The sequence below is a fragment of the Planotetraspora phitsanulokensis genome (genome assembly GCF_016863295.1).
Lineage (GTDB): Bacteria > Actinomycetota > Actinomycetes > Streptosporangiales > Streptosporangiaceae > Planotetraspora > Planotetraspora phitsanulokensis.
Window position 1 is genome coordinate 1 of the sequence record NZ_BOOP01000046.1, and the last position, 57,671, is coordinate 57,671.

Genomic DNA, 57,671 nt, shown 5'->3' on the forward strand with positions numbered 1-57,671 from the left:
AGACACCCACACACCACCCGCATCTGGCGCCCGCCCCACCGGATCAACGATCTCGAACAACTCCCACCCCCGGAAATACGATTCGAACACCTATACGAATCATTTCATGAGCACGGATGGTGAGCAAGGTGTACCCGTGAGTAATTAGAGAACTCTCGCCAGGCGCAATTGCCAATTCGGGTAGTTCGCAGCATTTCTCGGCAAATGGTGCGAATTATCTAGTCTCCGTGGGGCGGATCCCGCGAGCGCTGCGCCGGTGCGTGAATGCGCCAGCAGGAGCCATTTAACAGGTGAGGGCTTTGTGACCTGAGGGCTTGTCACCGGCCACTCCCGTCAAGCTCAGGACTGCTTTTCGTGTTTCCGATCGGGCCCCGGACAATCCCGTCGCGAGGGCGTGAGGCCGACCACGGCGTTTTCCACAGGCTGAGCCGCGGCCCGTCATGGCAGGCATCGACCGCTGCTACGGTTTCGGATGGCGAAGGGAGGCGGCAGCGGTGCTGGTGGTCCACGGAACATGGATCGACGGCAGGCTCGCGCTCTGGGCTGAGGACACATCCAACGGAGACCCGTCAAGCGGGACCTCGGCTGCTTCCTCTCGGGTGACGGCGCGTGCGCATCCCTTCGCGGTCTCCGCGGACGGGCTTCTCAACGAGTTGCCCCTCTGGGGCGACCTCGCAGCGGCAGTCGCCGGCAAGGCGACCGTCTCCGAGCTGACCATGTTGCTGCCGAGCTCTGCCAGGAGCCCGCTTCCCTCCCCCGAGTCCGGCCTGAACGTGGGCGCCCGCAGTCCCAGGATCAGCTCGTGGCGTGTGCCCGCCCTGCTGGCAGAACCCGCCGCCGCGCTCGAACTGCTCGACGCGGTCGACGAGATCGCCCGGCTTCCCGCCGCCGCGTACGAGCCGGGCGAGTCACTCGACGGCGCGCCGGTTCCCGCCACCTCGCTGCGCTACCTCGCGGTCGTCGCGGCGAATGTTCGCGACATGGTCCGCCGAGGCCGGATCCTGCCGCAGCTCGTCGTCGAGAAGGACGGCTACGCGGCACGCTGGCGGCCGGTGCTGACCGGTGCCGACGGGGCGCGTTTTCGAGAACTCGCGGCCGCGATGCCCCCCGTCTGCCGGGCGGCGGGCGAGGAGCGGCCCTCCGCCCACGTGCTCGGCGAGGTCGTCGCCGGGCTCGCCGACTCCGCGGTACGGCAGGCTCTGCCCGAACGTCTCCTCGGGGGGCACCGCCCGGGCGCGCGCAGCCCCCTGGCCGACCGCTGGATCGTCGCGCTCACCGGCGACGACGCCCTTCTTCCCGGTGTGACCGCGCTTGCGGCCGAGCAGCTGGCCCGGCCGCTCAACGCCTGGCTGAGCCAGGCGCAGCGCGCCGACGGGCCCTTCCGCGTGTGCTTCCGGCTCGCGGAACCGGCCGAGCCGGAAACGGCCGCACCATCAACGACAGCGCCGTCGACGACCGAGGACGGCGAAGCCTGGCAGGTTGAGTTCGCCCTCCAGGGCTCGGACGACCCGAGCCTGTACCTTCCCGCCGAGCTCCTGTGGGCGGGCGAGACCGTGCCAGGCCTCCATGGACGCCCGGAGGAGACCCTGCTCGCCGGGCTCGGCAGGGCCGCCCGCCTCTATCCCAAGATCGACGAGGCGCTCGGCGGAACACGCCCGTCCGGAGTCCGGCTCGACATGGCGGGCGCCTTCTACTTCCTCCGGCACGCGGCGCCTCTCCTCCAGGCGGCGGGATTCGGAGTCCAGCTGCCCGCCTGGGCCGGAAAGTCGCGGCTGGGCCTCAAGCTGACCACCAGGTCGCAGCGATCCGGTCCCGGAGCGGCCTCGGATCAGGGCTTCGGTCTGGGGCAGCTCGTGGACTTCCGGGTCGATCTGGCCATCGGCGACGAGACGATCACCGAGGAGCAGCTCGCCGAGCTCGTCCGGCTGAAGGTCCCGCTGGTCCGCGTGAGAGGGCGCTGGGTCGAGCTGGACGACCGCCAGCTCGGCGCCGCCCTCAGGGCCGTCGAACGGCGTCGTTCCGGCGAGATGACGGTCGCGGAGGTGATCCAGGAGGTCGTCCACGGCGGCGAGGAGGACCTTCCCCTGGTCGTGGACGCGGACGGCCTGCTCGGCGACCTGCTGTCCGGGGAGGCGGACCGCCGCCTGACGCCGGTCGCCACACCCGCGGGCTTCCACGGCAGCCTGCGTCCCTACCAGGAACGCGGCCTGTCCTGGCTGGCGTTCATGTCAGGGGTCGGGCTGGGAGCCGTCCTCGCCGATGACATGGGCCTCGGCAAGACCGCCCAGACGTTGTCCCTCCTGCTGGAGGAGCGGGCGGGCGGCGCCCGGCCGGAGCCGACGCTGCTGGTCTGCCCCATGTCCCTGCTGAGCAACTGGCAGAAGGAGGCCTCGAGGTTCGCGCCCTCGCTCGACGTCTACCTCCACCATGGCTCGTCCCGCCTGCGCCAGGAGGAGCTCGCCGAGCGCGTCGCCCGGGTCGATCTGGTCCTCACGACGTACGGCACGGCGCTGCGCGACCGGGGGGCGCTCGCCGGGCTCACCTGGGGCAGGATCGTGTGCGATGAGGCTCAGGCGATCAAGAACAGCGCCGCCAGGCAGGCCCAGGCCGTACGGTCCCTGCCGGCCAGGACGCGGCTGGCGCTGACCGGAACGCCGGTCGAGAACCATCTGGCCGAGCTCTGGTCGATCATGGAGTTCTGCAACCCGGGCCTTCTCGGGTCCGTCAGGACGTTCCGGACCCGTTACCAGGAGCCGATCGAACGCCATGGCGACGAGGCCGCGACGGCCGCGCTCCGGCGCGCCACCGGCCCGTTCGTTCTGCGCCGCCTCAAGACCGACAAAGCGATCATCTCCGACCTGCCGGACAAGCTGGAGATGAAGATCTGGTGCACGCTCACGCCCGAGCAGGCGACCCTCTACCAGGCGGTCGTCGAGGACATGATGGGCAAGATCACGAGCTCTGAGGGCATCGAGCGCCGCGGCAACGTCCTGGCCGCCATGACCAAGCTCAAGCAGGTCTGCAACCACCCGGCCCATCTCCTCAAGGACGGCTCCCGCCTGGCCGGCCGCTCGGGCAAGCTCGCCCGGCTGGAGGAGCTGGCCGAGGAGATCGTCGCCGAGGGCGACAAGGCGCTGGTCTTCACCCAGTACGCCGAGTTCGGCACGCTGCTCCAGCCGTATCTGGCCGCGCACCTGGACCGGCCCGTGCTCTGGCTGCACGGCGGCCTGCCGAAGGCGCGGCGCGACGAGCTCGTCGAGCGGTTCCAGGAGGACGACGAGCCCATGGTCTTCCTGCTGTCGCTGAAGGCGGCCGGCACCGGGCTGAACCTGACCGCGGCCAACCACGTCGTCCACGTCGACCGCTGGTGGAACCCCGCGGTGGAGAACCAGGCCACCGACCGGGCGTTCCGCATCGGGCAGACCAAGAACGTCCAGGTCAGGAAGTTCATCTGCGTGGGAACGCTGGAGGAGCGGATCGACGAGATGATCGAGCGGAAGAAGGCCCTCGCCGAGAGCGTCGTCGGCGCCGGCGAGGACTGGATCGCGAACCTGTCGACCGAGGAACTGCGGGAGCTGTTCCGCCTGTCGCCCGAGGCGGTGAGCTGATGGGCCACCCGCGAGAGCCGCGCGAACCGCACCACCCGTACGAGCCGCACGAACCGCACGAGGGACTGCGGGCGCGCTCCCGGCGCGGGACCATGGGCGAGCGATGGTGGTCGCGGCGCTTCATCGACATCCTGGAGACCATCTGCGACAAGGGCCGTCTCAGCCGGGGGCGCACCTACGCCCGCTCCGGCAGAGTGCTCGAACTCGACATCGCTCCGGGTCACGTCGCGGCGCGCGTCCAGGGTTCGCGGCCCGAGCCGTACGGCGTGGACATCCGGATCGAAGCCTACGGCGACGGCGACTGGGAGGTCCTGACCGAGGCCCTCGCCGCACGCGCGCTGTACCGGGCCAAGCTGCTCGCAGGGGAGATGCCGCCGGAGATCGAGCTCGTCTTCGGCGACTGCGGCCTGCCGCTGTTCCCGGACGAGCAGGGCCTGGAGATGGAGTGCTCCTGTCCCGACTGGGGCTTCCCCTGCAAGCATCTGTCGGCGGTGCTCTATCTGCTCGCCGAGAGGTTCGACGACGACCCGTTCCTGGTGCTGGCGTGGCGCGGCATGCCGAAGCAGTCGTTGCTCGACGATCTCCGGGAGGTCTCGGACGACGTGCCGTTCGGCGAACGGCTGAGCACCTTCTACGAGGCCGGCACGTCGCTGGCCCGGCTGCGGCACCAGCCGTCGCGGGTGTCGGCGCCCGCGGACATCCTGCTCCGCACGCTCGACCCGCCCGCGGTCAAGGCCAGGCACATCCCCATCACCGACCTGCTGCGCCCGGCCTACCGGCGGCTCATCGATCCACGAAATCCTGGGGAACCATCACCCTGACGCCGTTCGGGATCGTCTTGATGACCAGGGGTGTGCGCAGCCGGACCTCGCCGTCGATGTCGGCGGCCATCGGCGGGTCGGTCTCCACCAGGATCTCGCGACCGGTGACGAACGGGCCGCCGGCGAGGCTGCGCCACCGGCCCGTGGTGGCCCGCACGAGAGTCTCGCCGATCAGTCGCAGCCGCTTGCCGGACCCGAGCTGGTAGGCGACGAGCGTGCGGTTGTCGATCCCGGCGTCCCTGGCGATCTGCCAGCCGCCGTGAAATCGGCCGTTGGCGATGTTGAGCTGGTGGGTGAGCAGCTCGTGCCGTCGCCCGTCCGCGGTGATGTACGCGCGGAACGGCTGGTGGCCGGGGAGGATCGTCATCGCGGTGAGCGGATAGGCGGACCGGCCAAGGAGGCGCTTGAGCCAGGGCCGGACGGTCCCGGCGACCTCGACGGAGACTCCGAAGCTGGCGAGGTTGGCGAACGGCCGATCGCCGCAGAGGCCGAGGTCGATGTCGGCCACCTTGCCCTCGGTCAGGACGCGGACCGCTCCCTGAAGGTCGAGCGGCAGGCCGAGGCTGCGGGCGAAGTTGTTGGTGGTGCCGAGCGGGAGGGCGCCGAGGGCGACGTCCTTGCCGGCCACGTGCTTGATCGTGCTGCTCAGCGTGCCGTCGCCGCCGCCGGCGATCAGCAGGTCGGGCCCCGCGGACAGCGCGCGCTCGACGATGTCGCGGAGGCGGGAGGGGTCCGTGATCGGATGCACGCCGGTGAGCCGGAAGTTCGCGGCCTCGACGAGGCGTAAGACCTCGGCATAGTGATGCCGGCCTCTTCTGGATCTGGTGTTCACCACCAGGGCGGCCCGCCGATGCTCCTGGATGGCCGCAGTGTGGTCCGCCTTGCTCCGCACGATCACATGCTAGGCAAATCCACGGTCCACCGCGAAACGCCCGTGCCCGGCGACGAAGGCCGCCGGGCACGGGGGTGACGCCGTTACCGCCTGACTACTTCTTGGCCGGCTCCGCCTTCGGCGGCGTGACCTGGACGATCACACCGAGGTTGGCGGGCAGGGGGCTGACCAGCTTGATCTGGACGCCGAGCTGCTTGCCCTCGTCACCGGGGTTGCCGGTGCCGAGGATGCTGCCGATGTCCGCGCCGTAGTAGTCCGTCGCCGGGGAACCGTCGGGGTTGACGACCCGGGTCGTGTACGGCTGGTTGTCCTTGGACGGCACGACCGTCGAGGCGTCCCGCAACCGGTAGAACAGGTTGCCGTCACGCACCTCGATGCCGGGGTACCAGCCCTTGGCGTCGGTGAAGGTCTTGACCGCCGGTAGCTTGCCGTACGAGGTGCAGTACTGCGTGAACGGAGCGCCCTCGATGCACTCCTTGAACGGGTAGGTGCCGTCGAAGTTGAACGCCGCGTTGGAGGACTGGGGCCGCGAGGGCAGGTTCTTCAGCGCGGACGTGTCGATCGTGGCCGCCTCGCCCGTACGGCGGAGCGGCTCGAAGTGCGAGTCCACCAGGAGCAGCTCGCCCTTCGGGCCCACCGACGGCAGGTCGAAGGAGGAGTCGGCCACGTTGTTGTCGGTACGGGACGCGTCGCGGTACCAGACCAGCAGGCCGGGCGCGTTGTACTTGATCTTCTCGACCTTCCAGGCGCCGTCGCGCTGGTAGGTGGTGTCGTAGGCGTACTGCAGGCCCTTGTCGAAGCCGTCGAGGTTCCGCCACTCCGCCAGGTAGTACTGGGCGGACTGGAGCTGGCCGGAGTGGATCACGAACCCGGCGCCCGACGTGTCGGTGAAGGTGCCCGTGGTGGCGGTCCAGCCGTTGGCGCCGCCCTCGACATCGTCGCTCCACACGGTCGCCGCGCCGTTGGTGAGCGAGAAGTCGTCGTTGAACGAGCCGCGCTCCTCGGCCGCCGCGTCCGTGGCGTAGCGCAGGCGGACCTGCACGTTCTTGCCGGCGAAGGGGGCGAGGTCGGCGTAGAGGTTCTGCCAGCCGCCGCTCTCACCGGTGAGACCGTACTTCTTGTTGCCGTAGTCGACCATGCGGTGGTTCGGGTCGTCGTAGCCGTCGTCGGTCGACGCGAGGGTGCCGTCCGCGTGGTAGATCTTCTGCTCCGTCCAGGTCGTGCCACCGTCGGCGGAGACCTCGAAGAAGCCGTAGTCCCAGTCCTGCTCGATGCTGTAGTCGCTCCACCAGCGGAACTTCACGTCGGTGCCGGCCGGGACGCTGACCGTGCGGGTCAGGCGGGTGTCCGCCCAGCTCTGGTCGCTGTTGGACCACCACAGGTTGGATCCGCTGTGCGGGGTGGACATGACGACGTGCTTGTCCGGCAGGTTGATCCGCAGACCGTCCTCGGTGCCCTTCGGCGTCCGGGAGGTCTGGCCGACCACCTGGAGGCTCGTCCGGTCACCCGGGTTGACGATCTTCGGGTTGGCCCAGCCGAGCACCCACTTGTCCCAGATGCCCATGTGGGTCGGCAGCGACTGGAAGATCGGCCCGGAGTGCGAGCCGCTGGACATGAGGTCCCAGAAGTCGATGTCGGAGTCGCCCGTGCCCGAGGTGTCGTAGAGGTCGGGCAGGCCCAGGTCGTGGCCGTACTCGTGGGCGAACACGCCGACGCCCGCGTCCTCCGGCTGGAGGATGTAGTTGGAGATCTTCACGTTCGTGCCGGGGACGGTGTAGCCGCCGGTCACGTCGCTGGAGTGCGCCCAGAGGGAGAACGTGCCCTCGGCGCCGCCGCCGCCGGACTTGTCCTCACCGGCGTGGATGAGCACCAGGTGGTCGATCACGCCGTCGGGCTCGTCGAAGTTGCCGTCGCCGTCGGCGTCGGAGACGTCTTCCTTGTCATAGTCGGCCCAGTTGAACGACGGGTTCTGCGCGGCCAGCGCGTTCACCGCGTCGATGGGGAGCTGGGCGGCTCCGCGCGGGTTGTCGGGGTGGCCGGACATGTCCTGCGGGAAGGTGCCGCACTTGCCCGCGCCGTACCAGGCCTCGGAGTGCGGGACCTTGATCCAGCCGACCGCCTGGCCGGTGACGGTGTAGGCGCCCTTCGACAGCTCCTCGTACATGTTCTTCATCGTGGAGCCGGAGATGTCGATGCCCTTCTTGCCGTCCCTGGGGTCGGTCAGGTCGGGGCGGACCCGCTTGGTGATCCCCTTGGACGTGTAGAGCATGTCGTTGTAGTGGGCCGTGTTGAAATCGGAGACCCACATCGAGTTGTTGTCCTTGCCGCCGCCTGCGGCGGTGGCGGGGTTCTCGATCTTGTTGTGCAGCGGCCCGTTGAGCTTGGTGCCCGGGGGCTCGGTCACACAGTCGTTGACGTCGTCGATCGTCTTCGGGTGCGACCATCCGGAGAAGTCGTCGTTCGCCTGGTCGTTGAACTCGACGAGCAGCGTGAGGAGTTCGGCCTTCTTGGTGGTCTTCGCCTTCTTGTAGATGAAGTCGAAGGGGTTCTTCCCTGTCCGAAGGGCCTGCTTCTCGTGCTTGGCCAGCACGCGCGCGGCCACCGGGTTGCCCATGGCGAACTTGTGGTCGATCTCCGTCGCCGTCTGACCGCTGCGCCTGGCGGCCTTGGACGGCACCTTCTCGTCGACGGTGGTGACATCACCCTGGACGCGCGGGGACGCGTAGTTGATGTAGTGGTCCTTGGCCGACGGCTGGTACGAGGCGGTGGACTCGGCCGCGCCGGTGGTGGCCAGACCGGCCGCTGCGAGCCCCAGTGCAGGAACAATGGCGGCTAACCGCCGAAATCTCTTTGACAACAAGATCCCTTCCCCGCCCGGGGTTCTCCGGACGCCGTTCAGGGCGCACCGGGATAGGCGCGCTGGACGGACCATAAAGAGAAGGTAAAACAGGGTAAAGAGCCTTCACCGAAGGTTGTCAAACCGTGATCTTTCTCCAAAACACGCATTACCGCCTTTTCTGGACCGGCCGTACAGTCCAGATGTGAAAGACCACAACGCCGACCTCATGACCGGGCTCGTCGCCGCACTTCCCGAGGGCCGGGTGCTGACCGACCCGGACGTCACCGAGTCGTACGCGAGGGACCGCACGTTCGTGGCGCCGGGCAAGGCGCTCGGCGTCGTCCTCGCGCAGTCCCGGGACGACGTGGTCGCGACGCTGCGCTGGGCCAGCGGGCACCGTGTGCCCGTCGTGCCGCGCGGGGCGGGCAGCGGCCTCGCCGGTGGCGCGACCGCCGTCGACGGGTGCGTCATCCTGTCGCTGGCCAGGATGACGGCGATCCGCGAACTGTCCCCGGCGGACGAGATCGCGGTCGCCGAACCCGGTGTGATCACCGCCGACCTCGACAGGGCCGCCCGCGAGCACGGGCTCATGTACGCGCCCGACCCGTCCTCGTACGAGATCTCCACCATCGGCGGCAACCTGGCGACGAACGCGGGCGGCCTGCGCTGCGTGAAGTACGGCGTGACCCGCGACTCGACGCTGGGGCTGGAGGTCGTGCTCGCGGATGGGAGGGTGCTCGAGACCGGGCGGCGGACGGTGAAGGGGGTCACCGGATACGACCTGACGGGCCTGTTCGTCGGCTCGGAGGGCACGCTCGGCGTGATCACCGCGGCCACCCTGCGGCTGCGGCGTCTCCCCCGGCAGGTCGCCACCGTCGCCGCCGAGTTCACCTCGTTGCGGGACGCCGCCTCCGCCGTCTCTGCGATCATCGCGGCGGGCTGTCGGCCCTCGATGCTGGAGCTGATGGACAGGACCACGCTGGAGGCCATCGACTCCTGGAAGAACATCGGCCTGGAGGACGGGACGAGGGCGATGCTCATCGCCCAGTCGGAGGGTTCGACGGAGGAGATGGCCGCGCTGTGCGGGGCGGCCTCCTTCGTCGCCGAGGCGTCGACGCCCGAGGAGGCGGCGGAGCTGGTCGGTCTGCGGCGGCTCGCCTACGAGGCCAAGGAGCGTATCGGCCAGTGCCTCGTCGAGGACGTGTGCGTGCCCCGTTCGCGGCTGCCCGAGATGATGTCGGCGGTCGAGGACGCCGCGACCCGGCACGGCGTGACCATCGCGACGGTGGCGCACGCGGGGGACGGCAACCTGCACCCCGTGTTCATCTTCGACCGCGGCCTGGCGGACCCGCCGGCCGAGGTCTGGGCTGCGGCCGACGAGGTCTTCCGCGCGGCGCTCGACCTCGGCGGGACCCTGACGGGCGAGCACGGCGTGGGCGTGCTGAAGCGCCGGTGGCTCGGCCTGGAGATCGGGCCCGTCTCCGCCGAGCTCCAACTGGGGATCAAGCAGGTGTTCGACCCCCACAACATCCTCAATCCGGGAAAGGCCCTCTGAATCGGTCCATTTCCGGGTAAGGTACCTGACGTGATCGTCAAGTCCGAGCCCCCGGCCACGGGGCGCGGACGCCGTACGCGGACGGCCCTCGTCAGGGCGGGCCGGGAGGCGTTCGAGGAGCATCCGTACGACACCGTGCGGGTGGACGACGTGTGCACGCGGGCGGGCGTCTCGCACGGCACCTTCTACACCTACTTCGATTCCAAGGAAGCCCTGTTCCGCGAGGTCGCGGAGGCGGTCGTCGGCGAGATGTTCGCGGCGAGCGCCGTCGGGGCGGCCGCCTCCGGCGATCCGTACGCCAGGGTCGAGGCCGGCAACCGGCTCTACCTGCGAGCGTGGGCGGACAACTCGCGCCTGATGCGCATGCTGGAGCAGGCCGCGATGGCCGACGAGAGCTTCCGCGGCCTGTTGCTGGAGCTGCGAGAGGTGTTCGTGCGGCGCGGCGCCGAGGGGCTGCGGCGCCTCCAGGAGGAGGGGCTGGCCGACCCCTCGCTCGACCCGCGGCTGACGGCCGTCATGCTGGGCGGGATGGTCGAGCACTTCGCCCACGTGTGGCTGGATCTCGGGGAATCGTGCGACGAGGAGACGGCGGTGGACATGTTGACGACGTTGTGGGCCAGAGCGATCCGACTCGGGGAGGGGCAGGTGCCCCGATGACCGTCGTCAGCCGGCTGGACGTCTCCGGCCCCGAGTACGGCTCCCGCCGCGCGGCCATGCTGGCCAAGCTCGCCGACCTGGACGCCGAGCACGCCAAGGCCGTGGCCGGCGGCGGGCCGAAGTACGTCGACCGGCACAGGGACCGGGGGAAGCTGCTCGCGCGGGAGCGGATCGAGTTGCTCGTCGACCCCGACTCCCCCTTCCTCGAACTGTCCCCCCTCGCGGCCTGGGGCAGCGACTTCCCCGTGGGCGCGAGCGTGGTGACCGGGATCGGCGTCATCGAGGGCGTCGAGTGTGTGATCACCGCCAACGACCCGACGGTCCGGGGCGGCTCCTCCAACCCGTGGACCCTCCGCAAGACCCTGCGGGCCGCGGACATCGCCCTGCAGAACCGCATGCCGTTCGTCAACCTGGTGGAGTCGGGAGGAGCCGACCTTCCGACGCAGAAGGAGATCTTCATCCCCGGCGGCCGGATATTTCGTGATCTGACCAGGCTGTCGGCGGCCGGGATCCCCACCATCGCACTGGTCTTCGGCAACTCCACGGCCGGCGGGGCGTACGTCCCCGGCATGAGCGACTACGTCGTGATGGTCAGGGAGCAGGCCAAGGTCTTCCTGGGCGGGCCGCCCCTGGTGAAGATGGCGACCGGCGAGGAGTCCGACGACGAGTCACTCGGCGGAGCCGAGATGCACGCGCGCACCTCCGGCCTGGCCGACTATCTCGCGGCCGACGAGCACGACGCCCTCCGCCTGGGCCGCCAGATCGTCCGCCGGCTCGGCCGGCGCAAGGCCGGGCCGCCTCCCGGCACCGCGGCCGTGCCCCTCTTCGACGAGGACGAGCTGCTGGGGATCGTCCCCGAGGACCTGAAGATCCCGTTCGACCCGCGCGAGGTCATCGCCCGGGTGGTGGACGGCAGCGACTTCGACGAGTTCAAGCCGCTCTACGGTGCGAGCCTGGTGACCGGATGGGCGTCGGTGCACGGGCACCCGGTCGGGATCCTCGCCAACGCGCGCGGCGTCCTGTTCGGCGAGGAGGCGCAGAAGGCGGCGCAGTTCATCCAGCTCGCGAACCAGTCGCGCACTCCCCTGGTGTTCCTGCAGAACACGACGGGCTACATGGTCGGCAGGGACTACGAGCAGGGCGGCATCATCAAGCACGGCGCGATGATGATCAACGCGGTGTCCAACTCGACCGTGCCGCACATCACGATCGTCATGGGCGCCTCCTACGGCGCGGGCAACTACGGGATGTGCGGGCGGGCCTACGATCCCCGCTTCCTGTTCTCGTGGCCTAGCGCCAAGTCGGCCGTCATGGGCCCGGCGCAGCTGGCCGGCGTCCTGTCGATCGTGGGGCGGGCCGCCGCGGAGGCGCGCGGCCAGGCCTACGACGAGGAGGCCGACGCGGCGATGCGGCAGATGGTGGAGGCGCAGATCGAGGCCGAGTCGCTGCCGTTCTTCCTGTCCGGCAGGCTCTACGACGACGGCGTGATCGACCCCCGCGACACCAGGACCGTGCTCGGGATCTGTCTGTCCGCGGTCGGCAACGCGCCCGCCGCCGAACCCGCCGGCTACGGCGTCTTCCGGATGTGAAGGGGTGGTGGGGATGATCCGGCGACTGCTGGTGGCCAACCGGGGAGAGATCGCTCGCCGGGTCTTCAGGACCTGTCGCGAGCTGGGCGTGGAGACCGTCGCGGTCTACTCCGACGCCGACGCGTCCGCGGCGCACGTGGCCGAGGCCGACCACGCCGTACGGCTGGGCGACCCGCGGGCGTACCTGGATCCGGAGCGGATCGTCGAGGCCGCCCGGCTGTCGGGGGCCGACGCGGTCCACCCCGGCTACGGCTTCCTGTCGGAGAACGCGTCGTTCGCCCGGGCCGTGCTGGACGCGGGCCTGACGTGGGTCGGGCCCGCCCCCGAGGCCATCGCCGCGATGGGGTCCAAGATCGAGGCCAAGGCGATGATGATCGAGGCCGGGGTCCCGGTGCTCAACGGCGTCGCCGTCACGCCGGACGCGCTTCCCCCGCTCGACCTCCCCGTGCTCGTGAAGGCCTCGGCGGGAGGCGGCGGGCGGGGCATGCGCGTCGTCCGTGACGCGGGCGAGCTGGCCGCCGCCGTCGTGTCGGCCCAGCGGGAGGCGCTGTCGGCATTCGGGGACGGCACCGTGTTCGCCGAGCCGCTCCTCGAGGGCGCCCGGCACATCGAGGTGCAGATCCTCGCCGACTCCCACGGCACGGTCTGGGCGCTGGGCGAGCGGGAGTGCTCGATCCAGCGCCGCCACCAGAAGGTCGTGGAGGAGGCGCCCTCCCCCGCCGTCTCCCCCGAGCTGCGCCGGGAGCTGTGCGACGCGGCCGTCCGGGCCGCGAAGGCGATCGGCTATGTGGGAGCGGGAACGGTGGAGTTCCTGCTCGGGGAGAACGGCTTCTTCTTCCTGGAGATGAACACCCGGCTCCAGGTGGAGCACCCGGTGACCGAGTGCGTGTACGGGGTGGACCTCGTCCGGCTCCAGCTGGAGATCGCGGAGGGCGCCCAGCTGGCGGGGCTGCCGCCGAGCCCGGTGGGTCACGCCATCGAGGTCCGTCTCTACGCGGAGGACCCGGCGCGCGGCTGGCTCCCGCAGAGCGGCGTGCTGCACCGGTTCGAGGTCCCGGACGTGGACGCCGAGTTCCGGCTGGGCGGAAGGCTCCGGCTCGACTCGGGCGTTGTGGCCGGCGACGAGGTCGGCGTCCACTACGACCCCATGCTCGCCAAGATCATCTCCTACGGAGAGACCCGCGCGGAGGCCGCGCGGAGGCTCGCGTCCACGCTCGCCCGGACGAAGATCCACGGACTCACGACGAACCGCGACCTGCTCGTCTCGGTGCTCCGGCATCCCGACTTCCTGTCGGGGGCCCTCGACACCGGCTTCCTCGACCGGCACGAGGTGAGCGCTCCGCTCGCGGGCGCGGAGGCCGTGCGGATCTCGGGACTCGCCGCGGCGCTCGCCCGGTCCTGGGGCAACCGTTCCTCCGCGCGGGTTCTGGGCGGCCTGCCCAGCGGCTGGCGCAACGTCGTCTCCCAGCCCCAGCGCACCGCCTTCCGGACCGAGGGCGGCGACACGCTCGAGGTCGCCTACCGGCTCACCCGCGACGGCCTCGCGGCGGAGGGCTTCGACGGCGTCACGCTGGTGTCAGCGGCCCCCGGCCGAGTGGTGTTCGAGACGGGCGGGCTCCGGCAGACGTTCGACGTCGCCGTCTACCCGGGCCTCGTGCACGTCGACTCCCACCTCGGTCCCGTACGGCTTGAGCCGGTCGAGAGGCTGCCCGAGCCGGTCGAGCGGGTGGTGCCCGGCTCGCTGCTGGCCCCGATGCCGGGCACGGTGCTGCGGGTGGAGGTCGGCCCGGGCGACACGGTGACCGCCGGGCAGCCGGTGATCGTGCTCGAGGCCATGAAGATGGAACATCGGATCGTGTCCTCAGCCTCCGGAACGGTCTCCGCCCTGAACGTCACGCCCGGCCGGCAGGTCGAGGCGGGAGCCGTACTCGCCGTGATCGAGGAGGCGGCGGAACCGGCGAAACCCGCGGACCCGGCAGACCCGACGGCGGACCCGGCGGCAGACCCGGCGCCCGTCGAACCGGCGCCCGTCGAACCAGCCCCCGCCGAACCGGTGGCCGTCGAACCGGTGGCCGTCGATCCCGGGCCTCCAGACGCCGTGCCCCCGGACGCCGTGTCTCCGGACGCCGCACCCCCGGATGCCCTGCCTCCGGACGCCCTGCCTCCGGACGCCGCGACGCCAGGTGCCGCGCCCGCGGCGACGGCGGTGACGGAACTGACGGAACCGACCGGGGAGCAGTGATGGAGGCACTCGTACGCCGTGAGGAGGCGGGCGGCGTGGCCACGATCACGCTCGACTCGCCGCACAACCGCAACGCGCTGTCGTCCCGGCTTCTGGCGGAACTCGACGACGCGCTGACCTGGGCGATCAGTGAGCCGGGCGTACGCGTCGCGGTCCTCACGGGAGCCGGGCCCGTGTTCTGCTCCGGCGCCGACCTGAAGGAGCAGCGCGGGAGCGCGCCGGTCACGACGTCGTTCCCCGAGATCATGAGCCTGATCTGGGAGAGCCCCAAGCCGGTCGTCTGCCGCCTCAACGGCACGGCCCGCGCGGGCGGGCTCGGCCTCGTGGCCGCGTGCGACTTCGCGATCGCCCCGGAGACGGCGTCGTTCGCGTTCAGCGAGGTGCGGCTGGGCGTGGTGCCGGCGATGATCTCGGTGACCACCCTGCGCAGGCTCGATCCGCGCGCCGCCGCGGAGTACTTCATGACGGGCGAGGTCTTCACCGCCGCCCGCGCGGCCGAGATCGGCCTGCTCACGCGCGCCGTGCCGGAGGAGGATCTCGACGTCACGGTGGCGCACTACACGGACATGCTGCTGCGCGGCGCGCCCGAGGCGCTGGCCATCACCAAGCGGCTCGTCCGGGAGGTGCCGGCGATGCCCGTCGACGAGGGGTTCCGCCGGATGGCCGAGCTGTCGGCGCAGCGGTTCACCTCCGAGGAGGGGCAGGAGGGCATCCGCGCGTTCATGGAGAAGCGGCCCGCCTCCTGGGTGCCGGACGGCCGGGCGTGACGTTGCGCATCGCCAACTGCAGCGGCTTCTACGGCGACCGCTTGTCGGCCGCGCGGGAGATGGTCGAGGGCGGCCCGATCGACGTGCTCACCGGCGACTGGCTGGCCGAGCTGACCATGATGATCCTCGCGGGCAACCGGCTGAAGGGCCGTCCGGGCTACGCCCGGACCTTCCTCACCCAGATGGAGCAGGTCCTCGGCACCTGCCTCGACCGGGGCATCAAGATCGTCTCGAACGCGGGCGGCCTCGATCCGCAGGCCTGCGCCGAGGCCGTCTCCGAGCTCGCCGCCCGCCTGGGCCTGACCGCGTCCGTCGCCCATGTGACCGGCGACGACCTCATGCCGCTCGGCGGGCCGGTGGTGAACGCCGTCACGGGCGAGACCCTCACGGCCACGCCCATCACGGCCAACGCCTACCTCGGCGGGCGGCCCGTCGCGGTGGCTCTCGAGCACGGAGCCGACGTCGTCGTCACCGGGCGCGTGACCGACGCCGCCCTGGTGACCGGGCCCGGCATGTGGTGGTACGGCTGGGGCCCCGGCGACCTCGACGCACTGGCCGGGTCGGTGGTCGCGGGGCACATCATCGAGTGCGGCTGCCAGGCCACCGGCGGCAACTACGCGTTCTTCGGCGAGGTGCCCGACCTGGCGCACTGCGGCTTCCCGATCGCCGAGTTGCGGGCCGACGGATCCAGCGTGATCACCAAGCATCCCGGCACGGGCGGCCTGGTGTCGGTGGGGACCGTGACCGCCCAGCTGCTCTACGAGATCGGCTCGCCGCGGTACCTCGGGCCGGACGCGACGGCCCGGTTCGACACGATCCGGCTGGAGCAGGAGGGCCCCGACCGCGTGCTCGTTTCGGGCGTGCGCGGAGAGGCCCCGCCCGCCACGCTGAAGGTCGCGGTCAACCACCTCGGCGGCTACCGCAACACGATGACGCTCGTGCTCACCGGGCTCGACATCGAGGAGAAGGCGCGCGTCGCGCAGGAGGCCGTCTGGGCCCGCGTGCCCAAGGAGTCGTTCGACGAGGTCCACGTCGAGCTGACCCCGATGCTCCCACCGGCCGGCGGCGCGGGCACCGCCCTGCTGCGCCTTACCGTGATGGACGCCGACAAGGCGAAGGCCGGGCGGGCGTTCTCCTCCGCTGTCGTCGAGACCGGGCTGGCGGGCTATCCGGGCTTCTACGGCCTCACTCCCCCCGGCGACGCCTCGCCGTACGGCGTCTTCACGCCGTCGTCGGTCGACGCGCGGGCCGTGCGCGCGGTGGTGACCGTGGGCGGCACCCGGATCGAGGTGCCCCACGTGGCGCCGCCGGAGGGCGCCCCCGAACCAGAGCCCGCGACGCACGGTCCGGACGGCGCGGGGGGCTCGCCCGCGGGCGGCCCGGTCCGGCCGCTCGGGACGGTGGCCGGGGCCCGCTCCGGCGACAAGGGCGGCGACGCCAACCTCGGCGTCTGGGTGCGTACGGCGGAGCAGTACGCGTGGCTGAGCGCCTTCCTCACGGCGGACAGGCTGAGGGAGCTGCTGCCGGAGACCGAGGGCCTGGCGATCGAGCGGTTCGCGCTGCCGAACCTGTTCGCGCTCAACTTCGTGGTGCGGGGTCTGCTGGGACGCGGCGTCGCGGCCAGCCCCCTGCTCGACGCCCAGGCGAAGGCGCTGGGTGAACGGCTGCGAGCCGTCCCCGTCCCCATTCCCCTGTTTGCCGACGCCCTCGAAAACGACATTTCCTGAAATAGCGGAGCAGGAAGATCGGGACTCGTCCTACTATTGCGCGCAATTGCACTTCTTGGCGCTCACATGCGGGGGTACTGCCATGCGACTGCGGTTTCTCGGTTCCACCTCGGAGTCCGGGGCGTGCCCGTCGCTGTACGAGACCGACCGGGGCACGATCGTCGTCCAGGGCCTGGAGCTGGTCGACCACGACGCCCGGGGCGACCTGCTCCACGTGCTCGACGGCGAGACGGCCGTCGAGGTCCCGCGCGAGCTCCTGGTCGAGATCGCCCGGCGCGTGCTCGGCTGATCACGAGGCCGATCACGAGGCCGGTCACAAGGCCGATCACAACGCTGATCACGAATAGGGACTTCCCTATGGCTTGATTCTCCGGACCGGGTCTACTTTTGAGCGCACCACGGCCGGAGGTAGGAGTGAGCGGTTTCCAGCAAGCCCGCATCGACCTGGGGGTCCGGCTGCGGCAATTGCGCGAGGCCGCCCACCTGTCGGGGAAGGATCTGGCCGAGCGCCTGGGGTGGCAGCCGTCCAAGGTCTCCCGCATCGAGAACGCCCGGCAGACCGCCACGGAGGACGACGTGGTCGTCTGGGCCCAGGCCGTCCAGGCCGGGCACGAGACGTTCGACGGCCTGATCGAGCAGGCCGTGGGGCTGCAGGCCCGCCACGACACCTGGCGGCAGCGGCACAGGTCCGGACTCGCCGCCCTCCAGGAGGACGTCCGGGACCTGGAGTCCCGCACCCGGCTGTTGCGCGCGTTCGAGCCCGGCCTGGTGATCGGGCTCCTGCAGACGGCCGAGTACGCCAGGCACATCTTCAGCAAGGTCCGCCGTCTCCACGACTCGACCGACGACATCGACGCCGCCATCCGGGTCAGGATGCAGCGGCAGGAGATCCTCTACGACCCCGACCGCCGCTTCCGCTTCGTCATGCCGGAGTCGGTGCTGCGCTACCGCCTGGCGCCACGCGACGTGATGCGCGGCCAGCTCGACCGGCTGCTCGCGGTCACGACCCTGCCGAACGTCGAGTTCGGGATCATCCCGTTCGAGGCGGACCTGCCGTCCGCGCTCGTCAACTCGTTCTACATCTACAACGACGGCCCCGTAGGCGTGCCGACGCGGACCAAGGACCTGCTCCTGCGCGACCCGGACGACGTCGCGTTCTACGCCGAGGCGTTCGAGGAGCTCTGCGCGGCGGCGTCCTACCACGAGGCGGCCAGGGCGATCATCGTCGGCGTCGTCGACGAAGGGCTGGCGCGGGCCCCGGAGCGGGTGCGGGAACAATCACCGGGCTGATCGTGGCAATTGCTTGATGGCCGCTCTCGGGCCGTGCAATCCTGTCTCCCTGAACGGGAGGTGACGGGCGATGGTCGACACGATGTCCGGCATTCAGGAGTTCGCCGTCGCCGCTCGCCGGCACATCGACCTGTCGGTCCGCGTCATGGTCGGCACGCCTCCCCGGGTCGAGGTCCGCAACCGCTTCAGCGACACTCTGCGCGAGACGGTGACCTGCTCCGAAGAGGGCGCCTTCGTCACCTCGTGGGGGTACCGGCTGGGGACCGTGGACGACGTCCCGGACGCCGCCGCCCGGCTGGCCTACCTCATGGCCGCCCTGCCCGCCTAGCCGTCACCTCATCCGAGCCGGTAGAGCGTGCCCCCGCCCGCGCCGCCGTACTCCGAGGGGTCCACCCGCGTCCCGCTGCCGGTGACCCAGTCGGTGAGGTCGGCGCTCATCCCGCCGCCCCTGCCCCGTCCCGAGAGCCGCGGGGTGAGCCTGTCGCCGACCAGGACGTACTTGAGGAGTCCGGCGGAGGCGTACTCCTTCAGCCTGCCGAGGGTCATCGCCGGATCGCGGCCGCTGAACCCGCCCATCGCCAGGACGGGCCGGCCCGTGGACAGGATGATCGACGAGGCGCTGTGCGCCTGACCGACCGCCAGCAGCCAGGTGGCCCCGCCCTGGTTGCGCTCGAGATAGTCGATCATCCCCTCGGCGACGCTCCCGTTCCGTCCCGTCCATGGGGCGAGCGCACGCGCCAGGACGCCCTGCTGCCGCATCGCGCCCGGCCAGAACGCGCGCCGCTCCCCCGCCGGACCGGCCGTCGGGTCGCCCCCGCGCACCGTGACGGTCAGCGGAGTCAGGGCGTAGGAGGCCGGCCCGGCGAGACAGGCGAACATGCCGGCGAGCGAGGTCGCCACCAGCAGCCGCCGCCTGCCGGGCCGTACGAGCAGGATCCGCCGCGTCACCGCGACCAGGCCGATCACCGCGACCGCCGTCGCGGCCACGACCGCCCAGGCGAGCCACGGCACGAAGTCGGGTGTACGGCGGAGCACCACGAACGACCACCCGCCGGTGACGGCGACCCCGGCGGGCAGCCCCCACCTCCAGACGGGCCACTCGCGCTGCGCCCGCCAGAGCAGGACGGCCCCGATTCCGGTCAGCGCCGAGACCGCCGGAGCCATCGCGGTCGTGTAGTACGGGTGGAAGGTGCCGTGGGAGAAGCTGAAGACGGCGAAGTGGACCACGAGCCAGGAACCCCACAGGACCAGCGCCGCCTGGGCGGGCGAGCGGCGGGAGGCCAGCATCAGGCCCGCCACCAGCGCCAAAGCCGCGAACGGCAGCAGCCAGGAGATCTGCCCGGCCATGGAGTCGTTGAAGAGCCGCCCGGCGCCGGACTGCCCGCCGAACCCGCCCCATCCTCCCGTTTCACCGGGGATCGCGCCCAGGCCCCTCCCGGCCTCGCCGCCGCGGCCGACGATCCGGCCGATGCCGTTGTATCCGACGACGAGGTCCAGGACGCTGTTGTCCGTGCTGCCCCCGATGTAGGGCCGGGAGGAGGCGGGCCACAGGTCGACCACGACCATCCACCAGACGCTGGAGACCATCAGGACGGCCCCTGCCGCGAGCAGGCGCCGTACCCGCCGGGCCAGGTCTCCCCCGGCCACGCACAGGTACGCGAGGCCGAGCGCGGGGACGGCGAGGTACGCCTGCAGCATCTTGGCGTTGAACGCCAGGCCCGCGAAGGCGGCCGCCAGCAGAAGAGGCCTCAGGCGGCCCGTGCGCACGGCCTCGAGGCAGAACCACGCCGCCGTGACGAGCAGCAGCACGAGGATCGTGTCGGGGTTGTTGTCCCGGGTGATGGCCACGGTGATCGGCGTCAGCGTCATCACCAGGGCCGCGATCAGCGCCGCCGCCCGGGCCTGGGCGCCGCTGAGCGAGCGCAGCACCGCCGAGTGGACCACGGCGACCGAGGCGACCCCGGCGACGGCCTGCGGCAGGAGCATGCTCCACGGGCCGAAGCCGAAGATCCGCGCCGACAGGCCCATCACCCACAGGGCGAGCGGCGGCTTGTCGACGGTGATGAACGATCCGGCGTCGAGCGCGCCGAAGAAGAACGCCTTCCAGCTCCGGGTCCCGGAGTAGACCGCCGCGGCGTAGTACTCGTTGGCGTAGCCGTTGCGGCCCAGCGCCCAGGTGTAGAGCACCGCCGCGAGGGCGAGGACCCCCCACATGGCGGGCCGCGCCCAGCGTGTCGTCCCGGTCGTCATCGCGTTCTCCTCCCCGATGGGCCTGCGGGCGGCCCAGCGGCAAGTGTCACGGCGACCGGCGCGCGGGAGCGGAAGGCGACGCCGCCGGCAGGAGGACTCCTTACGGGGATATGGCGTGCCAATCAGGTGGGAAAAGGAAACGGGACGGGGAAACAGGACAGAGAAATACGAGAACGCGCAGCGATCAGCCGAGAACGGCCATCGCCGCGTTGTGCCCGGGGATTCCGCTGACGCCGCCGCCCCTGCGGGCCCCGGCGGCGCACAGCAGGACGCGCGGGTGCCGGGTCTCGACGCCCCAGGGGCCGTCGTCGCCGGATTCGGCGAACGGCCAGGACAGGTCCCGGTGGAAGATGTGGCCCCCGGGCAGTCCCGCGTCCCTCTCCAGGTCCGCGGGCGTCTTCGCCTCGAGGCACGGCTCGCCGGAGGGAGCGCGGAGCAGGCAGTCCTCAATGGGCTCCGCGAGCACCGCGTCGACGGACGCGATGGTCCTGCGCAAGGCCTCGTCCCGCGCCCGCGGGTCCTGGAAGAGCCGGGCGGGCATGTGGAGCCCGAACAACGTCATCGTCTGCGCGCCGGACTCCCTCAGCGACTCGCCGAGGATCGACGCGTCGGTGAGCGAATGGCAGTAGACCTCGACCGGCGGCAGGTCGGGGATGCGGCCCGCGGCCGCCTGCGCGTAGGCCGCGGCGAGCTGGTCGCGGCTCTCGTTGATGTGGAAGGTGCCGCTGAACGCCTCCTCCGGGCGTACGGCGGGGTCCTTCAGGCGGGGCAGCCGCGACAGCACCATGTTGACCTTGAGCTGGGCGCCCTCGGGCGTCCTGGCCTCCTCCCCGAGGAGTCGGGCGAGCACGGCGGGCGGCAGCGCGGCCAGCACGCGCTCGCCCGTGACCACGTGCTCGGACCCGTCGGATCCCTCGGATCCCTCGGGGCTCTCGGTGAAGGTGACCTCGCCGGTGTCCGGGTCGATCGCCAGCACCTCGGCGCCGGTGCGGATCTCCGCGCCCGCGCGGACGGCGATCTCGGCGAGGGAGGCGGTGACGGCGCCCATCCCGCCGACGGGGACGTTCCAGTCGCCGGTCCCGTCGCCGATGACGTGGTAGAGGAAGCAGCGGTTGGCCAGCAGGTCGGTGGCGGGGTCGGCGAAGGTGCCGATGAGGGCGTCGGTGAGGACCACCCCGCGAACGGTGTCGTCGGCGAAGCGTTCGTCGACGACCGCGCCGATCGGCCGCTCGAACAGGTCGCGCCACGCCTCGTCGTCGCCGACGAGGTCGCGCAGCGCCGCACGGTCCCGGAGCGGCTCCAGGAGGGTCGGGGCGACGCGGGCGGCCACGTGGGCCGTCATCCGGTAGAAGCGGCGCCAGGCGTCGAGGTCCGCGGTGCCGCCCGTGACCGCCGCGAAGGAGCCGGCGGTGCGCCCGGCGTCGCCGTTGTCGACGAGCAGTCCGGTGTCGCCGACGGGCGTGTAGGAGGCGAAGCGCCGGTGACGCAGCTCCACCCCGAGCCCGAGATCCTTGACGATCTTCGTGGGCAGCAGGCTGACCAGGTACGAGTACCGCGACAACCGCGCGTCGACGCCGGGGAAGGCCCGCGCGGAGACGGCGAGGCCGCCCACGTGGCCGAGCCGTTCGAGCACGAGCACCCGCCGGCCGGCTCCGGCCAGGTAGGCGGCGGCGACCAGGCCGTTGTGCCCTGCGCCGGCGATGACGACGTCGTAGCGCGAGCTAGGCGACATGGCGGGCACAATATCCCGAAGCGGACATATTCCGCCAACCCCAAACAGGAGAGTCATGCGCATTACCGATGAGGTCGCCGAGGCCATCGCCGAGGGCAGGCCTGTCGTGGCCCTGGAGTCCACCATCATCTCCCACGGGCTGCCCCAGCCGCGGAACCTGCAGGTCGCCGTCGAACTGGAGAAGACCGTCCGCGAGGCGGGAGCCGTACCGGCCACGATCGCGGTCCTCGACGGCGTCCCGCGGATCGGCCTCGACAAGGAGGGCCTGGAGCGGATCGCCACCGAGCCCGGACTGCGCAAGCTCGGTTTCCGCGACCTCGCGCCGGCCGCCGCGCTTCGGCTCAGCGGAGCCACCACGGTGTCGGGGACGTCGTTCCTGGCGGCCCGCGCCGGCATCCGGGTCTTCGCCACCGGAGGTCTGGGCGGCGTGCACCGGGGCTGGACCACCGTTCAGGACGAGTCCGCCGACCTCGACACGCTGAGCCGTACCCGGATCACGGTCGTCTGCGCGGGCGTGAAGTCGATCCTCGACGTGCCCGCCACCCTGCAGCGGCTGGAGACCCGGCAGGTCGGCGTCGTCGGCTATCGCACCGACGAGTTCCCCGGCTTCTATCTGCACACCTCGGGCGAGCCCGTCGACTGGCGGATCGAGACGCCGGAGGACGCCGCCGGGATCATGCGGGCGCAGGACGCCCTCGGCGGCCCGGAGACGGCGCTGATCGTCGCCAACCCGGTTCCCGTGGCCGACCAGCTCGACCCGGCCCTGCACGACCGCGTGCTCGCCGAGGCCCTGGCCGCGGCCGACGCCCAGGGGGTGACCGGCCAGGCGATCACGCCGTTCCTGCTGGAGTACCTCGTGAACGGCACGGGCGGCGCGTCCCTGGAGGCCAACCTGGCGGCCGTCCGCGGCAACGCCGCGCTCGCGGGGCGGATCGCGGCCGCCTTCAGCCGGGAGGGCTAGTGGGCGGCCTGCTCGTGATCGGCGACGTCGTCACCGATGTCGTGGCGCTGCACGAGCAGCCGCTCGCCACCGGCACGGACACGGCCGCCGACATCGTGCTGCGCCCGGGCGGCTCGGGGGCGAACACCGCCTCCTGGGCCGCCCGCCTCGGTGCGGACACGCACTTCCTGGGGCGGGCCGGCTACGACACCGGCGACTGGCACACCGCGGAACTGGTCAAGGCGGGGGTCCGCCCGCACGTGCGGGTGGACCCCGACCGGCCGACCGCGATCGTGATCGCGATGGTGGACGTGACCGGCGAGCGGTCGATGCTCACCAACCGGGGCGCGGGCGGGCACATCTCGGTCGCCGACTGGTCGCCCACGCTGCTCGACGGAGTGCGGCACCTGCACCTGTCGGGGTACACGCTGTTCGCCGAACCCGGCCTGGATCTCGCGCGGGTCGCCATGCGCGAGGCGGCAGGGCGCGGTGTCACCGTGAGCGTGGACCCCGCGTCGACGGGTCCGCTGCGTGCGTTCGGCGTCGAGCGGTTCCTCGGCGAGACCTCACCCGCGGGGATCGTGATCCCCAACCTGGAGGAGGCGCTGGTGCTCTCCGGGGAGAGTGAGCCCGAGGCCGCGGCGCGGACCCTCAGCGCCCGGTACGGCACGGCGGCCGTGAAGCTGGGACCCGGCGGCGCGGTCCTCGGGGTGGACGGCCGGGTGGTCGCCAGGGAGCCCGCCGCCCCGGCGGAGCCGGTCGACTCGACCGGGGCCGGCGACGCGTTCGCGGCCGGGTTCCTGGCCGCGCTGCTCGCCGGATTCTCCCCCGCGGAGGCTCTGAAAAAAGGTTGTGAGGCAGGTGCGGCGGCAGTCTCCGAGGTGGGAGGCCGACCGAGCGCTGGGAACTTTACCCGATTGACACCAAATGCTCTCTTCCAGCGTAAGCTGCCTCAGTAGCAACACGCGTCACTCTCGGGAGGGTGCGGTCTAACAGATGGACGCCGAGTCAACGATCTGCCTGAGCGACATGGTTCCTGCACTGCGCTGGAGCCGTCCTCAGCAGGTGGCCGAAATTCTGGCCGATCCACGCCTGCCTGGCGGCTGGTGGGCCTCCGTCGCGTTGAAGCGCGCTCTGGAGGCGACCGGTGTTGACTGGCTGTGCGAGCGGCTCGCCCGGCTGGCCGTGAGCCGCTGGGATCATCTGACCCTCACCGATCTGCTTCCGGCGCTCCAGGTCCATCCCCTGGACCCGGCGCTGCCGGGCTGGCCGGAGCCGGTCCAGGCGGCCGTCAAGGGAGCGGGCGGCTGGTTCAGGCTGCGGCGGCTGACCCCGCACGACCTCCAGTCGGCGTCGGCCGCGCCCGAGGCGGTGCTGGCGACGCTCTTCCGCGAGATCTTCACCCATCCGCTCATCCACCCGGCTCCCCAGGCCGTGGCACAGGCGGCGGTACAGGTTTCAGGACAACCGCCACTGCAGCCGCAGGCGCAGCCTCGGGGAGCGGCATCGACCGGACCTCTGGTGCCGGGCCCGCGCGCCCCGCAGGCACCCGTCCAGCAACCACCCGTCCCGCAGGCGCCGGTTCTTCAGGCACCGGTCCCGCAGGCACCCGTACAGCAGTCGCCGGCTCAGCAGGGGCTCGCGCCGCAGGCCCCGGCACAGCAGGCGCCGATCCCGCAGACGCCCGCCCAGCAGGCACCCGGCCAGCAGCCGCCAGTCCAGGCACCCGCCGCTCAGACGCCTCCCATGCAGGCGTCTCCCGCACAAGCGCAACCGCCGGCGCAGGCGGCGCCCGCCGACGAGACGCCCGCCGCCCTCGCCCCGCCGCCGCCCCTGCCTCCGGCGCTGGCGAGCGAGCACCCGATGGTGGGCGTCGTCGACGGGCTCTTCCGCTCGTGGGATCCGCTGGCCAGGGCCGTCGCGGCCCAGCGGCTGTTCGCCGCCGAGCCCGTCAGCCTCCGCACGCTCGCCCACGAGCTGAACGTCGACCGCGAGACGTTGTCGCACGCCCAACGGGCCGCCGAGGAGCGGGTGCTGCACTGGCTGCGGTCCCCCGACTCGACGGCGCTGACCGGCCATCTCTTCGGGCTCACCGAATGGCTGGGTGCGGCCGCCACCCAGGACCAGCTGATCGCCGCCGATCCCTCCCACCCGATCGAGGTGCCCGTCCTGGGCACGCCGCTCTGGCGGGTCCTCGTCACCCTCATGCCCGACCGCCGGCTGCAGGACGGCTGGCTGGTGGTCGGCGACCTCGCCGGCCTGCGCGACAAGTCGCGGCAGATCCTGGCGGGCAGCCCCCCGGACGCCGATGTCGTGCAGGTTCTCGGCCAGCTGGGCATCCGGGCCCACTCCGCCCGCGCATGGCTGGAGTCGATTCCGCCCGCCTCCGACCCGCGCGCGTTCGCGCCGCCCGCGCCCATGGACAACAATCAGCCGCTGCCCCGCCGTACGCCGGGTGCGAACGGCCACCAGCTCCAGCGGGGCGGCGTCCCCATACCGTCGCAGGCCAACAACGGGCCCGACGCGGCGACCGCCCTGGCGGCGCTCAACGCGCTGACGGCCCAGGCGCCGCGGCCCCACCTCGTCCCCGGTCCGCGGGCGACCCCGGGCCCGGCCTCGGACCCGCGCCGCTGGCAGCGCATCGATGTGACGAGCGGCCACCTCCGGGGTGAGCCGGTCGCCGTCCCCGAGGGGTACGCCGCCCAGCTGGGGATGCGGCCGGGCACCCTGCTGTCGGTCACCGGACCAGGGGACAACGCGGTTGTCCTGGTCTGGCGGGACAGGCAGCCGATGTTCGACTCGCTCCAGCCGGTGCTGATGCGGCTCAACGCCCGGCCGGGCGACGCCGTCTACGTCACCGTGGACGGCTACCGCCTGGACGCCCAGCTCACTTCGTGACCGTCAGCATCTTCCGGTAGTAGGTCGCCGACACCTCGAACCCGAGCGCGCCGTAGAACTCCGCGGCGCGCCGGGTCGCGAGGGCGACATATCCGGCGTCGCGGGAGCGGGCCCAGGTCTCGAACTCCTCCAGCAGCATGCGGCCGATGCCGTGCCGCCGGTAGGCGCTCTCGATCATCGCCTCCTCGACCCAGGCGATCCTTCCGTTGGCGAAGAGCGTCAGATGGGTGAACCCCAGCAGGTAGCCCCGTACCGTCCCCTCGACGGTGGCCACCAGCAGCAGGGCGTCCTCGTTCTCGAGCAGTTGCGGGAACGCGTCGTCGAACGCCTGCCGCTCCGGGCGGAACGTCAGCGCGAACTCACGAGCCAGCGCGAATATCTGGTCGGCATCGGTCTTCTCGGCCTGCCGGAGCTTGAGATCACCAGATGTCATGACAAGGACTCTAAGCCACCGGTGAAAAATGTCGGCACCGCCTGGCACCCTGTCGGCTGTGGCCGAGCCTTTGAAAGAAATGATCAATGTGGCGTCCGTGGGCCTGCTCGCCGACGGGGTGCGGGCGGCGTGGGCGCCGTTCCGCCGTGACGACTTCGTGGCCGCCGCCACGACCGGCCTCGGCGGCCTGGAGCTGAAGGACCGGGTCCGGCACGTCGCGGGGGCACTCCACGGCGCCCTTCCGCTGCCGTTCCCCGAGGCGGCGGCCGCGCTCCGGGAGGCGGCGGCGCACGTCCGGCTGGACATGTGGAGCGGCTGGCCGGCCACCGAATACGTCGGCACGCGCGGGATCGAGCACCTGGACGAGGCGATGGCCACGCTGGCGGTCCTCACCCCGTTCGCCACCGGCGAGTTCGCGGTCCGTCCCTACCTCGACCACTACCGCGACGACGCCCTGAAGATCATGCACGGCTGGGCCGGGTCCGCGGACGAGCACCTGCGGCGCCTCGCCTCCGAGGGGTCGCGCCCCAGGCTGCCGTGGGGGTCACGCGTCCGCTGGCTGATGTCGCCGGGGCCGACCCTGCCCATCCTCGACCTGCTCCGCGACGACCCGAGCGAATACGTCCGCCGTTCGGTGGCCAACCATGTCAACGACCTCGCGAAGGATCACCCGGAGGTCGCGGTCGGCCTGCTCGGCCGCTGGCGGACCGAGGGCGGCTCGCATGTCGAGCGGGTCGTCCGCCATGCCGTACGCGGACTGATCCGCGCCGGCCATCCTGAGGCCCTGTCGCTGATGGGCGCCGTCCCCGGCAGCGGGGCGGTCGAGTCGCTGGCCCTCGACGGGCCCGAGGTGGCGGTGGGCGGGCGACTGCCGTTCACGGTCACGGTCCGCGCCGACGCCCCCGGGCCCGTGGTGCTCAAGTACGCCGTACGCCGGGACGGCTCACGGAGGGTCTTCCACCTCGGTGAGCGCGTCGCCACCGATCCCGGGCAGCGCTTCACGATTACCAAGTCGCATTCGTTCCGGCCGGTCACGACCAGGACCGAGCCTCCCGGCCCGCGCGTGCTGGAGATCGTCGTCAACGGCGCCGTCCGGGCGAGCGCCGGCTTCACCCTCGTCGAGGGCTGAAGAGTGTCTAGTCGAAGTCGGTGCAGGTCGCGTACCAGTCGCCCGTCAGGTGGTCGGCGGTGGTGACCGGGAGGCCCTTCGCGTCGACGCCCGGTGCGTAGGTGAATCCGCACTGCTCCAGCAGGCCGCCGACGCCGTCCACCCCGAAGATCAGAGCACCTTCGGACCGCTGGACGTCGCTGATGGGGAACACTCCGACGAACCGGTCCACCGAAACGTAATCCTCACCGGCGGGAAGCGACTCGGCGTAGTGGAGCAGCGCCGGTTCGGAAGCGAGGAAGGCGACACGCGTCGGAAGTCCGGTTACCACGAGAGCGGCGGTCACGACGCCGATGATGGGCGGCCAGGCATTCAACGTGCTCCGCCTGGTCCCGGGCCCCACGAGCAGGATCAGCCACCACACACCGGCGAGCAGCCAGGCCCCGAGCGCGGCCAGGACGCCGAGGAAATGACCGCCGGGAAGGGCGAAAGCGATCAATGTCAGTGCCGCCGCGAAAGCCGCCGGGCCGATGAACCACAGCCGTCGCCGTCGGCCTGATCCCGCGTCCGGCCGGGCGCCGGGCGCCTCATTGATCATCACGGACCCGACCTTAGACCACCTCGGAACCCGTGCCATGACGAATTCGCAGGGCTTCCGTGGCCGCACTCGTCATCGGTGCGATCATCACCACGTAGGAAGAATGGAGTCCCGCGTGCGCCATCCGGGACGATGTGAACGGGAACGAGGACGAAGGAAGCGGGCATGCGCATCGACCTGAATGGCGTCGGCATCAACGTGACCGACACCGGGCAGGGCCCGGCGGTCCTGCTGCTGCACGGCTGGCCGGACGACCATCACCTGTGGCGACACCAGGTGGCCGCCCTCACCGCGGCCGGATACCGGACGATCGTCCCCGACCTTCGCGGGCTGGGCGACTCCGACAAGCCCGGCGACGTCGAGGCTTACCGGATGACGCGGCTGGTCGGCGACCAGGCGGCGCTGCTCGACCATCTTCAGGTGCCCGAGGCTCACCTCGTCGCGCACGACTGGGGGGCGGCGATCGCGTGGGTGATGGCGGCGCGGACGCCCGAGCGTGTCGCCAGCCTCACCTGCCTGTCGGTCGGTCATCCCCGCGCGTTCGCGACCGCGGGGTGGGCGCAGCGGCAGAAGTCGTGGTACATGCTGCTGTTCCAGTTCCCCGGGATCGCCGAGCGCTGGCTCGCCCACGATGATTTCCGCAACCTTCGCGAATGGGCACACCATCCCGACCACGACGCGGTGGTGGCCCGGCTTCGTGTTCCCGGGGCGTTGAGCGCGAGCCTCGGTCTGTACCGCGCGAACGTGTCCCCCGAATCGCTGCTCTCCCCGCCGCCCGACCTGCCACCGATCCAGGCGCCGACCATGGGTGTCTGGAGTACCGAGGACATGGCGCTGGTCGAGGACGGCATGACCGGCTCGGCGGCGTACGTGGCCGGTCCATGGCGCTATGAACGGGTCGAAGGGGCCGGACACTGGATGCAACTGGAGGCACCCGACCGGGTCAACGGCCTCCTGCTCGACTTCCTGAACACGATCACCGCCAGATCCTGATCATCCCTATGGGATGAATGGTGGTTCGGCAATGCCGAATGACACGTCGGCGCGCAGGGGATCCCGGTCGTAGCAGAGTTCGACTCTCGCCCATCCACCCCCTGCCGCCGCCCTACGGCCCGGCGGCGGGGCGAAGATGGCGGCTCACGTCGCCGACGAGATCGATACGCACGTTCCGCTCAACGAAGCGCCAGTGCCCGTCACGACATTCGAAGCGATCGTGGTACCGGCCGGCGGCGATGGGTTGCAGGGCGAAGTCCGGCAACGCCTGCAGCACCGTGACATAGGAATGCGAGCCCGCGGTGCCCGCCACCTCGTCGACCTCGATGGCGATGTTGCTGGTGACGTGTTTGGTCCGTGGCGTGCCGTCCTCATAGACGATCAACGTGTCGCGGAACATCTTCTCGACGGCGTGGCGGCCGCTCGCCGATGTGCTGCCGGCGAAGGTCGCGTCGGCGAACAGGGCACCGAGTCCCGCGAAATCGCCCTCGTCCACCAGCGCGGCATACGTCGCGATCAGGTTCTCGATGGCCCGATGGCTCGACAGCGGATCATCGGCTGGACGGGCCGACGAGGATCCTGACATGGTTCACCGCCTCCAGCGGAACGTGGTCGCCTCCGTTCCGACCATAGGACACGGCTACAGCGTGATCTTCGACGCGGCGGGCCCAGGGCGGGAAAACGATGGCGGCGCACCCGTCCACCACGCACTGCCCGGATCACCACGAGCACGGCTGCAGGGCTCGAAACACCACGGGCATAATGTGCCGATGCTCCAGATCGATCCTGGCTACACGATCCATGATTCAACGTGCGACTGCTGTGGCGATCAACGCCGCCAGTCCCGCGGCTTCGTGCACAAGCAGGAAGTCGGCAAGCACGCGATCTTCTTCGCCACCTGCTACCACCATCAAGGCATCCATGAAGCATGGATCGACGTGATCTTCGATGATCAGTGGGGAGCCGAGCACCTGGAAGCCCCGTGTGATCGGCGGATCACCTTCGGCTGCAGAGTCGGGCCCGTCGAGAACAGCCCACTCCCAGCCTGCACCCTCGTCGACGCGGCCTCCGTGGCTCCCGACAAGCCCTTGTACGGGCGCAAGCTGTCGCGCGAAGAAGCTCTTTCACACCCGATGTTGAAGGAGTACTGGGAGGTGGTCGACCATCTCCTGGAGTCCGAGCAAATGCTCAACGGCCACATTTACGGCCGGCAACACTGATGCACTGACCACAGGCGCGGTGAACGAAGGAGAGCGGGTCTCGAACTAGTCGCCATCGTCAGGGGCAGATGGCCGGCCCAGGGCCTGTATCAAAGTCGATCAGACGGATGGGTGGGGCGAGCCGATGGCGGAGAGCAGGGTCAGTTTCTCCGCAGTGGGCGTGCCAGGGGTGGGCGTGAAGAGGGCGAGGACCTGCGAGCGGTCGTCATCGAGGAGGGCCTGGCAGTCCAGCTCCAGCAGGCCGACCTCGGGGTGGGCGACACGTTTGCGTCGGCTGCGGAGGACGGCGACTTCATGGTCGTCCCACAGGGCCGCGAACTCCGGGCTTTCCGCGCGCAGGCGTCCTACCAGGTCGCGGGCTTTGGCGTCGTTGCGGCGGGCGTGGGCGGCGCGCAGGTCGGCGACCAGTATCCGGGACTCCTCTACTTGCAACTGCGGCGGGTACGCCGTGCGTGCCCGTGGTGTGGTGAACCACTGGTAGACGACGTTGCGGGCCATGCCGGTGAGTTCGCGGTGGTCGCCGAAGACGGAGCGCGCCAGCTGGTTCTGCGCGATCGTTTCCCCGAGATCGGTCATGACCTGGGCCGGTATGTCGTGCAGCCGGTCCACGACGCTCAGCAGGATCGGGGAGACGTGGTCGTCACTGCGGGTGCGGTCGGGGACGTTGTGCCCGGCCAGACGGTAGAGGTGGTCCCGCTCGTCGAGGGTGAGCCTCAGCGCGCGGGTCAGCGATTTCAAGACGGCGAGCGACGGCTGCGGCGCACGGCGTTGTTCGAGCCGGGTGTAGTAGTCCGTGGAGATGCCCGCCATCTGGGCCACTTCCTCGCGGCGAAGCCCGGGCGTACGGCGCCGGAGCGTCGGTGACATCCAGGTCTCGGAGGGAGTGAGCCTCTCCCTCCGCGTCCGCAGAAAGTGGGCCAGATTATGGGCATCCATATCTGCAGTATTCGCCTTTCAGAAAAGCCGTGCCAGGGACTGCGAATCCGTGGATGGGCGAACTCTGCCCGCAGCTCGGATCGGGTTACACACTGACTCCGCGGCCGAAACCGGCTGCGGACGATGCGATGTGGAAAGCGAGAGCGATCATGGATACCCCCATCACCTCGAGTGGCTCGGCTTCGGCTCGGCCGCGTACGTGGATGATCACTGGCGCATCCCGGGGCCTGGGCCGGCAGTGGGCGCAGACCGTGCTGGAACACGGTGACCGCGTCGTGGCGACGGCACGCGACGCGGCATCTCTGGAGCCTTTGGCAGAGCGCTACGGCGGCGACGTCCTGACGCTGGGCTTCGATGTCACCGATCCCGAGGCCGTCCGTGAAGCGGTTCGCACAGCCGAAGCCCGTTTCGGAGGGATCGACGTCCTCGTCAACAACGCCGGCCACATGCTGATCGCTGCTGCCGAGGAGGTCACCGAGGATCAGGCCAAGGCGCAGATGGACACCAACTTCTTCGGCGCGTTGTGGATGACCAGGGCGGTCCTGCCGGGGATGCGTGAGCGTCGCGGGGGCCGAATCCTTCAGGTGTCGTCGATCGGTGGCGTGGTGGCCTATCCGGCACTGGGTCTGTACCACGCGTCGAAGTGGGCCCTGGAGGCTTTCAGCCAGTCGCTGGCGGCCGAGGTCGCCGCGTACGGCATCCATGTCACGCTCATTGAGCCGATCATGTTCCCCACCGGACTGTTCGCGACCTCTCCCCAGGTCGAGCCGACACCCGCCTACGAGCACGCCAGGAAAGCACTGTTCGAGCGTGACACCGAACTGAGGCCCGGCGATACCGCCGCCACCGGACGTGCCCTCCTCGAACTGGCCGACGCGCCCGAACCGCCGCTGCGCGCCCTTTTCGGCGCAGGCGGCCTCGACGAACTGCGCCAGGAGTACGGGAAGCGGCTCGAGGAGTGGCAGCGGTGGGAGGGCCTGTCCCGCACAGCGCAGGGGACCGCGACCGCGACCGGTGTGTGACCCCTGGACCGGGCCGACTCCTCGGCCGTTCCCGGCCCGGCGGCGGCTCACAACACTTGTCGCGTGGCTTCCACCTCCCTCACCCGCCTCGTCGGCGCGCGCCCGTTCCTGGTCGGGATGTTCGTCGACGCGCTGTGAAGCCCGCCTGCCCAGCCGTACTGGAGGGACCGCCTCGCGATTGCTACGGCATCAGCGGAAGGCCGCGGCGTTGCGCTGGGCCCAGTCGGTGAACGTGCCGGGGGCGCGGCCGAGGATCCTTCCGGCATCGGGGCTGACGGTCTGTTCGCGGCCGGTCGGGGTGCCGAGGATGTCGAGGGTGGTGTCGGCCACCGGGGCCGGCATGAAGGTGAGCATCTGGGCCCGGGCCTCCTCCCGAGTCTGGTCGATGAAGGTGACGGGCTCCCCAATGGCGTCAGCGATGGCGGCGGCGCGCTGGCGTGGGGTGGTCAGGTCGGGGCCGGTCAGTTCGTAGATCGCTTTCGTGTGGCCGGGCTGAGTGAGCGTGATGGCGGCCACGGCGGCGATGTCGTCAGGGTCGATGACAGGGAGGCCGACCTCGCCGAAGGGGGCGGCCGCCGTGCGGGTGGCCTTGATGGAAGGCGCCCAGGCGTAGGAGTTGGAGGCGAAGCCGCCGGAACGCAGGACGGTCCACTCGGTGCCGGACTCCATGACGGCTTGTTCGAAGGCGGCGAAGGCCCGGCCATGTGACACGGAGTCCGCGCGGGTGACCACGCCTTGGGAGGAGAGCAGGACGATCTTGCCTGCGTCGGCGAACGGGGCGACGACCTGAGCGGGGTCGCCGGCCATCATCAGGTCCCCGCCGACCAGCAGGAAAACCGCGTCGGCCGCGGCGGGCAGGCCCGTGGCCGGCTGCGCGAGATCTGCGATGACCGTGCGGACGCCGTGCGGGACGACGGGCGGGGCGATGCGGCGGGACACCGCGGTCACCTCATGGCCCTGCTCGGTGAGACTGCGGACCAAGGTACGGCCGACGTTTCCGGTTGCACCGGTAACGATGATCACGAGGACATCCTCCGAGTGAGTTAGTTGACTGACTAAGTCGAGGAGGACTGTAGCACGAAGCGGGTTCTATAGTTAGTCAGGTGACTGACTTGAAAACGTCCGCCCGGGTCCAGGCGGCCGGCGCAAAACGGCAGCGGCTCATGGCGGCCGCCGCCGAGGTCGTGCACAGGCAAGGAGTCGAGCGCACCACCATCGCCGACATCGCGCGAGCGGCCGATGTCCCGGTGGGCAACGTGTACTACTACTACAAATCCAAGGACGAGCTCGTCGCCGCCGCGCTGTCGGAGCACGCTCGGCAGCTGGAGCTGCTCACCGGTCGCCTGAACCAGCTCCCCGACCCCCGCGAACGGCTCAAGGGCCTGATCGAGGCCTGGGTGAGCCAGCGCGACCTCGCCGCTCGCTACGGTTGCCCGACCGGCACGCTCGCCGCCGAGCTCGACAAACGCGACGAGGGCGGCCTGGACGTCGAGGCAGGCAGGGTCATCCGGCTGCTGCTCAAGTGGGTTGAGCACCAGTTCCGTGAGCTGGGCCAGCCGGAACCCGGCGGCCTCGCCCTGACGCTGGTGGGTGCCTACCAGGGCATGTCACTGCTGGCCAACGCCCTGCGCGATCCGCGGATCATGGACCGCGAGGGCGCCCGCCTGCTCGCCTGGATCGACTCCCTCGTAGCCGCCTGAGCCCGGCGTCGCGCCGCCCTGGGAGGACATCCTCACGACGCCGACTCCGTCTGAATCACCAGCACACCTGCAGGATGTGACCGCGTCCCGTCTTTGTGGTCAAGACCACACGCCGTCTCCTGAAAATCCAGTCCAGGGGCGATGGTGAGCCGCCCTTGGCCGTCCCTCAAAAGCGTGCTGCCGAGTTGGAGCCGGGCGGCTGAAGGGATGGAATCAAAGGGTTGACGGTGTCTCTTCAGCGACTTCTCCGCCGCTGCCGCAGGGGTGGCAGAAAAACTTCTGACCAGCGCTGATATATCACAGACCACATAAAATCAAACGGTCCCGGACAGGCTATCGACCATCCTTTGAGGGAGCCTCAGTGAACCGAACCATCCGTACGATGGACGACGTCATGGACCTGCTCGATGGACTGTTCACATCGGACGCCGACCGATGGACGGGGAACGCCTCGGCATGGTGGGACCGGTTTTATTCCGACCGCGCAAAACCGATCCCCTTCTTTGCGAGCAAGCCGGACGAAAATCTGACGTCCTACATTGAGCGGGGGCTGGTCAATCCGGGACGGGCTCTGGATCTTGGTTGCGGACCCGGCCGCAATGCCGTCCACCTCGCCTCGCTCGGCTTCGAGGTCGACGCCATCGATCTGTCTCCGCGGGCTGTGGCCTGGGCCGAGGAGCGCGCCCGGGAGGCGGGGGTCGATGTCCGTTTCCACTGCGGGGACGCCTTCACCGCCGACCTCGAACCCGGCCGATATGACCTGGTCTATGACTCCGGCTGCTTGCACCATCTGCCGCCGCACCGCAGGGTGAGCTACCTGAACCTGCTGGACCGGCTGCTGGTTCCTGGCGGTCACTTCGCGCTGAGCTGCTTCGCCGCCAGCGCCATGGGCTCCGAATTGCCCGATGAGGACTTCTATCGCGAAGGCGGCCTCCAGGGCGGCCTGGCGTACACCTTCGACGAACTACGTTGGATCTTCTCCGACTACATCGAGGTGGAAATGCGCCATATGGAAGCGCAAGCGCCCGACGCGTCAGCCTTTGGTGTGCCCTTCCTCCTGGTTGCCCTGTTCCGCCGCCCAGCAGCTGGTGAAAACACCCGCCGAGGTTCAGGCCCGCGCAGTTCTGCGCTGTCCTGATTCTCGCCTGCTGGGCTCTGCCTGGGTTGATGGCAGGCAAGCGACAGGATGATGCCGCCCAGGGCATCTCGGAGATCACCGTCCAGCCAGTCGATCTCTGAGATGCCGCGGGCACATGGCAGAGCGCCCGATCGAAGGTCTCCTGGAGGACCTTGATCGGCGAGGCTCCGGCGATCTTCGTCGACTACGGGACGGCGCCCGGACGGGGACCGGTGTTAGGAGCACCGGGAACCAGCCCGAACGCCGGGAAGCCGTTCGCCGAGGTAGTCCGCCGCGGACCGGTATTGGCAGTTCCGGGAACCGGCCCGAACGCCGGGAAGCCGTTCGCCGAGGTAGTCGGCCGCGGACCGGTATTGGTAGTTCCGGGAACCGGCCCGGGCGGCGGGAAGCCCTCCTGCGCCGCGGCGGCGGGCACGGCGGCCAGCGACATCAAGCCGGCCGCGACGGCTGCGACGGCTGCGGACGACCGGTCACAGATCTTCCTGCGTCGGCTTTTCTCCGCGCTTGCGATCCAACGCGCGAGCAGCATACAGACCTCCTATCGAGACGACGATCCTGTTTCTACATGCGCATTCACGCGATGAAGCGCCGCCGCCGCGCCGATATGGCCGCACCCGACCGATAGCTTGATTCGTTCGTGGCGTATATCGCAATCGGCTCGGCCAATCCTGGACGTATCCGGCCGGCGCTCATTCGTGCCGTCTTGCTCGCGAAACCCCGCGTCCCAAGAACCCGCGACCAGGGGATCCGTCCCGGAGCCTTTAGCGCTAAAAGGTCAAAATGGGCACGGGATCGAGAATATCGGCATCAAGTGGACGACTTTGAACTAGGCGTAACTTATGTTTGCCACCCGCCAATAGGCACCTCAGCGCCTACGTTCTCGCGGAGAGGTAATTTCGGGGTCGCATCGCACGAAAACGCGGTGACACGGAAAGTCCAAATCTCATCACTGGGAGGGAAATCATTGATTTCTCTTTGGAGCAACTCGGTTTCGGGTACGCGCACCGCCGGGCGCCTTCTCGCCTGGGTCGCCGCGACGACGGCGGCCTGCGCGGTCGCGGCACTCTCGGGCTCGGCGGCGGCCGACGCCGCGACGTCGAGGCATGCCTTGGGCAACCCCGGCGGCGGGGACAAGCCGAAGTATGTTGTGGCGCCACCGTCCCGGTGGCTCGACGCCACGATCGTGCGGGCTTTCCCGCCTGCGACCGGCCCGGTCAACTTCGCCGTTTCGGCCAACAACGGCGTCCCGTTCGTCTGGGACCCGGACAGCGCCCCGCTTCACTGGCAGAACCTGCGTAGGGTGCCGGGCAGCATGGGCGGTTATGTGACCAACATCACCGCGAGCGAGGACGCCAGCTCGGTACTCGGCAAGCCCATTCTCGCGATTCTCGTGCGGACCTCCGACAGCAACATCTTCTTCACGCTCTGCAATGTGCAGAGCCCATTCCCGCAGGCGGGGCCCCTGCCGTGCACCGCTTGGGCGCGGCTCCCCGCGTGACGGCGGGTCGGACGAGCTCGCGCCACTGGGCCCTCCAGGCCCAGTAGCCGGGTCGTGGCGTTGACCATGCCCGCGGCGCTTCTTTTGTGATCTTCCTGATTCGACGACAGAAACGATCAACGAAGGCCGCGGGCACCTACGCCCGAATGTTCCCCGACGACTCAGGCGCCCAGGCCGAGTTCGCGGGCGATGAGCATCCGCTGGACCTCGCTGGTCCCCTCCCCGATCTCGAGGATCTTGGCATCACGATAGAAGCGCCCCACCGGGAACTCGTTCATGAAGCCGTAGCCGCCGAAGATCTGGGTGGCGTCCCGCGCGTTGTCCATCGCCGCGTTCGACGAGACGAGCTTGGCGATCGCGGCCTCCTTCTTGAACGGCAGGCCGGCCAGCATCCGCTCGGCGGCGTGATAGTAGGCGAGCCTGGCCGTGTGGACCCGCGCCTCCATATCCGCGATCTTGAACTGGATGGCCTGGTAGCGGCCGATCGCCTGGCCGAAGGCCGTGCGCTCCCCCACGTACCTGACCGACTCGTCCACGCAGCCCTGAGCGAGTCCCACGGACAGCGCCGCGATGGCGACACGGCCCTCGTCCAAGGTCTGCAGGAACTGGGCGTACCCCCGGCCGCGCTCGCCGAGCAGGTTCTCCGCGGGCACCCGGCAGCCCGAGAAGGACAGCTCCCGGGTGTCGGACGCCGACCAGCCGACCTTGGAGTACTTCTTGGACACGGTGAAGCCCGGCGTTCCGGAGGGCACGAGGATGGTCGAGATCTCCGGCTTGGCGCCGTTCCTGCCGGTGATCGCGGCCACGGCCACCACCCCGGTGATGTCCGTCCCCGAGTTGGTGATGAACGCCTTGGTCCCGTCGATGACCCATTCGTTCCCGTCGAGCACGGCGGTGGTCCGCATGCCCCCGGGGACGTCCGATCCGCCGCCGGGCTCGGTCAGGCCGAAGGCCCCCAGCATCTCCCCCGAGGCCAACTTGGGCAGCCAGCGTTCCTTCTGCTCGGCCGTGCCGAACCGCAGGATGGGCATCGTGCCCAGCGACACCGCCGCCTCCAGGGTGATCGCCACCGAGGAGTCGACCCTGGCCAGTTCCTCGAGGGCCAGGCAGAGGGCGAAGTAGTCCCCGCCCATCCCGCCGTACTCCTCGGGGACGGGCAGGCCGAACAGGCCCATCGCGCCCATCTTGCGGACGATCTCGTAGGGGAACTCGCACCGCTCGTAGTAGTCGCCGATGACGGGGGCCACCACCTCGCGGGCGAAGGCCTCGACCGTCTTGCGCAACTCGTTGTACTCGTCGCCCAGCATCTAGATCTCCTTCGCGAGCGCCTGCACGACCCGGGAGGGGCTCGGACGGCCGAGCCTCCCGGCGAGCCACAGGCTGGTGGCGGTCAGTGATCGCACGTCGACCCCGGTCTCGATGCCGAGACCGTCGAGCATCCAGACCAGGTCCTCGGTCGCGAGGTTGCCTGTGGCGCTCTTGGCGTAGGGGCAGCCCCCGATGCCGCCCGTCGAGGCGTCCACCGTGGTCACCCCCATCCGCAGCGCGGTGAGCGTGTTGGCCAGCGCCTGGCCGTAGGTGTCGTGGAAGTGGACCGCGAGCCGTTCGGGGCCGACCCCCTCGCTCTGGAACGCCTCCAGCAGCGCGGTGACGTGGGCGGGCGTGCCGATGCCGATCGTGTCGCCCAGCGACAGCTCGTAACAGCCGAGATCGAGCAGCCTGCGCCCCACCCTGACCACCTGAGCGGGCGCGACCGGGCCCTCCCACGGGTCGGCGAAGCACATGGAGACGTACGCCCTGACGCGCAGGCCGTGCTCCAGGGCCCGTCCCACCACCGGCTCGAACATCTCGAACTGGGAGTCCAGCGACCTGTTGAGGTTGCGCCGCGCGAAGGTCTCCGTCGCGCTGCCGAAGATCGCGATCTCGGTGACCCCGTGCTCCAGCGCGCGGTCCAGGCCGCGTTCGTTGGGCACCAGGACCGGATAGCGCACGCCGGGGACCCGGGGCAGCCCGTCCAGCAGTTCGGCCGCGTCGGCCAGCTGGGGGACCCACTTGGGATGGACGAAGCTGGTGGCCTCGATCGTGGTCAGGCCCGCGGCGGCCAGCCGGCCGATGAACTCCCGCTTCACCTCGACCGGGACGACGACGTCCTCGTTCTGGAGGCCGTCTCTCGGCCCGACCTCGTAGATCGTCACTCGCATGGCGTCACCCTCGCCAGCACGGCGTCGAGCTCGACGGTCTGCCCCGCCCGGACGCGCAGCTCGGCGACCACGCCGTCGTGGGGCGCGGTCACGGTGTGTTCCATCTTCATCGCCTCCACGATGAGCAGGGCCTGTCCCGCGGTCACCTTGTCGCCCTCCGCCGCCTTCACCACCAGCACCGTTCCGGGCATGGGACTGCGGACGACGCCGTCCCCCGTGCGGGCGCCACCGGGCCGGTCCCCGGGGTCCCCCGGCTCGTGCCGGGGGAACGGCCACGCCTGGCCGTCACGGCCGAGCCAGACCAGGTCCCGGTCGCCCGCGACCAGGTATCGCCGGGTGGTGCCGGCCACCGTCACGGCCGCCTCCCCGGCCTCCAGCTCGATCCCGCCACGGCCAAGTGAACGACCATTAACTTCGATCTCCGCGTCGCCCGCCGGCCCGCGCACCTTCGCGTACCGGTGGTCGGTCCAGGCGCGCTCCCCCAGCCGCCAGCCGTCGGCCACGTCCCACGGGTCGCCCGCGGGGTCGCCGGCGGCGCGGGAGTGGAAGACGAGCGCGGCCGCGGCCAGGACCTCGTCGGGCACCGGCCCCCCGGCGAGGTCGGCGAGATGCCGCTCGACGAGGCCCGTGTCCAGGCGCCCCGCCACCACCTCGGGATGGGTCAGCAGCGCGCGCAGGAAGGCGATGTTGGTGGTCACGCCGAGGATCGCGGTCGACGCCAGCGCCCGGTCGAGCCTTCTCAGGGCGTCCTCCCGGTCGGGCGCCCACGCCACGACCTTCGACAACATCGGGTCGTAGTCGCTGCCGACGATCATGCCCTCGGCCAGCCCCGAGTCGACTCGGACGTCCGCGGGCTCGCGCAGCGCCAGGACGCGCCCGCCCGTCGGCAGGAAGTCTCGCGAGGGGTCCTCGGCGTAGACCCGGGCCTCGACGGCGTGGCCCTCCAGCCGGACGGCGTCCTGGCCGAACGGCAACGGCTCCCCCGCGGCGACCCTGAGCTGGAGCTCGACGAGGTCGAGGCCGGTCACCATCTCGGTCACCGGGTGCTCGACCTGCAGCCGCGTGTTCATCTCCATGAAGAAGAACTCGATCGGCCCGGGACCTCCGGGGACGATGAACTCCACCGTGCCCGCGCCGACGTAGCCGACCGATCTGGCGGCCTCGACCGCGGCGGCGCCCATCCGCTCGCGCGTCGCGGGGTCGAGCAGCGGGGACGGCGCCTCCTCGATGATCTTCTGATGGCGGCGCTGCAGGCTGCACTCGCGCTCGCCCAGATGGACGGCGTTGCCGTGGGCGTCGGCCATCACCTGGATCTCGATGTGCCGGGGCGTCTCCACGAACCGCTCGACGAGCAGCGTGCCGTCCCCGAACGCGGCCAGAGCCGTACGGCGGGCGGACTCGACCGCGTCGGGCAGCTCCGCCGCAGTCCTGAGCAGCAGCATGCCCTTGCCCCCGCCGCCCGCGGAGGGCTTGATCAGCGCGGGGAAGTCGTTCCACCCGAGCAGGTCGTCGCCGGGCTCGGCGGCGCCCGGCACCACCGGCACCCCCGCCCGCGCGACCGTCGCCTTGGCTCTGATCTTGTCGCCCATCGCCTCGATCGCGCCGGGCGGCGGGCCGACGAACACCAGGCCCGCCTCGGCGCACCGCCGCGCGAAGTCCGCGTTCTCGGCGAGGAACCCGTAGCCGGGATGCACCGCCTGGGCCCCGGCCTCGAGGGCGGCCTCGATGATCCCGCCGGCGTCCAGGTAACCCCGCGGAAGCCGTACGGCGAGGTCGGCCGCGCGGACATGGGGGGCGTCGCGGTCGGCGTCGCCGTACACGGCGACGGAGCGGACGGCCATCGCCCGCAACGTCCGGATGATCCGGACGGCGATCTCGCCCCGATTGGCGATCAGCACGCTGTCGAACATCATGCGCTCACATCCGGAAGACGCCGTAGCCGACGGGTTCGAGCGGCGCGTTGGCCGCGGCGCCGAGTGCCAGGCCGAGGACCGTCCGGGTGTCGGCGGGGTCGATCACGCCGTCGTCCCAGATCCTGGCCGTCGAGTAGTAGGGGTTGCCCTGGTGCTCGTACTGCGCGCGGATCTCCTCCGCGTCGGCGTTCCCCACGGTGGACAGGACGGTGGCCGCCTGCTCGCCGCCCATGACGGAGATCCGGGCGTTGGGCCACATCCACAGGAACCTCGGCGAGTACGCCCGGCCCGCCATCGCGTAGTTGCCGGCTCCGAACGAGCCGCCGATGATCACGGTGAGCTTCGGCACCCGCGCGCAGGCGACGGCCGTGACCATCTTCGCGCCGTGCTTGGCGATCCCCCCGGCCTCGTAGGCCTTGCCGACCATGAACCCGCTGATGTTCTGCAGGAAGACCAGTGGGATGCCGCGGCGGTCGCACAGCTCGATGAAGTGCGCGCCCTTCAGCGCGGACTCGCTGAACAGGATGCCGTTGTTGGCGACGATCCCCACCGGGTGGCCGTGGATCCGGGCGAAGCCGGTGACCAGGGTGGGACCGTACTCGGCCTTGAACTCCAGGAAGCGACTGCCGTCGACGATCCGGGCGATGACGTCGCGCACGTCGTAGGGCGTCCGGGTGTCCTGGGGGACGATTCCGTACAGCTCGCGCGGGTCGTGAGCCGGGGGCTCCCCCGGGACGACCTCCCACGGCGGTGCCGGGCGCGGCCCGAGCGTGGCGACGATGTCCCTGACGATCTTGAGGGCGTGGGGGTCGTCCTCGGCGAGGTGGTCGGTGACGCCACTGATACGCGCGTGGACCTCGCCGCCGCCCAGTTCCTCGGCCGTGACGGTCTCCCCTGTGGCGGCCTTCACCAGCGGCGGGCCACCGAGGAAGATCGTGCCCTGGCCGCGGACGATCACGGCCTCGTCGCTCATCGCGGGGACGTAGGCGCCACCCGCCGTGCACGAACCGAGGACGGCGGCGATCTGGGCGATGCCCCGCGCCGACATCGTCGCCTGGTTGTAGAAGATCCGCCCGAAGTGCTCGCGGTCGGGGAAGACCTCGTCCTGCCTGGGCAGGAACGCGCCGCCCGAGTCGACCAGGTAAACGCACGGCAGGTTGTTGTGCAGGGCCACCTCCTGAGCGCGGAGGTGCTTCTTGACCGTGACCGGGTAGTACGTCCCGCCCTTGACGGTGGCGTCGTTGGCGACGACCACGCACTCGCGGCCGGAGATCCGCCCGACTCCCGTGATGATGCCCGCGGCGGGCGCCTGACCGTCGTAGAGGCCGGTGGCGGCGAGCGGGGACAGCTCCAGGAACCTCGCCCCGGGGTCGAGCAGCGTGTCCACCCGATCCCTCGGCAGCAGCTTGCCCCGCTGGACATGCCGCTCACGGGACCGTTCGGGACCGCCCAGGGCGGCGGCCGCCAGCCGGTCGCGCAGATCGGCGACGAGGCCCTCGTTCGCCTCCGCGTTCCGCTTGTACGGCTCGGCGCCCGGATCGCACGTGCTCTCCAGCACCGGCCAGGCACTCATGCTCATGGCTCGGATGTTAGTCATCATTAACTGGCTTCGTCTACCATTGGGTGTCGTGACCACCGCACGAACCCCTACCCGCAATCGCCGCGCCGAGATCCTGGACGCGGCGGCCACCCTGTTCGCGGCGCGGGGCTACCACGGGGTGTCCATCGAGGACATCGGCTCGGCCGTGGGGATCTCGGGGCCGGCGCTCTACCGCCACTTCAGCGGCAAGGAGGCGCTGCTGCGCGAGATGTTGCTCGACATCAGCGAGCGGCTGCACGAACAGGGCGCCCGGCTCGCGACCGCGCCCCCGACGGCGGAGGCCGCGCTCGACGCGCTGCTCGACGGTCACATCTCGTTCGCGCTCGGCGATCCCGCGCTCATCCGGGTCCACGAGCGGGAGCTCGACAACGTGCCCGAGCCGGCCCGCCGCGCGATCCGGCGGCTCCAGCGCCTCTACGTCGAGGAGTGGGTGACGGTCCTCAGCGAGCTGCACCCCTCGTGCGAACCGGCGCGTCTGCGCGCCGCGACCCACGCGGTCTTCGGCCTGCTCAACTCGACGCCCAGGAGCGCCGGCGAGCTGGCGCCGGGGGCGATGGCCGCCCTCCTGCACGAGATGGCGCGCGCCGCCTTCGCCGCGCTGCCCTGAAAGCCGTCAGGCGAGCAGTTTTCTGGCCGCGTCCTCGATGTCGGCCTCCGAGAGCAGGACGGTGCCGGAGGCGTCGCCCAGCGGGATGAAGCTGTCGCGTGAGGTCACCCGGGCGATCTTCCCGGTGAACCCGTTGTCGATCAGCGCGGCGATCACGCTCTCGGAGACCCCGCCGCTGCGCCGGGTCTCGTCGGCGATCAGGACCTTGCCGGTGAGCTCCGCCGACTGGATCAGGTCCTCGACGGGCAGGGGGGACAGCCACCGCAGGTCGAGCACCCGGCAGCCCTTGTCCTCCGCCGTGAGCTTCACGGCCGCGCGCAGGCTCATCCGCACGCCGTTGCCGAACGTCACGATCGTGAGGTCGCGGCCGTCGCCGTACGAGCGCGCGCGGCCGACGGGCACATGGGTCTCCGCCCACCTGGTGGGCGGCGCGTAGGACGCGAGCCATCCGCCGTCGCCCTCGTCGAAGAGATCACGGGTGTGGTAGAGCGCGATCGGCTCCAGGAAGACGCAGACGCTTCCGTCGGTGCGGGCGGCGGTGAGGCAGGTGCGCAACATGGCCGCCGCGTCGTCGGGCCGGGCCGGGGACGCGACGACGACTCCGGGGATGTCGCGGAGCGCGGCGATCGAGTTGTCGTTGTGGAAGTGACCGCCGAAGCCCTTCTGGTAGGCGTACGCGGCCACGCGGAGGACCATCGGGTTGCGGAACGCCCCCTGCGAGAAGAACTGCAGCGTGGCGGCCTCCCCCCGGATCTGGTCGAGCGCGTTGTGCAGGTAGGCCAGGTACTGGACCTCGGGGACGGGCAGCATGCCCGACAGCCCGGCGCCGAGCGCGAGGCCGAGGATCGCCTGCTCGTCGAGCAGCGTGTCGAAGACCCGCTCGGAGCCGAACTTCCGCAGCAGGCCGCGGGTCACGCCGTACACGCCGCCCTTTCTGGCGACGTCCTCGCCGAACACCATGACGCCCGGATCCAGCGCCATCATGTCCGCGAGGGTCCTGTTGACGGCCTGGGCGAGCGTGAGCTTGCCCTCCAGCTCGGGAAGCGTGCCGAACGTCCGCTCCCGCACCTCGCCGAGCGCCGCCCTCGCGATCTCGGCGGAGACGGCCTCGGGGTCGCGCGGGGCGAGCGGCGCCATCACCTCCTCCGCGGTGGTGAGGCGCGGCCGGCGGGTGCACTCCATCGCCAGCTTGACGATGTGCTCGCGTTCGGCCTCGTAGCGGGCCAGCAACTCGTCGGGTACGGCGAGGCCGCCCTCGACGAGCAGCCGCGCGGTGGCCACGAGGGGGTCGCGCTCCAGGTCGAGGGCGATCTCCTTGCGGGTCCGGTAGGCGATCTCCACGTCGGAGCCGGCGTGGCCCATCAGCCGGACCGTCCGCATGCGCAGGAACGCGGGCGAACGGGTCGACCGCACGTGCTCGGCGGCCCGGAGGGCCGTGTCGTAGACGTCGGGCAGGTCGCAGCCGTCCGCGTCGAAGTACTCGAGCAGTGGGTGCCGCGCCTGCTCGACCCAGCCCGGGGGCGTCTTCACGCTGATCCCGAGGCCGTTGTCCTCGCAGACGAACAGGACGGGGAGCTGGAGCCCGCGGAATTGGCTGTAGGCGGCGGTGTTGAACCCGCTCAGGGCGGAGGCGTGGTTGAGGGAGGCGTCGCCGAAGCTGCAGACGGCGATGGCGTCGTGCGGCCACCCCGACGGCACGCCGAGGCTCCTGGCGCGTTCGATGGCGAAGCCGACGCCGACCGCACGCGGGAGGTGGCTCGCGATCGTGGACGTCTGCGGGATCACCGCGAGGTCGTGGTGGCCGAACACCTTGTGCCGGCCGCCCGCGATCGGCTCCTCGGACGACGCGGCGAGGCCGAGGAGGACGTCACGCAGCCCTTCCTCGGCCAGTCGTCCGGCCTGTGCGGACCGGGTCAGGTAGAACGCGCCTGACCGGTAGTGCAGGAGAGCGGGGTCGGACACGCGGAGGGCGGCGGCGACCGCCGCGTTGCCCTCGTGCCCGGCCGACCCGATCGTGTAGAAGCCCTCGCCCCGCTCCCGCAGGACCCGGGCGGCGACGTCGAGGAGCCGGCTGGCCAGCTGCACCTCGAACAGCTCGCGGCACCGCGTGCCTGTGAGGGCCGTCCCCGATCGCACCGGCAGGCTCGGATCCCTAGGGGGTCCCGGTGTCAGAGCACCGACGGCCTCGGCGAAATGAATCTCCACAGCGTCCCGCACCACAAGCCCGATTATGTCGCAGGATGCACGCTCCGTCCCGCACAGTGATGAGTCCGTTCAGATCTTCTTCACTCCGCACGCCTGAACTGGGTGATCGCCACCCCGAGCAGGAGGGCGCCGATGGCGGCGACCAGGCCGATCTCCAGGATGACCGGCAGCCGCCAGCCGAACCAGGTCACTCCCGGATTGAGCAGCGCGTCGACCTGTGCGGGCACGTCGAGCCGGCCGAACACCGCCTGCCGCATCGGGTCGACGGCGTAGGTCAGGGGGTTGACCGTGGTCAGGACGTGCAGCCACGAGGGCAGGTTGGCCAGCGGGAACATGGCGCCCGACAGGAACATCATCGGCATGATCGCCATCTGCATGACCCCGAAGAACGACTGCATGTTCCGCATCCGGGCGGCGAGCAGCACGCCGAACGCCGTGATCGTGAAAGCAGCGAGGAACATCTCCCCCAGCAGGGTGACGAGCAGGGTCGGCGAGTACGGCACGCCGACGAGACCGGCCATGGCGAGGATGATCACGCCCTGCGCGGTCGCGACGACGGCGCCGCCCAAGCACTTTCCGACCACGATCGCGCCCCGGCTCACGGGGGCGACGAGCATCTCGCGCAGGAAGCCGAACTCGCGGTCCCAGACGATCGAGCCGGCGGAGAACATCGCCGTCATGATCACGGTCATCGAGATCATGCCCGGGTACATGAACGTGCGGTAGTCGATGCCCGGGATCACCCCGCGCACCAGCGTGCCCAGCCCCGTCCCCATGACGAACAGCCACAGGATCGGCTGGATGAGCATCGTGATCATGCGGGTGCGGTCGTTCACGAACCGCAGCAGCTCCCGGTGGAGCACCACCTTGATCGCACGAAGGTCGTGCGAGCCGGTCATCGGGGGCACGCGCACCCCGGCCACTTCGGCGGTCATCGGTTCACCTTCCTCGGGCCATGGCACGCATCCACGCGTTGCCGTCGCCGGCCTCGGCGTCGCGGATCGTGGAGCCGGTGTAGGACATGAAGACGTCGTCGAGCGACGGGCGGGACACGCTGACCGACCGGATCGGCAGCCCGAGATCGGCGAACAGCCGCGGCACGAACGACTCGCCGTCCACGACGGCGAAGGTCACCTGGCCGTCGTGGACGGCGGCCTCGATGTCGAAGCGGTCCCTCAGCAGGGCGATCGTCTTCTCGTCGTCACCCGTCTGCAGCTGGACCCGGTCCTTGCCGATGCTCGCCTTGAGCGCCTCCGGGGAGTCGATCACCACGATCTCGCCGTGGTCGATGATCGCGATCCGGTCGCAGAACTCGGCTTCCTCCATGTAGTGCGTCGTCATGAAGATCGTGATGTCCTCAGTCAGACGTAATTTGTTGATATATCCCCATATGGCGGACCGGGTCTGGGGGTCGAGCCCCACGGTGGGCTCGTCGAGGAACAACACCCGCGGCGAGTGCAGCAGGCCGCGGGCGATCTCCAGCCGCCGTTTCATGCCGCCGGAGAAGGTCATGACCTTGCTGTCCTTGCGGTCCCAGAGGGCGACCATCTCCATGACCTGCCTGAGCCGGTCGTCGACCACCGACCTGGGCACGCCGTACAGCTCCGCGTGGAAGCGCAGGTTCTGCTCGGCGGTGAGGTATCCGTCCAGCGTCGGGTCCTGGAAGACCAGGCCGATGTTCTGGCGGACCCGGTCGCGCTGGGACACGACGTCGTGCCCGGCCACCGTCGCGGTGCCGCCCGTGGGGTTGATCAGCGTGCAGAGCATGCTGATCGTCGTGGTCTTGCCGGCGCCGTTCGGCCCGAGGAAGCCGAACACCTCACCGGGGGCGACCTCGAAGTCGACCCCCTTCACCGCCTCGACCTTTCCGTACGTCTTCTTCAGGCCTTTCACGGCCACCGCGGCATCCATCACTCGCCCTCCGAGAGAATCCTGAACATCGCCTGGCGGGTGCTCCGGAGGAGCTTCTTCGTCTCGGCGACCTGGCGGTCGTCCGCCACATGCGTGAGGTGTATGAACGCCTCGCCGAGCTGGCCCCACAGCAGCCGCAGCTCGTGCCGGTCCTCGGGGAGGCTGCGGACCACGTCGGCCCACGGCTCGGCGCTCTCGTCCGCGTTTTCACGGCCCTTGTCGGTCAGCCGATAGGTACGGCTGCCGCCCGACTCCTCGCCCCGGACGAGCCCCTCGTCCTCCAGCTGCTGAAGGGCGGGGTAGACGGACCCGGGGCTCGGCCGCCACACGCCGCCGCTGCGCCGGGAGATCTCCTCGATCATCTGGTAGCCGTTGCGCGGCTCTTCGGTGAGCAGCCGGAGCAGGGCGATCCTGACGTCGCCGCGCCGTACACGGGGTGCGAAGTGCGGTGGCACGGGGGGTGGCGGAGGCATCGGCGGCAGCGGGGGGAGCCCTGGGTGGGGCGGCGGGAGGGCGGCCGTCCAGTGCGCGTGCTCGTCTTCGTACATCTCCTTCTCCTCAACTATCGAGATAGCGTAAAGATATATCTAGATAGTTGACAGAGCAAGGCACTTTTTACGGTGCCTTGGGAGATCAGAGCCAGTCGCGGCGCTTGAAGACGAGGTAGAGCGTCATGCAGACCACGCCCATGAGCACGACGGCGAACGGGTAGCCGAGGAACCAGTGCAGCTCGGGCATGTGGTCGAAGTTCATGCCGTAGATGGTGCCGACCAGCGTCGGCGCGAACAGGATGGCCGCCCACGCCGAGATCTTCTTGACCTCGTCGCCCTGGGCGATGCTGGCGGCGGTGAGCTTGGTCATCTCCTCGTTCTGGGCCTGGCTGACCAGGGTCGAGTTGACGATCAGGATGTCCTGGAGCATCTGCCGGAACACCGCCACCCGCTCGGTCACGGTGATGGCGTGGTCCGAGACGTCACGAAGGTAGCTCTGCAGTTCCTCGTCCACGCCGTACTTGGGCGAGGCGGCGATGAACCCGTCGAGCATGCCCACCAGGGGGCTGGTCGCGCGCTGGAACTCGATGACCTCGCGGGACAGCGCGTAGATGCGCCGGGGCGCGGCCGGGTCGCCGCCGAAGACCTGGACCTCGATCTCGTCGATGTCGTTCTGCAGGCCGGCGACCACGGGCGCGTAGCCGTCCACCACCGCGTCGAGGATCGCGTACAGCACCGCCTGCGGGCCCTGGCGCAGGAGGTCGGGGTTCGACTCCATCCGGCGGCGCACCCGCGACAGGTCCGGCGCCTCACTGTGCCGCACGGTGAGCACGAAGTCGGGCCCGATGAAGACGTGCAGCTCGCCGAACTCGACCTTCTCCTCCTGGTCGAGGTACCGCGCCGCCCGGAGGACCACGAAGAGCGTCTGGCCGTAGCGGTCGGCCTTCGGCCGTTGATGGGCGACGATCGCGTCCTCGATCGCGAGTTCGTGCAGATCGAACTCCTCGGACGCCTTCGCCAGCTCCGTGTCCTCCGGCCGGTAGAGGCCGATCCACGCCATGGCTCCGGGACGGGACCGCAACGACGTGATCGCGGCGGCCATCGACGGCGGCGAGTCCACCCGTCTGCCGGCGAGATAAATCGCGTTGTCGACCACGCTCTCCCGGGCCGGCTCCTCGTCGGCCGACCGGGGATCCATCGAATGCTCGGGGGCGTGTTCCGCCTTCAACCGCATCAAGCCACGTAATCCACGTATTCCACGCTCAGCCACACATAGACGGTAGAGCCTCGGCACCACGAAGCGCCCGGAGGCCGTACGATTCCCCGCGGAGGTGGCCCACCTGAACGCCCTCTGGAACGAGCTGACCGCGACACAGGTCGCGCCCCCGCTCTGGCTGATCGTCCTGTCCGGCTGCGTCGCGCTCGCGGTCATCGTCTACCGGCCGTCGTGGCACGTCTCCCGCGGGCTGATCACGATCGCGCACGAGGGAGGCCACGCGCTGGTGGCCGTCCTGACCCGGCGCAAGCTGCAGGGCATCCGGCTGCATTCGGACACCTCGGGCGTGACGCTCACGCGGGGCAACCCGAGAGGCATCGGGATGGTGGCCACCGCGGCCGCGGGATACGTCGCCCCGTCGCTGATCGGGTTCGGCGCCGCCTGGCTCGTCGCCGACGGCTACATCACGTTGCTCCTGTGGGCCGTGCTCCTGCTGCTCGCGTGCATGCTCTTCAAGATCCGGAACCTCTACGGCGCCGTGGCCCTGCTCGCCGTGGGCGGCGCCGTCTTCAGCCTGTCCTGGTTCGCGCCCCCGACCGCCCAGGCCGTGTCCGCGTACGGAGCGGTCTGGTTCCTGCTGCTGGGCGGCATGCGGCCGATCCTCGAACTGCAGAGCAAGCGGCGCAGGGGCCGGGCGCCCGACTCCGACGCCGACCAGCTCGCCCGCCTCACCCGGGTGCCCGGAACCTTCTGGGTGCTGCTGTTCCTCCTCGTCTCCGCGGTCTCCCTCGTCAGCGGCACCTACCTGCTCGCGGTCCGGTGGATCCCCGGCCTCTGACGCCTCCCCCTCACGCCAGGGTCGAGCCCGCCCGGCCCTTGACGATCCGCAGCTGAACGGGCACGCGGACGCGCAACTCGGCGACATGGCTGACGATGCCGACCGCCCGGCCGCCCTCGCGCAGGCCGTCGAGGATGTCGAGCACGTCGTCGAGCGTCTCCTCGTCGAGCGTGCCGAAGCCCTCGTCCACGAAGAGGGTGCCGATCTCGGCGCCGCCGGCCTCGGCCGTCACGACGTCGGCCAGTCCGAGCGCGAGGGCGAGCGAGGTGATGAAGCTCTCCCCGCCGGACAGCGTGGCCGGGTCCCGGTCGACGCCGGTCCACGCGTCGAGGACGCGCAGGCCCAGCCCGCCGCCCGATCGGCCCCGGTCGCCCGCGGCCCGGCGCAGGTCGTGCTGGAGCAGGTAGCGCCCTGACGACATGTGCCCGAGCCGCTCGTTGGCGGCCTCGACCACCTGCCTGAGCCGCTCACCGAGCACGAACGACGACAGCCGCATGTGCCACTGGTTGTCGGCTGAGGTGCCGCCCGCGAGCTCGGCGAGCCTCCGGGCGAGCCGGTGCCGCTCGGCGGCGGGGCGATAGCGGGCGAGGGCGTCGCGCAGCTCCGCCGCCAGGGCCGTGAGCCGGGTGGCCGTCTCCCCCGCGAGATCCCTGGCCGAGGTGCGGGCGCCGTGCTCCCGGTCGGCCTGGTCGTGCTCGCGCGCCAGAGTCACGAGGTCCGGCGCGGGTTCGGCCGCCGCGGCGACGAGCTCGGGGTCGGCGAGCAGCCGCCCGACCGCCACCTCCTCGCCGTCGAGGAACCTGAGGCGCTCGGCCATCGCCTCCAGGTCGGCCGGCGCGCGAACCGCCGCCCCCGCGTGCTCGATCCCGGCGAAGCCCGCACCGGTCGCGGCCTCGACGGCCCGGGTGAGCGCGGCCCGCCGTTCTCCCTCCGCCGTGACGGCGGCGCGCGTCGCCTCACCCGCGTCCCTGAGGAGCGCGGCCTCGTCGGTGAGCCGGTCGAGCCGGGCCGCCAGGGACGCGTCGTCGCTTCTGGCGGCGTCCACCAGCGCGGCGAGCCTGCCCGCGTCGGCGGTCAGCTGCTCGTCCCGCGCCCGGGTGTCCGCCGCCTCGATCGCGACCTTCTGAGCCAGCACCGACAGCTCGTCGAGCTCGGCGGCCAGCCGGGCCGCGCGGTCCGCCAGCTCGGGCACCCGGGCCGCCGCCTGCTCGGCGTGCCGCAGATTCCGTTCCGCCTCATCGAGGTCTCCGGCGTCGCCGGCGAGGTGCTCCGTCTCCTCCCGCAACGCGGCGAGCGCCGTCGTGGTCTCGGCCACGCGTCGGCCGGCCAGGGCCACCTGGTCGCGCAGCTCGCCGGCGAGTCGCGACGACCACTCGGCGCAGCGCGCCTCCGCCCTCTCGCGGGCCAGGCGGGCACGCTCGAAGGCGTCCTGTGCCGCCTGCTCGTCGTCGCCGCTCAACGCCCGGCCGGCGGGCGCGGCAGGCGCGGGATGGTCGGCCGACCCGCACACCGCGCACGGCTCACCCTCGACGAGGGATGCCGCCAGCTCGGCGGCCATGCCCTCGATCCGGGCGCGGCGCACCTCCTGCAGCCGATCGCGCGCCGCCTGCGCCTCGTCGACCGCGGCGTGCCTGGCGCGCTCGGCCGCCTCGAGCTCCCGGGCCAGCCGCGCGGCGGCCTCCAGCGCCGGAATCCCGGCGGTCGCCGGCCCCGGCTGGGGGGCCCGAGCGGTGGCGAGGATCGCCTGCTCGTTTTCCGTGAGCGCCTCGAGCTCCGTCTCCAGCACGCCGATCCGCCGCGTCACCTCGGCGGCCCGCGCCGCACCGTCCCGCGCGGCCACCAGCCCGGGGACGCCCGCCGCCGCCAGGCGCGCCTCGTCGAGCAGCCTCTCGGCCTCACGCCGGCCGTCGGGCAACGCGGCGAGGCGTCCGGTGAGGGCGGCGCCGCGCTCCTCGAGAGCGACGAGCCTGCGCCGGCCGGCGTCGAGGTCGGCGCGGACCTGCCGCAGGCGGGTCTCCTCGGGAAGGAGTTGCCGCACGCGGGCGATCTCGTCGAGGCGCTCACGCTCCATGGCGGCCAGGAGCTCCTCGCCGGGCGGCTCCTCCCCCGGCAACGCGCGGCTCACGGCATCGGCGGCCAGCCGCTGCGCCTTGGCCGCGGCCTCGGACCGCTGTTCCGCCTGGCGGATCAGCGGCAGCACCTGTGCGGCCCTGGCCGCGTCGTCGAGGATGGCCTGGATGTCCGCCCGTTCCTCGGCGGCGCCGTCCAGTGCCTCGCGCCTGGCGAGCGCGTCCGCGTGCCTGCGCCGGCGCTCGGCCAGCGCCCGGCCTTCCTGAAGCCGGTCCCGGGCGGTGCGCAGCCGGGCCTCGCTCCCCGTCCATGCCGCGGTCTCGCGCTCGAAGGCGGCGGCGGCGAGACCGACGACCGCCTCGGGCTCGTCGTCCGGCACGGGGAGATGCGCGCCCGCGGCCCCGCGCATGCGGTCGACGACGGAGTCGGCCCGCTGGCGGAGCTCCTGCTGCTCGCGCCCGGTGCGCGTGCGGTGGTCGGCCAGCCACGTCTCGACGTCGGTGTAGATCTTGACGGAGAACAGCTTCTCGAGAAGCCTGCGGCGGTCGTCGCCGTCCGCCTGGAGGAAAGAGGCGAAGTCTCCCTGCGGCAACATGGCGACCTGCCAGAACTGCTCGGCGTTCATCCCGAGCAGCTCGCCGATCAGGTGACCGGCCTCGTCGGCGCGGGTGGTCCGCCCGATCCACGTGCCGGTGAACTCCTCCACGACGACCTTGGCCTTCTCCTCGACCAGGCCCTCTCCCCTCTGCTTGGGCCGCATCCAGGCGGGTGACCGGGTGACGCGCAACCGCCGCCCCCGGATCGTCGCCTCCAGCGTGACGACCGGCCCCCGCTCGGGCGGGGCATGGTCGCAGCGCAGACTGCGGGCGCTGTCCCGCCGGCCGGGCACCCGCCCGTACAGCGCGTAGCAGACCGCGTCGAGCACGGTCGTCTTGCCGGCACCCGTCGCGCCGTGGATCAGGAAGAGCCCCGCCTCGCCGAGCGCGTCGAAGTCGACCTCCTCGCTTCCCGGGAAGGACCCGAAAGCCTCCAGCCGCAACCGGTGCAGTCTCACAGGCTCTCCTTGATCCGGGAGGCCTGGACGGCCTCCCCGAGCAGGCGGATCTCCTCGTCGTCGGCCGGTTCGCCGCGGACCTCGCGGACGAAGTCGGCGGCCACGTCGATCTCGGCCCGTCCCGCTGCGGCGGGCGGCCGGGCGGGCGCGGACACCGGGCCGTCGGGCCTGAAGGCCAGCGCCAGCGTGTGCGGGAACCTGCGCCGCAGGCGCTCCATGGCCTCGCGCGGACGGGCCGGGTCGGTGAGGGTCACCTGGAGCCAGTGATCCTCGCGGTCCGCGTAACGGGCGTCGGTCAGCAGGTCGTCGAGACGGCCGCTCAACGTGCCGACGGGCCGGGGAACGGGGGCGGGGACGAATTCGGTCCGGGCGGCGTCGAGATCCACCAGCCACGACCCCTTACGCCGGCCCGCCTCGGAGAAGGAGTAGGCGATCGGCGATCCCGAGTAGCGCACGGTCTCGCTCATCACCTGACGCCCGTGCAGATGGCCGAGCGCCACGTAGTCGGCGCCCGCGAAGGCGGCCAGCGGCACGTGGGACACCCCGCCGACGCTGATGTCCCGCTCGCTGTCGCTCGCCTCGCCGCCGGTGACGAACGCGTGGGCGAGCACGACCTTCCGCCGCCCGTGGCGGTCGGCGCGGATGCGCTCCATGGCATGGGTGATCGCGGCCGTGTGGGTGCGCTCGGCCAGCTCCCAGGGGCCCCTGACCAGCTCGGGCTCCAGGTAGGGGATGCCGTAGAAGGCCACGTCGCCGATGACGACCGGCTCCCAGGCCCGCGCCGGGTCGGTCCGCAGGTGCACCCGCTCCATGAGGCCGGCGCCGAAGCCGAGCCGTACGGACGAGTCGTGGTTTCCGCTGATCAGAACCGTGTGCACGCCCTCCGCCTTCAGCCGGCCGAGCGCCTCGTCGCACAGGGCGACCGCGTCGACCGGCGGCAGCGCCCGATCGTAGACGTCGCCGGAGACCACCACGACGTCGACCCGCTCGGCCCTGACGGTCTCGACGAGGTGCTCCACGAAGGCGGCCTGGGCGCTCAGCAGGCTCTCCCGGTGGAACGACCGGCCGAGATGCCAGTCGGAAGTGTGCAGGACACGCATGTCGCAGGAAGCTAACAGGTCCCTCCGACAAACGTGGTCCCACTGATCCCAAATCCATCCGGGCCATGAAACGAGTAATGACTTAGCCTGGACTCGGTAGAGGATGATCAACCGGGGAGCGGCCCATGAACGTCGGCCGGAGCACGCTGGGTCTCGCGGCGGGTGTGCTGTTGGTCGTACTGGCGGCGATCGGCTACGTGCTGTCCCCTCCGGCGTTCGATCCCCCGCTCCTGGCCGCGTCTCCCGAGTTCAGCGACCTGCCCGCCCAGCCGGCGTCGGAGACGAGGCCGGTGGACACCTCGACGCCGGTCAGGACCGAGCACGTCGAGGTGGCCGCCGAGGACGAGACGCTGACGGCCACGATCAGGTCGCCCGTGTCTCCCGGCAGGCACCCGGCGATGGTGTTCGTCCAGGGCTCGGGATCGGGCAGCGGCTCGGAGTTCGCCAGCCAGTCGGAGTGGCTCGCCAGGGCGGGCATCGTGACCCTCTCCTATGACAAGCGCACGGTGGGCTACAACTTCCGGCAGCGCGACTTCTCCCTGCTCGCCGACGACGCGCTGCGCATGTTGCGCACGCTCCTGCAACGGCCCGACGTCGATCCCGCCAGGGCGGGGTTGTGGGGCGTCAGCGAGGGCGGCTGGGTGGTCCCGATCGCCGCCGCCTCCAGTGACGTGGCGTACGTCGTCCTGGTGTCGTCGCCGAACGTCTCCCCCCTGCGGCAGGTCGCCTGGGCGCTGAACGAGCAGTTGCTGCGCCTGCACGCCCCGTCCGGGGTGCGTGATCTGCTGACCCGCGCGATGGGCGGCGTGGGGTTCGACTTCCTGCGTCACGACGGCGTGCCCGCGCTCCAGGGCATGAAGCAGCCCGTCCTCGCCCTGTACGGCACGACCGACCCCTCCATCCCCTTCGTGGAGAGCACGGAGACGCTGACCGGCGCGCTACAGAAGGCCGGGAACCCCGACTACACGATCCGCTTCCTCGCGGGCGCGGACCACGCCATGAGGATGTCGGGCGGCCCGTTCGTCCCCGACTACCTGCCCACCCTGGCCAACTGGATCAAGGACCTTCCCCGTACGGCCAAGCCCGCGGTCCCGATCGCGGGCGCGACTCCCGTGCAGCGGTTCGAGGCGAGCGACGTGCCGGCCGCCCCGTGGTACGGCGGCGGCACGATCCTGTGGCTGACCATCTTCCTGGCCGCCGTCGGCTACGTGGCGGCGCCGGTCACCGAGATGGTCGTCCGGATCCGGGGACGCGACACGCACCTGCAGGCTCCGGTGGTCGACATCTGGCCGGCCGTGCGGCGCCGGCTGCGCCGGATGGCGTGGACCGGCGCCGGAGAGTTGGCGGCCGTCGTCGCGTTCATCACATTGATCGTGCTGTTCTCGGTCAATCAGGCGGGGGCGTGGCCCGCCGTACAGGCCGGGTGGCTCGTCGTGCGGTTGCTTGCGGTCGTGATGCTCCTGCAGGAGGTGGCCGTGGCCGCGGCGGTGCTCAGCGGCCTGCGGGACGGCTGGAAGCCGAGCCGCTGGCAGAAGAACGTCCTGATCGGCGTCCTCGGCGGCACGGGCCTGTTGTTGCTGACCGCCGCCTACTTCGGGCTGTACGCCTTCCCCTGGTAGGCGTAGGCCGTCCAGCGGTCGATCTCGGCGAGCACCCGCTTGCGCACCGGCTCCGCCGACAGGACGAGGTCGTGCATGCCCCCGGGCACGCGGACGCAGGTCACGTGCGGGCCGATCCGGGTGGACCAGCGGGCGATCTGCTCGGCGTCGAGGACGACGTCGGCGCCGTGCGCCCCCGGGACGAAGTCACGGGCCCTCAGGCTCTGCTCGGCCGCCAGCACGAGCACCGGCACGTCCACCTGCAGCCCCGCGTGGAGGCGCCGGTGCGCCCGCCGGATCGCCGCCAGCCAGACGGCGTGGACGGAGAAGCCCTCGAGCGGCTTCCACTCGAGGTCGTAGTCCCACTCCCCCCGGTGGTCGCGGTGGAGGCTCGTGCCGTACGCGGTGGCGACGCCGAGAGGGAGCACGGTCTTCGGCGGCAGCTTGGCCAGCAGGCCGCCGAGCGCGTCGGCGGCGCCCCTGAGGACGGCGGGCACGTTGAGGTCGAGGAACGGGCTGTTGAGGACGAGGGCGTCGACCAGGCCGCGGCCCCGCATCCGGTCGGCCCACAGGACGGCGATCAGCCCGCCGGTCGAGTGCGCCATGATCGTCAGCTCGTCGCAGTCCTCCCTGACGATGCGGACGGCCTCGTCGATCTCGGGGAAGTACTCGGTGACGCTGCCGACGAGGCCCCTGGTCTGGTGCGGCAGCAGCGAACGTCCGTACTTCCGCAGGTCGAGGGCGTAGAAGCCGATCCCCTGGGAGACGAAGTGGTCGGCGAGGTGCGTCTGGAAGAAGTAGTCGGTGAACCCGTGGAGGTAGAGGACGGCCTGGCGGGATCCCGGCGCCGGCCGCCGCACGAGCGTCGCGACGACCTCGCCCTCGGCGTCGCGGCCCATGGGCAGGGTGATGGCCTCATAGTCGGGGCCGAGGATGTCGTCCACGGCGCACATCGTAAACGGCGTCGGTTAACGGACAAGAAGTGGTCAAGCGCCCAGGGTCCCGGCAAACCGCGGGTCGCGACTCGCTAGGCGTCATTCGCACCTCAGTACATCCGGGGGCAGACCGCTTCAATGTGAAAATGCGTTCCTGGGGTGTTTCGTCGAGAAGAGCCGCCGCGCTGATCGGCTGGGTCGCACTGTCGGCCCTCGTGCCGGGCGCCGCCCACCTCCGGGCCGGCTGGAGGCGCACGGGGTTCGCCCTGCTCGGCGGATACGCGACCCTCGTGGCCTGCCTCTGCGTGGTGACCGCGGTCGCCGACGCCGGCCTGGCGGGACGGGCGCTGGCCTGGCTGACGCAGATCACCGTGGCCGCCCTCGTCGGCGGCGTCGCCTGGCTCTGCCTGGTCGTGCACTCGTTCGTGGTGCTTCGCCCGGGGCGCCTGCCGCAGGGCGCGCAGGTGGTGGCGGGCCTGGCGACCGGCACGCTCGCCGTCCTGGTCGCCGTGCCGTTCACCGTCGTCGCCGAGTACGCGGCGATCTCGGAACGGACGATCGACACGGTCTTCACCGAGCCGAAGATCCCCGGCGAGCCCGTCAGGCCGGAGGACCCGTGGGCCGGCCGGAGCCGCATAAACGTGCTGCTGCTCGGCGGGGACGGGGACATCAGCCGCGTCGGGATCAGGACCGACAGCATCAACGTGGCCAGCGTCGACGTCCGCACGGGGAGGACCGTGCTGCTGGGGCTGCCGCGCAACCTCGAGCACGTGCGGTTCCCGCCGGGCAGCCCGATGGCGGCGCGGTTCCCGTCCGGGTTCCTCCTGCCGGAGTCCCGGCCCGGCTGGCGCGAGGACCTGCTCTACTCGGTGTGGCAGTACGCCGACGACCATCCCGAACTGTTCGGCGGGCGCACGGACATGGGCGCCCAGGTGCTGAAGGAGACCGTCGGCCACATCCTCGGCCTCCGGATCGACTGGTACGCGATGGTCAACATCTGGGGCTTCGCCAAGATCGTCGACGCGCTCGGCGGGCTGGTCATCAGCGTCGACAGGGACATCACGTACGGCACGTACGGCGAGGGGACGGTCGCCGCGGGGACCCGCAGGCTGAACGGCACCGACACGCTCTGGTACGCCCGGTCGCGCACCGGCAGCGACGACTACGACCGCATGCGCCGCCAGCGCTGCGTGTTCGGCGCGCTGCTCCAGCAGGCGGACCCGGCGGCCGTGCTCAGGCACTACGGCCAGATGGCCGAGGCGACCGAGGAGATCATCCGGACCGACGTGCCCCGGCCCATGCTGGAGCACCTGGTGCCGCTCGCCTGGAAGGTCAAGCAGGCCGGCGTGACGAGCCTGCAGTTCATGCCGCCGCTGATCAGCACGGTCGCCCCCGACTGGGCCCGGATCCGGTCGCTCACCGCCCAGGCTCTCAGCGAGTCCGCGGCTCCCGACGCCGCGCCCCACCGGCCCGTCGTCG

The 57,671-nt window shown here is 70.9% G+C and carries 46 protein-coding genes (1 of these 46 running past the window's edge); 25 read left to right on the plus strand and 21 right to left on the minus strand.

From position 1 onward, the window contains the following. Positions 1-599: 599 nt before the first annotated feature. Together Pph01_RS37980 and Pph01_RS37985 are read left to right on the plus strand one after the other, a co-directional pair. Positions 600-3,608, plus strand: a complete 3,009-nt coding sequence (locus Pph01_RS37980; RefSeq protein ID WP_308441941.1) for a DEAD/DEAH box helicase — start codon at positions 600-602, stop codon at positions 3,606-3,608. Further along, positions 3,608-4,429, plus strand: a complete 822-nt coding sequence (locus tag Pph01_RS37985) for an SWIM zinc finger family protein (protein WP_204078088.1) — start codon at positions 3,608-3,610, stop codon at positions 4,427-4,429. Before Pph01_RS37980 ends, Pph01_RS37985 begins: the two co-directional genes overlap by 1 nt. Here Pph01_RS37985 and Pph01_RS37990 read toward each other — a convergent pair. Both Pph01_RS37990 and Pph01_RS37995 read right to left on the minus strand, forming a co-directional pair. Then, complete coding sequence (locus Pph01_RS37990) at positions 4,392-5,321, minus strand: diacylglycerol/lipid kinase family protein (RefSeq protein ID WP_204078089.1); 930 nt, start codon at positions 5,319-5,321, stop codon at positions 4,392-4,394. The two genes, Pph01_RS37985 and Pph01_RS37990, sit on opposite strands and share 38 nt — an antisense overlap. 94 nt (positions 5,322-5,415) lie before the next feature. Continuing rightward, a complete protein-coding gene (locus Pph01_RS37995) occupies positions 5,416-8,178 on the minus strand; it encodes an immune inhibitor A domain-containing protein (RefSeq protein ID WP_239117325.1) in 2,763 nt (920 codons plus the stop codon). 184 nt (positions 8,179-8,362) lie between these two features. Here Pph01_RS37995 and Pph01_RS38000 point away from each other — a divergent pair, with 184 nt between their 5' ends. The 9 genes from Pph01_RS38000 to Pph01_RS38040 all read left to right on the plus strand — a co-directional run bounded on the left by Pph01_RS38000 (position 8,363) and on the right by Pph01_RS38040 (position 18,315). Beyond that, complete coding sequence (locus Pph01_RS38000; RefSeq protein ID WP_239117326.1) at positions 8,363-9,715, plus strand: FAD-binding oxidoreductase; 1,353 nt, start codon at positions 8,363-8,365, stop codon at positions 9,713-9,715. 30 nt (positions 9,716-9,745) lie between these two features. Then, positions 9,746-10,372 carry a TetR/AcrR family transcriptional regulator gene (locus tag Pph01_RS38005; protein ID WP_204078091.1) on the plus strand — a complete coding sequence of 209 codons (627 nt, stop codon included), beginning with the start codon at positions 9,746-9,748 and terminating at the stop codon, positions 10,370-10,372. Continuing rightward, the gene (locus tag Pph01_RS38010; protein WP_204078092.1) at positions 10,369-11,961 is read left to right on the plus strand and encodes an acyl-CoA carboxylase subunit beta; all 1,593 of its coding nucleotides are present in this window, start codon (positions 10,369-10,371) and stop codon (positions 11,959-11,961) included. Before Pph01_RS38005 ends, Pph01_RS38010 begins: the two co-directional genes overlap by 4 nt. Before the next feature lie 13 nt (positions 11,962-11,974). Beyond that, the gene (locus Pph01_RS38015; protein WP_204078093.1) at positions 11,975-14,203 is read left to right on the plus strand and encodes an ATP-binding protein; all 2,229 of its coding nucleotides are present in this window, start codon (positions 11,975-11,977) and stop codon (positions 14,201-14,203) included. After that, positions 14,203-14,970 carry an enoyl-CoA hydratase-related protein gene (locus Pph01_RS38020; protein ID WP_204078094.1) on the plus strand — a complete coding sequence of 256 codons (768 nt, stop codon included), beginning with the start codon at positions 14,203-14,205 and terminating at the stop codon, positions 14,968-14,970. The genes Pph01_RS38015 and Pph01_RS38020 overlap by 1 nt, the downstream gene beginning before the upstream one ends. After that, on the plus strand, positions 14,967-16,697 hold the full coding sequence (locus Pph01_RS38025; protein ID WP_204078095.1) for an acyclic terpene utilization AtuA family protein: 1,731 nt from the start codon (positions 14,967-14,969) through the stop codon (positions 16,695-16,697). Before Pph01_RS38020 ends, Pph01_RS38025 begins: the two co-directional genes overlap by 4 nt. Positions 16,698-16,779: 82 nt before the next feature. Next, positions 16,780-16,986: a hypothetical protein gene (locus Pph01_RS38030; protein WP_204078096.1), complete on the plus strand. Its 207-nt coding sequence runs from the start codon at positions 16,780-16,782 to the stop codon at positions 16,984-16,986. Between the two features lie 125 nt (positions 16,987-17,111). After that, positions 17,112-17,987 (plus strand): helix-turn-helix domain-containing protein, encoded by an 876-nt coding sequence (locus Pph01_RS38035; RefSeq protein WP_204078097.1) that lies wholly within the window; start codon positions 17,112-17,114, stop codon positions 17,985-17,987. 70 nt (positions 17,988-18,057) lie between these two features. Further along, positions 18,058-18,315 (plus strand): hypothetical protein, encoded by a 258-nt coding sequence (locus Pph01_RS38040; RefSeq protein WP_204078098.1) that lies wholly within the window; start codon positions 18,058-18,060, stop codon positions 18,313-18,315. 8 nt (positions 18,316-18,323) lie between these two features. Here the strand turns inward: Pph01_RS38040 and Pph01_RS38045 are convergent, their stop codons facing one another. Continuing rightward, positions 18,324-20,237: a glycosyltransferase family 39 protein gene (locus Pph01_RS38045; RefSeq protein ID WP_204078099.1), complete on the minus strand. Its 1,914-nt coding sequence runs from the start codon at positions 20,235-20,237 to the stop codon at positions 18,324-18,326. A gap of 184 nt (positions 20,238-20,421) precedes the next feature. After that, entirely contained in the window at positions 20,422-21,969 is a 1,548-nt protein-coding gene (locus tag Pph01_RS38050) for a phytoene desaturase family protein (protein ID WP_204078100.1), read from the minus strand. Positions 21,970-22,024: 55 nt separating this feature from the next. On the opposite strand from Pph01_RS38050, the gene Pph01_RS38055 reads away from it, so the two are divergent. The 3 genes from Pph01_RS38055 to Pph01_RS38065 are packed head-to-tail and all read left to right on the plus strand — an operon-like array spanning position 22,025 to position 25,807. Then, positions 22,025-22,930, plus strand: coding sequence for a pseudouridine-5'-phosphate glycosidase (locus Pph01_RS38055; RefSeq protein WP_239117327.1), 906 nt, complete (start codon positions 22,025-22,027; stop codon positions 22,928-22,930). After that, a complete protein-coding gene (locus Pph01_RS38060; RefSeq protein ID WP_204078102.1) occupies positions 22,930-23,868 on the plus strand; it encodes a carbohydrate kinase family protein in 939 nt (312 codons plus the stop codon). Before Pph01_RS38055 ends, Pph01_RS38060 begins: the two co-directional genes overlap by 1 nt. A gap of 37 nt (positions 23,869-23,905) precedes the next feature. Further along, entirely contained in the window at positions 23,906-25,807 is a 1,902-nt protein-coding gene (locus Pph01_RS38065) for a hypothetical protein (protein ID WP_204078103.1), read from the plus strand. Here Pph01_RS38065 and Pph01_RS38070 read toward each other — a convergent pair. Further along, positions 25,797-26,240, minus strand: a complete 444-nt coding sequence (locus tag Pph01_RS38070) for a GNAT family N-acetyltransferase (RefSeq protein WP_204078104.1) — start codon at positions 26,238-26,240, stop codon at positions 25,797-25,799. The genes Pph01_RS38065 and Pph01_RS38070 overlap by 11 nt on opposite strands. Before the next feature lie 58 nt (positions 26,241-26,298). Here Pph01_RS38070 and Pph01_RS38075 point away from each other — a divergent pair, with 58 nt between their 5' ends. Next, entirely contained in the window at positions 26,299-27,369 is a 1,071-nt protein-coding gene (locus tag Pph01_RS38075) for a DNA alkylation repair protein (RefSeq protein WP_204078105.1), read from the plus strand. A 7-nt stretch (positions 27,370-27,376) separates the two neighbouring features. Here the strand turns inward: Pph01_RS38075 and Pph01_RS38080 are convergent, their stop codons facing one another. Continuing rightward, positions 27,377-27,949: a hypothetical protein gene (locus Pph01_RS38080; RefSeq protein ID WP_204078106.1), complete on the minus strand. Its 573-nt coding sequence runs from the start codon at positions 27,947-27,949 to the stop codon at positions 27,377-27,379. Between the two features lie 162 nt (positions 27,950-28,111). Between Pph01_RS38080 and Pph01_RS38085 the strand changes: the two genes are divergently transcribed. Next, a complete protein-coding gene (locus tag Pph01_RS38085) occupies positions 28,112-28,939 on the plus strand; it encodes an alpha/beta fold hydrolase (RefSeq protein ID WP_204078107.1) in 828 nt (275 codons plus the stop codon). 112 nt (positions 28,940-29,051) lie between these two features. Here the strand turns inward: Pph01_RS38085 and Pph01_RS38090 are convergent, their stop codons facing one another. Continuing rightward, on the minus strand, positions 29,052-29,525 hold the full coding sequence (locus Pph01_RS38090; RefSeq protein ID WP_204078108.1) for a nuclear transport factor 2 family protein: 474 nt from the start codon (positions 29,523-29,525) through the stop codon (positions 29,052-29,054). A 184-nt stretch (positions 29,526-29,709) separates the two neighbouring features. On the opposite strand from Pph01_RS38090, the gene Pph01_RS38095 reads away from it, so the two are divergent. Next, entirely contained in the window at positions 29,710-30,159 is a 450-nt protein-coding gene (locus Pph01_RS38095; protein ID WP_204078109.1) for a hypothetical protein, read from the plus strand. A gap of 99 nt (positions 30,160-30,258) precedes the next feature. Here Pph01_RS38095 and Pph01_RS38100 read toward each other — a convergent pair whose 3' ends face one another. Further along, positions 30,259-31,095: a helix-turn-helix transcriptional regulator gene (locus Pph01_RS38100; protein ID WP_204078110.1), complete on the minus strand. Its 837-nt coding sequence runs from the start codon at positions 31,093-31,095 to the stop codon at positions 30,259-30,261. Between the two features lie 203 nt (positions 31,096-31,298). On the opposite strand from Pph01_RS38100, the gene Pph01_RS38105 reads away from it, so the two are divergent. After that, the gene (locus Pph01_RS38105; RefSeq protein ID WP_239117328.1) at positions 31,299-32,117 is read left to right on the plus strand and encodes an SDR family NAD(P)-dependent oxidoreductase; all 819 of its coding nucleotides are present in this window, start codon (positions 31,299-31,301) and stop codon (positions 32,115-32,117) included. Between the two features lie 189 nt (positions 32,118-32,306). Here the strand turns inward: Pph01_RS38105 and Pph01_RS38110 are convergent, their stop codons facing one another. Beyond that, positions 32,307-33,140: an NAD(P)H-binding protein gene (locus tag Pph01_RS38110; protein ID WP_204078112.1), complete on the minus strand. Its 834-nt coding sequence runs from the start codon at positions 33,138-33,140 to the stop codon at positions 32,307-32,309. 80 nt (positions 33,141-33,220) lie between these two features. On the opposite strand from Pph01_RS38110, the gene Pph01_RS38115 reads away from it, so the two are divergent. From Pph01_RS38115 to Pph01_RS38125, 3 genes are all read left to right on the plus strand, one after another. Further along, positions 33,221-33,817 (plus strand): TetR/AcrR family transcriptional regulator, encoded by a 597-nt coding sequence (locus Pph01_RS38115; RefSeq protein ID WP_239117329.1) that lies wholly within the window; start codon positions 33,221-33,223, stop codon positions 33,815-33,817. A gap of 382 nt (positions 33,818-34,199) precedes the next feature. Beyond that, positions 34,200-34,955 carry a class I SAM-dependent methyltransferase gene (locus Pph01_RS38120; protein WP_204078113.1) on the plus strand — a complete coding sequence of 252 codons (756 nt, stop codon included), beginning with the start codon at positions 34,200-34,202 and terminating at the stop codon, positions 34,953-34,955. A 964-nt stretch (positions 34,956-35,919) separates the two neighbouring features. Continuing rightward, the gene (locus tag Pph01_RS38125; RefSeq protein WP_204078114.1) at positions 35,920-36,453 is read left to right on the plus strand and encodes a hypothetical protein; all 534 of its coding nucleotides are present in this window, start codon (positions 35,920-35,922) and stop codon (positions 36,451-36,453) included. A gap of 161 nt (positions 36,454-36,614) precedes the next feature. Here the strand turns inward: Pph01_RS38125 and Pph01_RS38130 are convergent, their stop codons facing one another. From Pph01_RS38130 to Pph01_RS38145, 4 genes are read right to left on the minus strand one after another with little or no spacing between them, the layout of a single operon-like run. After that, positions 36,615-37,760: an acyl-CoA dehydrogenase family protein gene (locus Pph01_RS38130; protein WP_204078115.1), complete on the minus strand. Its 1,146-nt coding sequence runs from the start codon at positions 37,758-37,760 to the stop codon at positions 36,615-36,617. Further along, entirely contained in the window at positions 37,761-38,654 is an 894-nt protein-coding gene (locus Pph01_RS38135; protein ID WP_204078116.1) for a hydroxymethylglutaryl-CoA lyase, read from the minus strand. Beyond that, complete coding sequence (locus Pph01_RS38140; RefSeq protein WP_204078154.1) at positions 38,645-40,564, minus strand: ATP-binding protein; 1,920 nt, start codon at positions 40,562-40,564, stop codon at positions 38,645-38,647. The genes Pph01_RS38135 and Pph01_RS38140 overlap by 10 nt, the downstream gene beginning before the upstream one ends. Positions 40,565-40,571: 7 nt before the next feature. Then, a complete protein-coding gene (locus Pph01_RS38145; protein ID WP_204078155.1) occupies positions 40,572-42,140 on the minus strand; it encodes a carboxyl transferase domain-containing protein in 1,569 nt (522 codons plus the stop codon). A gap of 55 nt (positions 42,141-42,195) precedes the next feature. On the opposite strand from Pph01_RS38145, the gene Pph01_RS38150 reads away from it, so the two are divergent. Continuing rightward, a complete protein-coding gene (locus Pph01_RS38150; protein WP_239117330.1) occupies positions 42,196-42,774 on the plus strand; it encodes an SACE_7040 family transcriptional regulator in 579 nt (192 codons plus the stop codon). 6 nt (positions 42,775-42,780) lie between these two features. Here Pph01_RS38150 and Pph01_RS38155 read toward each other — a convergent pair whose 3' ends face one another. The 5 genes from Pph01_RS38155 to Pph01_RS38175 all read right to left on the minus strand — a co-directional run bounded on the left by Pph01_RS38155 (position 42,781) and on the right by Pph01_RS38175 (position 48,615). Next, positions 42,781-44,910 carry a thiamine pyrophosphate-dependent enzyme gene (locus tag Pph01_RS38155; RefSeq protein ID WP_239117331.1) on the minus strand — a complete coding sequence of 710 codons (2,130 nt, stop codon included), beginning with the start codon at positions 44,908-44,910 and terminating at the stop codon, positions 42,781-42,783. A 149-nt stretch (positions 44,911-45,059) separates the two neighbouring features. Further along, on the minus strand, positions 45,060-45,914 hold the full coding sequence (locus Pph01_RS38160; protein ID WP_204078119.1) for an ABC transporter permease: 855 nt from the start codon (positions 45,912-45,914) through the stop codon (positions 45,060-45,062). A 4-nt stretch (positions 45,915-45,918) separates the two neighbouring features. Then, the gene (locus Pph01_RS38165; RefSeq protein WP_204078120.1) at positions 45,919-46,890 is read right to left on the minus strand and encodes an ATP-binding cassette domain-containing protein; all 972 of its coding nucleotides are present in this window, start codon (positions 46,888-46,890) and stop codon (positions 45,919-45,921) included. Continuing rightward, positions 46,890-47,438, minus strand: a complete 549-nt coding sequence (locus Pph01_RS38170) for a PadR family transcriptional regulator (RefSeq protein WP_204078121.1) — start codon at positions 47,436-47,438, stop codon at positions 46,890-46,892. The genes Pph01_RS38165 and Pph01_RS38170 overlap by 1 nt, the downstream gene beginning before the upstream one ends. A gap of 85 nt (positions 47,439-47,523) precedes the next feature. Beyond that, complete coding sequence (locus Pph01_RS38175; protein ID WP_204078122.1) at positions 47,524-48,615, minus strand: magnesium and cobalt transport protein CorA; 1,092 nt, start codon at positions 48,613-48,615, stop codon at positions 47,524-47,526. A 106-nt stretch (positions 48,616-48,721) separates the two neighbouring features. Here Pph01_RS38175 and Pph01_RS38180 point away from each other — a divergent pair, with 106 nt between their 5' ends. Continuing rightward, positions 48,722-49,435, plus strand: coding sequence for a M50 family metallopeptidase (locus Pph01_RS38180; RefSeq protein WP_204078156.1), 714 nt, complete (start codon positions 48,722-48,724; stop codon positions 49,433-49,435). 10 nt (positions 49,436-49,445) lie between these two features. Here the strand turns inward: Pph01_RS38180 and Pph01_RS38185 are convergent, their stop codons facing one another. Together Pph01_RS38185 and Pph01_RS38190 are read right to left on the minus strand one after the other, a co-directional pair. Then, on the minus strand, positions 49,446-52,559 hold the full coding sequence (locus Pph01_RS38185) for an AAA family ATPase (protein ID WP_204078123.1): 3,114 nt from the start codon (positions 52,557-52,559) through the stop codon (positions 49,446-49,448). Further along, positions 52,556-53,659: an exonuclease SbcCD subunit D gene (locus Pph01_RS38190; RefSeq protein WP_204078124.1), complete on the minus strand. Its 1,104-nt coding sequence runs from the start codon at positions 53,657-53,659 to the stop codon at positions 52,556-52,558. Before Pph01_RS38190 ends, Pph01_RS38185 begins: the two co-directional genes overlap by 4 nt. Positions 53,660-53,784: 125 nt before the next feature. Here Pph01_RS38190 and Pph01_RS38195 point away from each other — a divergent pair, with 125 nt between their 5' ends. Further along, on the plus strand, positions 53,785-55,278 hold the full coding sequence (locus tag Pph01_RS38195) for an alpha/beta hydrolase family protein (protein ID WP_204078125.1): 1,494 nt from the start codon (positions 53,785-53,787) through the stop codon (positions 55,276-55,278). On the opposite strand, the gene Pph01_RS38200 is transcribed toward Pph01_RS38195, so the two are convergent. Then, positions 55,248-56,201: an alpha/beta hydrolase gene (locus tag Pph01_RS38200; protein WP_204078126.1), complete on the minus strand. Its 954-nt coding sequence runs from the start codon at positions 56,199-56,201 to the stop codon at positions 55,248-55,250. The two genes, Pph01_RS38195 and Pph01_RS38200, sit on opposite strands and share 31 nt — an antisense overlap. Positions 56,202-56,338: 137 nt before the next feature. Here Pph01_RS38200 and Pph01_RS38205 point away from each other — a divergent pair, with 137 nt between their 5' ends. Then, positions 56,339-57,671: the 5' portion of an LCP family protein gene (locus Pph01_RS38205; protein ID WP_204078127.1), read on the plus strand. Its footprint extends 53 nt past the window's final position; 1,333 of the gene's 1,386 nt are visible here — the first part of the coding sequence; it begins with the start codon at positions 56,339-56,341; the stop codon falls past the right edge of the window.

Excerpts from the sequence above, each read along its gene's own strand:
- Pph01_RS37985 (WP_204078088.1), top strand. The coding sequence starts at position 3,608 with ATGGGCCACCCGCGAGAGCCGCGCGAACCGCACCACCCGTACGAGCCG.
- Pph01_RS38010 (WP_204078092.1), top strand. The coding sequence starts at position 10,369 with ATGACCGTCGTCAGCCGGCTGGACGTCTCCGGCCCCGAGTACGGCTCC.
- Pph01_RS38015 (WP_204078093.1), top strand. The coding sequence starts at position 11,975 with ATGATCCGGCGACTGCTGGTGGCCAACCGGGGAGAGATCGCTCGCCGG.
- Pph01_RS38020 (WP_204078094.1), top strand. The coding sequence starts at position 14,203 with ATGGAGGCACTCGTACGCCGTGAGGAGGCGGGCGGCGTGGCCACGATC.
- Pph01_RS38030 (WP_204078096.1), top strand. The coding sequence starts at position 16,780 with ATGCGACTGCGGTTTCTCGGTTCCACCTCGGAGTCCGGGGCGTGCCCG.
- Pph01_RS38040 (WP_204078098.1), top strand. The coding sequence starts at position 18,058 with ATGGTCGACACGATGTCCGGCATTCAGGAGTTCGCCGTCGCCGCTCGC.
- Pph01_RS38045 (WP_204078099.1), bottom strand. The coding sequence starts at position 20,237 with ATGACGACCGGGACGACACGCTGGGCGCGGCCCGCCATGTGGGGGGTC.
- Pph01_RS38050 (WP_204078100.1), bottom strand. The coding sequence starts at position 21,969 with ATGTCGCCTAGCTCGCGCTACGACGTCGTCATCGCCGGCGCAGGGCAC.
- Pph01_RS38055 (WP_239117327.1), top strand. The coding sequence starts at position 22,025 with ATGCGCATTACCGATGAGGTCGCCGAGGCCATCGCCGAGGGCAGGCCT.
- Pph01_RS38065 (WP_204078103.1), top strand. The coding sequence starts at position 23,906 with ATGGACGCCGAGTCAACGATCTGCCTGAGCGACATGGTTCCTGCACTG.
- Pph01_RS38070 (WP_204078104.1), bottom strand. The coding sequence starts at position 26,240 with ATGACATCTGGTGATCTCAAGCTCCGGCAGGCCGAGAAGACCGATGCC.
- Pph01_RS38085 (WP_204078107.1), top strand. The coding sequence starts at position 28,112 with ATGCGCATCGACCTGAATGGCGTCGGCATCAACGTGACCGACACCGGG.
- Pph01_RS38090 (WP_204078108.1), bottom strand. The coding sequence starts at position 29,525 with ATGTCAGGATCCTCGTCGGCCCGTCCAGCCGATGATCCGCTGTCGAGC.
- Pph01_RS38095 (WP_204078109.1), top strand. The coding sequence starts at position 29,710 with ATGCTCCAGATCGATCCTGGCTACACGATCCATGATTCAACGTGCGAC.
- Pph01_RS38100 (WP_204078110.1), bottom strand. The coding sequence starts at position 31,095 with ATGGATGCCCATAATCTGGCCCACTTTCTGCGGACGCGGAGGGAGAGG.
- Pph01_RS38105 (WP_239117328.1), top strand. The coding sequence starts at position 31,299 with ATGATCACTGGCGCATCCCGGGGCCTGGGCCGGCAGTGGGCGCAGACC.
- Pph01_RS38120 (WP_204078113.1), top strand. The coding sequence starts at position 34,200 with ATGGACGACGTCATGGACCTGCTCGATGGACTGTTCACATCGGACGCC.
- Pph01_RS38130 (WP_204078115.1), bottom strand. The coding sequence starts at position 37,760 with ATGCTGGGCGACGAGTACAACGAGTTGCGCAAGACGGTCGAGGCCTTC.
- Pph01_RS38135 (WP_204078116.1), bottom strand. The coding sequence starts at position 38,654 with ATGCGAGTGACGATCTACGAGGTCGGGCCGAGAGACGGCCTCCAGAAC.
- Pph01_RS38140 (WP_204078154.1), bottom strand. The coding sequence starts at position 40,564 with ATGTTCGACAGCGTGCTGATCGCCAATCGGGGCGAGATCGCCGTCCGG.
- Pph01_RS38145 (WP_204078155.1), bottom strand. The coding sequence starts at position 42,140 with ATGAGTGCCTGGCCGGTGCTGGAGAGCACGTGCGATCCGGGCGCCGAG.
- Pph01_RS38160 (WP_204078119.1), bottom strand. The coding sequence starts at position 45,914 with ATGACCGCCGAAGTGGCCGGGGTGCGCGTGCCCCCGATGACCGGCTCG.
- Pph01_RS38165 (WP_204078120.1), bottom strand. The coding sequence starts at position 46,890 with ATGGATGCCGCGGTGGCCGTGAAAGGCCTGAAGAAGACGTACGGAAAG.
- Pph01_RS38170 (WP_204078121.1), bottom strand. The coding sequence starts at position 47,438 with ATGTACGAAGACGAGCACGCGCACTGGACGGCCGCCCTCCCGCCGCCC.
- Pph01_RS38175 (WP_204078122.1), bottom strand. The coding sequence starts at position 48,615 with ATGCGGTTGAAGGCGGAACACGCCCCCGAGCATTCGATGGATCCCCGG.
- Pph01_RS38190 (WP_204078124.1), bottom strand. The coding sequence starts at position 53,659 with ATGCGTGTCCTGCACACTTCCGACTGGCATCTCGGCCGGTCGTTCCAC.
- Pph01_RS38195 (WP_204078125.1), top strand. The coding sequence starts at position 53,785 with ATGAACGTCGGCCGGAGCACGCTGGGTCTCGCGGCGGGTGTGCTGTTG.